The sequence below is a fragment of the Devosia aquimaris genome (genome assembly GCF_020169335.1).
GTDB lineage: Bacteria > Pseudomonadota > Alphaproteobacteria > Rhizobiales > Devosiaceae > Devosia > Devosia aquimaris.
The window spans coordinates 1695319-1748762 of sequence record NZ_JAIEZN010000001.1 but is presented as its reverse complement, the minus strand read 5'-3'; the positions used below and the strand labels follow the sequence as shown (position 1 = coordinate 1748762).

The window sequence follows — 53444 nt, the reverse complement described above, 5'->3', positions numbered from 1 at the left end:
GCTCACACGGCGCTCATGCGGTGCAACGTGGCGCAGGATGATGGTGGTGACGCCGCCAAAGAAGACGCTGCACAGGATCGCGAGGTGACCCAGCTGCAGGTCGCGCACGCCGGGGCGAATGACCAGCAGGACGCCCAGGAAGCTGATGATGAGCAGCAGCCAGCGATGGATGGCCACATGCTCGCGTAAGAGCAGCACCCCCAGGATGGTGACGATCACCGGCGTCAGAAAGCCGATGGCATAGACATCGGCAAAGGGAATGTGGGTGAACGCATACATGACGCAAGCCGTGCCGCAGATGGCGGTGGCGCAGCGGATGTGCACCAGAACAGGATGGCGGAGCTTGTAGAGGTCGCGCCAGCGCTCGTTGCGGGTGGTCAGGATCGCCGGGATGATTGAGAGGGTGATGGTGAAAAAACCGATCTCGAACACCGACAGGGCGGGACCCGTGGCCTTGATCAGCGCGTCGCCGACCGAAAAGCTCGCATAGGCGAGAAAGGCAAAGATGACGCCGACAGGCATCGCGCTATCCAATATGACGGGACGGACTCGGGGAAATGTCCCTACCATACAAGCGCATCGGGGCGGCGTCGATCTGCAAGCGGCCGTCGCGGGCTAAATCTCGGGGCCCTGCACTTCAGCCATATTGGTGGGCGAGCCGGCGCGGCGCGCGCGGTATTCAGCAAAGCGGCCGGCAACGCGGGCCCGCGCACCGTCGATCAGCACATTGACCAGGCCCGAGGCAACAACGACGCCGATGCCGACATAGGCAAGCAGGTCGGGATACTCGACATAGAAGATGGCGCCCAGGGCGATGGCCCAGACGATCTGGATATACTGGATCGGGGCGACCTGGCTGGCTGCGGCATTGCGGGTGGCGGCGATAAGAAGCAGATGGCCCATGCCCACGAAGGTGCCGCCAGCGGCCAGCAGGACGAACTGGGTCAGCGTGGGCATGACGAAGCTGGGCAGCATCAGCGCGGCATTGACCACAACGATATAGAGCGCGGGCAGGGCAATCAGGCTCACGCGCTTTTCCTGGGGAGCAATGACACGCAGGATGGTGGTGGTCGCGGCGCCGAAAAAGGCGCAGGCCAGGGCCGACAAATGGCCAAGCTGCAGCTCACGGAAGCCGGGTCGCACCACCAGCATGACGCCGACAAAGCCCAGGGCCAGCATGGCCCAGCGCAGCACATCGACCTTTTCGCGCAGCACAAGCACCGACATGAGCGTGATGAACAGCGGCATCATGAAGACCAGCGAATAGGTCTCGGCAAAGGGAATGGTGACAAAGGCATAGGTCACCAGGGCCGAGGAGGCGACGCCGGTGAAGGAGCGCAGATGCACCAGGCCCGGATGGGTGAGGCGGAAGCTGTCGCGCCAGCGCTCGCCCTTGGGCTTCACGAAGAGCGCGGGAATGAGCGAGAAAATGGCGATGAAAAAGCCGATCTCGAACACCGACAGGCTCTGGCCGAAGCCCTTGATGATGGCATCGCCGCAGGAATAGACCGAGTAGGCGACAACAGCATAAAACACGCCGACCGGCATGGCACATCCACGATTGCTGGGGTGAGACTGTGCGGACACTAGAGGGCCGGCGCGATGCCGTCGATGGGCATTTTGCGCGCTGCGGCGTTATACCCGAAGGTTGAGCGCTGAAGTGCAGAAAAGAAAGGGGCCGCAGGACGATAGTCCCGCGACCCAAGGATCGGTCATGCATTGTGCCGGTGGCTAGAACGACGCCTTGATGCCGCCGCTAACCGCCAGCACATAGCCGGTGCCCCAGCGTTCACCCAGGGCATTGGAGCCGGAGGCCAGAGTGCTGGCAGAGACGCCGCCGGTGATCTGCACATTGGGCGAGGCGTTGTAGATGCCGCCCAGCGACAGGCCGAAACGGTCCGTCTGGGTGCCGGCAGTGAGCACGCCACCGGCGCCCGGGGTCGAGGTGCCCTGGTCCCAGGTGGCCATGGCCACCATGCTGAGCTGATCGCTCAGGGCGTGGCCGATGCCGCCCGAAATGGTCCAGCTGTCGCGATAGTTGAAGGTGGAGACGACCGGAGCTCCAATGGTGGTGACCGTCAGCTTCTGCAGCACGGACCAGTTGGTCCATTTGACCGAGCCCAAGGCCAGCCAGCCGGGGGCAATGCCGGTCTGGCCGCGCACTTCGATGGATTGGGGCGCGGTGACAGAGGACGAGGCCGCGCCGCCATAGGCGGTGCCGTTCAGGGTGTAGTTGATCGGCGCATTGTAGATGGCGCTGATGCGCAGGGCATATTCGGGGATCTCATAGGCCGCGCCGGCACGCCAGCCCAGGCCCCAGCCGTTGAGCGAGAGCGGGGTGCTGGTCGCCAACCCGGTGGGAATGGCGGCCTGATAGTCGAGGTTCTGCGCGGAGATGCCGCCGATCAGGCTGATGACGCCGGGGCCGGCAGGCAGACCCACCGCACAGGTGAGGCCGGTATCGGTGGAGCGGATGGATTCGCTGACGGCCTGCTTGGTGGCGGCAGCATAGGCATTGTTGCGGGATGTGTCGGAGCCAAAGGGGTTCTGGACCGAGATCAGGCAACTGGCCATGTCGAAGATGTCGGCCTTGACCCCGGCATTGTAGTGGACGCGCGAGGGCGTGGTGGCAATGGTGCCCGCCATGACGCCGGGATTGGTCACGTCCTTGTTGATGTAGACATAGCTGGCGCTGGCCTTGCTGGCATAGGTCGCCGGATCGAACAGCAGGTCCCAGTCATAGCCATTGGCATCGAGCCCGCCGGCAAACGCGCCGCCGACCAAAGGCAGGCTCAGGGCGAGGCCCGCGACGGCCCCAAGAAGTCTGAAATGTGTGCGCACGTGACCCTCCAATCACAAAAAATACGTCATGACAGCACGTTGGCCGTCGCCGGTCATTTATGGCAAAGCAGTTGACCTAATGGGCATCTGCTCCTCTTCCCAGCCATTTGATTGACCATTACGTCAACTACTGCGTGATTTCCGCCCGGTCGTCAACACAGCAGGCGGAACAGCGGCTGCAATGTGACCCAGACGACACGATGATGGCTGTGGCGGGCAGCTCCGAGAGCGAAATGTGTCGCAGCAGTTCTGCCGTGGTGCCGGCACTGTCGCTGCGAGGACAATGACCGTGGGCAACAGAGGTCGTGCCGTGGCAATTGTGTCGCGATTGTTCAGAATGCTGCCCTGGGCTGTTCATACTGTCGTCACCGCTGCCGTGATTTTCTTTGCACTGGGCATGGTCGGTGCCATTATTGAACTTTGATCTGGAGGGACACAGCATGTGGGGATCGAGGACAGGCATGGGGTGGCGCAGTCTTGCCCTGGGCATGGTGGCGGCGCTCGGACTGGCATTGCCGGTTGTCGCGGCTGACCGGGCGATCATCGTATTGGACGGGTCGGGCTCGATGTGGGCGCAGATCGAGGGCAAGGCGCGCATTACCATCGCGCGGGAAACACTGGCCTCGGTGCTCAAGGATCTGCCCGATGACCTCGAGCTGGGCCTGATGAGCTATGGCCACCGCGAGAAGGGCAATTGCGACGACATTGAAATGCTGGTGGAGCCCGGTCCTGGCGCGGGCCCGGCCATTGTGGCGGCGGCCGACGAGATCAATCCCAAGGGCAAGACCCCCATTTCCGAAGCTGTGCGTCGCGCCGCCGAGGCATTGCAGTTCACCGAGGACAAGGCGACGGTGATCCTGATCACCGACGGGTTGGAGACCTGCGAGGTCGACCCCTGCCAATTGGCGAGCGAACTGGAATCGCAGGGCGTTGACTTCACCACCCATGTGCTGGGCTTTGGCCTGTCCGACGAAGAGGGGCAGCAGGTGGCGTGCCTGGCGGAAAATACAGGCGGGCGATACCTGTCTGCGCAGGATGGCGATGCGCTGGTGGATGCGCTCAGCGCCACGGTGGCAGAGGTGGCCGAAGCCGAGCCTGCGCCGGAACCCGAGCCGAAGCAGGAGCCGGCGGCCGTCAACTATACGGTGGCGCCCTCGGCCTCGCTGACCGAAGGCGGTCCTGACCTCGTCGACGACAATGCCGACATTTCGTGGAACTTCCATTCCGTGCTGGAAGACGGCTCGGCCGGTGAGTGGCTGCGGACCGAGTATCACTCGGGTGCCAAGATCGATATGGAGCCGGGCAACTACATCCTGCGCGCGAAATGGGGTGAGGTTGAACAGGATCAGCCGGTGACGGTCACGGCAGATGAGGTCATCGAGCCGCACTTCGTGCTCAATGCCGGGCTGGTCAAGGTGCGGGCCTTTGCGGCCGAAGGCGAGCCCGTGGCCGATGGGGCGCCGCTGTCGCTCACCTATCCGGGTGGTGAAGCCTATGGCTATGGCGAGGAGAATTTCCGCGTTCCGGCCGGCGATCTGACGCTGACGGTCAAGGTCGGGGCCGGTGAGGTGACCGAGAGCTTCACCCTGGCGGCGGGCGAGACCATTGAGAAGAACGTCGTGGTCGGGGTCGGCGTGGCCGCGGTCAAGGCCGAGTATGTGCCTGGCATGGCCGTCGATGCCGGTATCTGGGTGGATATCCAGAAGGCGAAGAAGGCGCTGGATGGATCGCGTGAATCGGTGGCCAACGGCTATGGCGGCGAGCAGCAGTTCGAGCTGACTCCGGGCGACTATGTGGCCGTGTACCAGCTCGATGGGGCCAAGGGTGAGTTGCCGTTCACGGTTGAAGGCGGGCAGCAGACCGATGTCGCCCTGACGCTCAACGCCGGTGTTCTGGCGGCGACCATTCCGTCCAATGGCTATGTCGAGGCACAAAGCGCCAAGAAGAACCTCGAGGGCAATCGCGAGTCGTTTGGCGGCGGTTATGGCCCGGAGTTCTCGCTCACCCTGCCGGCGGGCGACTATGTGCTCGCGCTGGAGGTTGAGGGCGCAAAGAGCGAAAGCCCCGTGACGGTGTCCGCCGGCGAGCGGACCGAGGTGACGCTGGAGGCGCCCAAGGCCGGCAAGACCAAGTAACAAAAAGGGCGCCGCGAGGCGCCCTTTCCCGAATTCCTAGGGAGAGCCGGCACCTGGGTGCCGGCTCTTTCGCATTGTCAGGCCATGGCCTTCTGCAGGTTCTTGTCGATGGCGTCGAGGAAGCCCAGGGTCGAGAGCCAGGGCTGATCGGGGCCGACGAGCAGGGAGAGATCCTTGGTCATCTTGCCTTCCTCGATGGTGTCGACGGTGACCTTTTCCAGCGTGGTGGCGAACTTGGCCAGCGCTTCGTTGTCATCGAGCTTGGCGCGGTGGGCCAGGCCACGCGTCCAGGCGAAGATGGAAGCGGTGGAGTTGGTGGAGGTCTCCTTGCCCTGCTGGTGCTGGCGGTAGTGACGGGTCACGGTGCCATGGGCGGCTTCGGCCTCGACGATCTTGCCATCGGGCGTGGCCAGAACCGAGGTCATCAGGCCGAGCGAGCCGAAGCCCTGGGCCACGATGTCGGACTGCACGTCGCCGTCGTAGTTCTTGCAGGCCCAGACATAGCCGCCGCTCCACTTGAGGGCGGAGGCAACCATGTCGTCGATCAGGCGGTGTTCGTACCAGATCTTCTTGGCCTCGAACTTCTCCTTGAACTCGGCCTCGTAGATCTCCTGGAAGATATCCTTGAAGCGGCCGTCATAGGCCTTGAGGATGGTGTTCTTGGTGCTCAGGTACACCGGCACGCCACGGGCCAGGCCGTAGTTGAAGCTGGAGTAGGCGAAGTCGCGGATCGAATCATCGAGGTTGTACATGGCCATGGCGACGCCGGCGCCGGGGGCCTGATAGACTTCGTGCTCGATGACCTTGCCGTCTTCACCGGTGAACTTGATGGACAGCGTGCCCTTGCCGGGGAAGAGGAAGTCGGTGGCGCGGTACTGGTCGCCGAAGGCATGGCGGCCCACGATGATGGGCTGGGTCCAACCGGGCACTAGGCGCGGCACGTTCTTGCAGATGATGGGCTCGCGGAAGATCACGCCGCCCAGGATGTTGCGGATGGTGCCGTTGGGCGACTTCCACATCTTCTTGAGCTTGAATTCCTCAACGCGCTGCTCATCGGGGGTGATGGTGGCGCATTTGATGCCGACGCCATGCTTCTGGATGGCATGGGCGGCATCGACCGTGATCTGGTCGTTGGTGGCGTCGCGGCTCTCGACCGAGAGGTCATAATATTCAATGGGCAGATCGAGATAGGGATGGATGAGTTTGTCCTTGATCGCCTGCCAGATGATCCGGGTCATCTCGTCGCCGTCGAGATCGACCACCGGGTTGGCGACTTTGATTTTGCTCATCGGAAATATCTCCCTGAAATCCGCATGTTGACCTTTCGGCCTTGTTCGCTGCCCGTATAGCACTGGCTTGGAGGGTGCGCAAAGGCGGCATGGGCAAGGGGGCATGCCAGTTGACACCGTGCATATGCACGACTACCTGTGCAGCCATGCAGGATGATTTCGACCAGTGTCTGGTGCTCAATGCCCGCATGGCCTCACGGGCCGTGACGCGGCTGGCTGACCGCAAGCTGCGCGGTTTCGGCATCACGGCGGCGCAGTTCAGCATCCTGGGGTCGCTGCTGCAGCATCCGGGCCGCTCGGTAACGCAGATGGCTGCGGCGATCGCCATGGATCGGTCGACATTGTCGCGCAATCTGGCGCTGCTGGAGCGGCGGGGCCTGGTGGCCTGGGCCGATGGCGAGCGCGGCAACAGCCGCATTGCCCGGCTGACGCCGCAGGGCGCCGAAATGGTCGATGCCGTGCGCCCCGCCTGGGCGCAGAACCAGGCCGAGTTGCGCGCCGCGCTCGCGGCCCCCGATTTTACCACCGTCATCGCCGCCATGCGGCAGGTGGCGCGCCTCTAGTTGTCCCGGGTGGCCGGGACGCGCCACACATCGCCGCATTCCACAGGAGACAGAACATGCTCAAGCCAGACCCGTCCGATCCGATCGTTGTTACCGGCATGGGCGTTGTCTGCCCGCTGGGTGTGGGCGTGCCCACCATGTGGGAGCGGCTGACCGCGGGCCGTAGCGGCATCGTGCAGAACGACCGCTTCGATACCACCGGCTTTGGCGCCAGCATTGCCGGGCTGGTGCCCGCCAAGGCCAATGATCCGCAGGGCTTTGACCCGGTGGATTTCATTGACGCCAAGGACGTCAAGAAGATGGATCTGTTCATCCAATATGCCATCGGCGCGGCCACCGAAGCGCTGGACCAGGCCAATTGGCACCCCACTTCGCCGGAAGACCAGGCGGCGACCGCCACGATCATCGGCTCGGGTGTGGGCGGCTCGCCAGTGATGGCGCGGGCGGTCGAGACCATCAATACCAAGGGCGCGCGGCGGTTGTCGCCGTTCACCGTGCCGTCGTTCCTCGCCAATCTGGCGGCCGGCTGGCTCTCCATCCTGCACGGTTTCCGCGGGCCGATCGGCACGCCGGTGACCGCCTGTGCCGCCTCGGCCCAGGCCATTGGCGATGGCATGCGCCTGATCATGACCGGCGAGGCCGAAGTGGCCGTCGTCGGCGGTGCCGAAGGTTCGGTCGACCCGATTTCTGTGGGTGGCTTTGCTGCGTCGCGCGCGCTGGCCACGGCGTTCAATGACCGGCCGGAAGCGGCCTCGCGTCCCTTTGACAAGGGCCATGATGGCTTTGTGCTGGCCGAAGGCGCCGCCGTGCTGGTGATCGAAAAGCTGAGCCACGCCAAGGCGCGTGGCGCCAAGCCGCTGGCAATCCTGGCGGGCTATGGCACCTCGGCCGATGCCTATCACCTGACCTCGGGTTCACCCGATGGCGCCGGGGCCCAGGTGGCGATGCGCAATGCACTCACCATGGCGGGCGTTGCCCCGTCGCAGATCGGCTATGTCAATGCGCATGCAACCTCCACTGCGGTGGGCGATGCGGCCGAGATCGCCGGCATTTCGGCGGTGTTCGAAGGCCGCGGCAAGGATCTGGCGGTGTCGTCGACCAAATCGGCCACCGGGCACATGCTGGGTGCCGCCGGTGCCTTTGAAGCCGTGGTGACAGTGCAGGCGCTGCGCGAAGGCGTGCTGCCGCCCACGATCAACCTCGAAGACCCCGAAGAGGTCGCCGACAAGTTCAACCTGGTGCCCAATGTGGCGCAGAAGGCGCAGGTCGATTATGCGCTGTCGAACTCGTTCGGCTTCGGCGGCGTCAATGCCGCGCTGGTGTTCGGCCGCATCTGAACCGGAACGTTGGCCGATCCCGCAATGTGGGGTCGGCTATTTCGGCGGTAGGGTGCGCACGAAGGCCAGGGCCAGCTCGAGCCATTGGTTGAGCGCATCGTCATCTTCGATGGCATCGCCAGAGACCTCGACAAAGCCGGACATGGTGCGGCCCGTCATGCTCATGACGGCGGCACCGGGGCGGGTGAGGGCGTCGGCCTGCGCGTCCTTGCCGGTGCGCACCAGCAGGGCGCCATCCTTCATTGGTGCGACCAGCATATTGCCATCGAGCATGAAGGCGACTGCGCCGAACATCTTCTGTTCGCGCAGCACCAGGCCGGGCGGCACAAGGGCGCGAATCCGGTCACTCAGTTCGTCGGACGCCAGGCTCATGGCGGTGACTCCCGATAGCGTTGATGCCGGGCGATATGGTCGCCCACCAGGTCCCAGGCCTGCTGGCTGCGTGCAAAAATGAGCTGTCGTGGGGCGAACCAATTGGTCTGGCCGGCGAAAAAGCCGACGGCCAGCATGCGCAGATCGGGCGCGCGGGACGATTGCCCATAGAGCGGCATGCCGCATTCGCCGCAGAAGTGGCGCGTGAAGGCGGCGCCGGAATCGGCTTTTCTGGATACAGATTTCGGCGTGCCGGTGACGGTGAGCGCCGATGTGGGCACCAGAGCGACACTGGAATGGCCGCTGCCGGTGGCGCGCTGGCAATCCAGGCAGGAACACAGCAACATGGATACAACTTGACCAGAAACGGCCAGGCCAATGGCGCCGCAGGCGCAGCGGGCGGCGATGTCAATTTGTGGGCGGGCCGGCGAGCTCATGGGCCACAGGCTGGCATGGCGCCGAAGGCGCGGCAAGGGGAGGCGGCTTGCGTTTGCAGTCGACAATGGCAAGAGTGCTGCGCCCGGAGGGGGACGCTATGGCCGCCTATCCAGACTATCCAGTCAGCACCCAGCGCCTGCGGCTGCGCCCGTTCACGCGCGGAGATGTCGACGCGGTGTTTGCCTATCGCCGACTTGAAGCGGTGGCGCGCTATCTGTTCGACGGGCCACTGAGCCGGGACGAATGCGCCATGGCCGTGCAGCAGCGCACCGGGCAGGTGGCGCTTGATGTCGAGGGTGACAAGATCGTGCTGGCGGTGGAGCTGGCGGAGAACAATTGCGTGATCGGGGAGATGTCGCTGATCTGGCGCAATGTCGAGGCACGGCAGGGCGAGCTGGGCTGGATCCTGGATCCGGCGCACCAGGGGCAGGGCTTTGCCACCGAGGCGGCCAATGCCATGCTCGACCTGGCCTTCGGCCCCTGCGACATGCACCGCGTCTCGGCGCGCTGCCACACCGCCAATGCGCCGAGCTGGCGGCTGATGGAGCGGCTGGGCATGCGGCGGGAAGCCCATTTCCGCGAACATGCGGCGTTCAAGGGCGGCTGGGACGAGGAATTCGTCTATGCCATGCTGTGGCCGGAATGGAACGCCATGCGCCGTGAACAGGCGGCGGACTAGCGCGGCGGGCATTTGCCAGCGGCGGCCAAAACACGGTATGTGCGCCCAACCAAGAGAGCAGGGCCATGGCCGGAACAGATTCATCGATCCAAATCGACTTCAAGCCGACACCGGTGGTGATCCTGTGCGAGCCGCAGCTGGGCGAGAATATCGGCACGGCGGCGCGGGCCATGGCCAATTTCGGCCTTTGGGACCTGCGCCTGGTGCGGCCACGCGACGGCTGGCCCAATGAGAAGGCGGTAGCAACCGCCTCGCGCGCCGACCATGTGATCGAGCGGGTGACGGTGTTCGAGACGCTAGAAGAGGCCATTGCCGATCTGACGCTGGTTTATGCCACCACCGCGCGGGCGCGCGGCATCCAGAAGGATGTGATCGGCCCGGACGAGGCGGCGACGCGCATGGTGGCCCATATCGGCGGCGGGCAGAAGGCCGGGCTGCTGTTCGGCCGGGAAAAATGGGGCCTGCTCAATGAAGAGGTGGCGCTGGCCGACATGATCGTCACCCTGCCGGTGGAGCCGGCCTTTGCCTCGCTCAATATCGCCCAGGCCGTGCTGATCCTGGCCTATGAGTGGCGGCGGCAGTCGGGGCAGGCCGAGACGCTGCCCATCGGCAGCAGCCGGCAGGACGTGGCGCCGCGCAGCGAACTGGTGGGGCTGTTCGAGCATCTCGAAGGCGTGTTGGACCAGTCGGGCTTCTTCACGTCCGCCGACAAGCGTCCCGGCATGGTGGACAATCTGCGCACGGCGCTGACGCGCGGGCAGTTCTCCAGCCAGGAGGTGCGCACGCTGCGTGGGGTGATCTCCTCGATCGACCGGCGGCACGAACGGCCCAATCCCAACCGGCAGAAACCGGCGCCAAAGGACGAATAGCGGCACAGCTGCGACGCCCGGCCAAGAAAGCGCTGTCGCTGTACGTTTTGCCCGCATTTCGCCTTTGACGGCGGGCGAGCGCCGTGCACATTCCCCGCCATGAGCACGCACAGTCCCGCCGACCCCTCCCGCATTGCCTTCTCCTACATCGGCTTCCGCTTTTTCTGGCTGACGACCCTGCTGGTCAGCTTTGCCGTGCAGATCATGTCGGTGTCGATCGCCTGGCAAATCTATGACGTGACCGGCGATGTGTTCCTGCTCGGGCTGGTGGGGCTGAGCCTGTTCCTGCCGTCGCTGCTGCTCATGCTGGTGACCGGGCTGACGGCTGACCGCTTCAACCGCCGCGCCATCATGGCGATCTGCCTGAGCGTCGAAATGCTCTGCGCGCTGGGCTTCCTGGTGTTCGTCAATGCCGAGGCCCACGAAGTCTGGCCGATCTTCGGCATTCTAATCGTGCTGGGTACGGCGCGGGCCTTCTGGGGCCCGGCGGCGCAGTCGCTGGCGCCAAACCTGGTGCCGCCCCAAGCGCTGAGCAATGCCATCACCGTCAATGCCTCGGCCTGGCAGTTTGCCTCGATCATGGGGCCGGCGGCGGGCGGGTTGCTCTATGGCTTGGGGCCGACGGTGGCCTTTGGCACCGGGGCCGTGCTGCTGCTGATCGCCATGGTCAGCGTGCTGCTGATTCCCAAGCCGGCGCAGAAGAGCGGGGGGCAGGCGACCAGCCTTGAGACCATGTTTGGCGGCTTCCGCTACATCTTTTCCAACAAGGTGGTGCTGGGCGCCATTTCGCTGGACATGTTTGCCGTGCTGATGGGCGGGGCGGTGGCGCTGCTGCCGGTCTACACCAAGGATATTCTGCATGCCGGGCCGGAAGAGCTGGGCCTGCTGCGTGCCGCGCCGGGCGTGGGCGCCATTGTCATGGCGCTGGTGCTGACCCGATTCCCGATCCGCGACCATGCCGGCAAGTTGCTGTTCCTGTTCGTGGGCCTGTTCGGCCTTTTCACTTTCATCTTCGGGCTGTCCACGACGGTGTGGATTTCCATTCCCGCCCTGGCGCTGGTGGGCGCGGCCGATATGGTCAGCGTCACCATCCGCGAGACCATCATGCAGCTGTGGACCCCAGAGGAAGTGCGCGGGCGTGTCAATGCCGTGAACTCGGTGTTCATTGGCGCCTCCAACGAGTTGGGCGAGTTCCGCGCCGGCACGGTGGCCCATTTCATCGGGCCCGTGGCGGCCGTGGTGGTGGGCGGATTGGGCGCCATGGGCATCGCCGTTCTCTGGAGCATCATCTTCCCGGGGCTGCGCAATCAGCGGAGCCTGGACAAGAAGATGGTCGCCGATGGCAGCAGCGATCCCGAGGCCGCTTGACGAAACCGTCGCAATTGCCTATCACCCGCCCACCTATTGGGGCCATTGGCCCGTAGGCGCACCCGGGATCTCCTGAATTATTGGGGTCTGTCGGTCATCCCTCGGGATGGCAGAGGAGGGCGCGATCCATTCACCTGTTAGAAGGATACGCGATGTCGAAGCGTCATTCAGTCAAGTACAAGATCGATCGCCGTCTTGGCGAAAACATCTGGGGCCGTCCGAAGTCCCCGCTCAACGCCCGTGCCTATGGCCCCGGCCAGCATGGCCAGCGCCGCAAGGGCAAGCTCTCGGACTACGGTCTGCAGCTGCGCGCCAAGCAAAAGCTCAAGGGCTACTACGGCTCGGTCACTGAAAAGGCGTTCAAGCGCCTCTACACCGAAGCTGCCCGCGTCAAGGGCGACACCGGCGAGAACCTGATCGGCCTGCTCGAGAGCCGTCTGGACGCCGTGGTCTACCGCGCAAAGTTCGTGCCGACCGTGTTCGCTGCCCGCCAGTTCGTCAGCCACGGCCACATCCTGGTCAATGGTAAGCGTGTCAACATCCCGTCCTACCAGGTCAAGGTTGGCGACAAGATCGAAGTGCGCGAGCGCTCCAAGCAGCTGACCGTGCTGCTGGAAGCCACCCAGCTGGCCGAGCGCGATGTGCCGGACTATGTGGAAGTCGACCACAACAAGATGACCGCCGTCTTCGCCCGCGTCCCGGGCCTGTCGGACGTGCCGTACCCGGTCCAGATGGAACCGAACCTGGTCGTCGAATTCTACTCGCGCTAAGCGAAACGAATTTCAGAATTGGAAAGGGCCGCTCTTCGGAGCGGCCCTTTTGCTTTGCTGTGACGGGTTCGTTGAATGTGCCGCCGCGCAGATTGGGTCGTCGCGGGCACTGCCCTGGCCTGAAAACAGGCAGGACGTGCGCCGAGGTCGTTTGGCGCGGCCATCGCAGCGCCAAATGGAGTGGTGTGCCGGACTAGACCGACGCGGCGCCGCTCAGGCTCTCCTTGATCGGCTCCTGATCGCGGGGAATGAAGGCCTCGAAGCGGTGCAGGCGCAGGTAGATGGACTGCAGCTCGACAATGGTGGTCCAGGCGCGAGCGAAGAACTGGAACGAGCTCGCCACCTGGCCGAAGGCCTGCTGCACCTGCTGGTAGATGCCCAAGGTGATGGTGCCGGCCAGGATCGAGGGCGACAGCGTCAACAGGGGCACATAGCCGGCGACCTGGAGATAGGCATACCGCGCCAGGTTGAAGTAGGTGTAGTGGAAGTAGAGCCGGTAATAGTTCTTCTGCACATTGGCGAAGAGCTCGCGGAAGCTGGCCGGGCTGGCACGCTCGGGGTCGTCCTCGCCATAGACCAGCTCCTTGCGCAGCGCGGCTTCAACCTTCTGGTTTTCGAAGTTGAGGCCGGGCAGGCGGATGCCGACAATCCAGAGCAGGGCGGTGCCGAAGGCGGCAACAACCAGAGCGATCCAGACCAGGCTGCCCGGGATGGCGCCGAAGAAGGGCAGCTCGGTGATGTGGGTCGAAAGGCCCCACAAGATGGGGAGGAACACCACCAGGGTCAGCAGGGAATCGAGGAAACTGGTGCCCAGATCTTCCACGATGGAGGCAAAGCGCATGGTGTCTTCCTGAACACGCTGGGCAGCGCCTTCGGTGCTGCGGACTGCCTGCCAAGACTGCATGTAGTAGGACGTCATCGCCTTGCGCCAGCGGAAGACGTAGTGGGAATTGAAGAAGGCCAGCAGCACAAGGAAGATGATGTTGGGCAGCAGGACGGCGAAGAGCGTGACCACATAGGGGTAGAATTCGGCCGGCGAAACCGAACCGGGCTCGCCGAGGGCGCGCTGGAGAACGTCGAAGAAATTGCCCTGCCAGTCATTGATGAAGGCGCTGAGCTGCACCTGGCTATAGGTGGCCAGATAGAGCGCTGCGCTGCCAACGACCGACCACCAGTACCATTCGTTGCGCTTGTAGAAGTACCAGAAGGCGCAGAAGACGACAGTGGACAGGAAGATGTACCAATACTCCCAGATGCGGCCGCCGTTGAGGAAGTTGGTGTCCTCAACGACGCAGTTGGCCACCGCTGTGGTGGCTGCCGCGGTCGGCGCGGCACTCTCGGTGCTGGCCGGGGCATTGGGGTTGGTGGTCGCCGCCCCGGCGGTTGGGGCCGGTAATGCATCGTCGGCAACAGTGGCCTGGTCGGCTGGGACTTCGGCAGGTGCGCAGATGGCGGGTGCCAGGAACCGGTCAATGCTGATGACCGAGCGAACCGGATCGCCGGCGAGCTGATAGAGCAGCGTGGTCAGCAGCATCCAGACGACGGCGGAACCAAAGAAGATCTTGGGAACGGGGAAAAAGGAACGAAACACCACGCGACTCCTGGGTGCCGAGGGAAGGGCTTCATCTAGCTGTCGTATTTGGACTAAAGCAAGTTGAAGAACTTAATCTTTCGTAAGGTTGGGCGTCCGCGCTTGCCCTTCCCCTGGGGACGCTGGGGCGCTATCAGCAACGGGACTGAAGGAAAGTGAGTTTCGCCATGAGCGAGGTAATGGAAAGCGCGGCCAGCAGCGCTGACGAGACCGAGGCCGGCGGTCCCCCCATTTATGCGCAGGCGCCGCGTTCGGGCGAGTTCAACAAGCTGCGCAAGCGGCTGATCCGGCTGACGCGCGAGGCGCTGGACAAGTTCGGCATGGTGCGGCCGGGCGAGAAATGGCTGGTGGCGCTGAGCGGCGGCAAGGACAGCTATTCCATGCTGGCGCTGCTGCTCGACCTCAAATGGCGCGGCATGCTGCCGGTGGAGCTGGTGGCCTGCAATCTCGACCAGGGCCAGCCCAATTTCCCCAAGCATATCCTGCCCGAATTCCTGTCGGGCCTGGGGATTGCCCATCGCATCGAATATCAGGACACCTATTCCATCGTCACCGACAAGCTGCCGGCCGGGGCAACCTATTGCTCGCTGTGCAGCCGGCTGCGGCGCGGCAATCTCTACCGCATCGCGCGGGAGGAGGGCTGCACCGCGCTGGTGCTGGGCCATCACCGCGACGATAGCCTCGAAACTTTCTTCATGAACCTGTTTCACGGCGGCAAGCTGGCGGCCATGCCGCCGCGTCTGCTCAACGACGAGGGCGACATCGAGGTGCTGCGCCCGCTGATCTATTGCGGCGAAGAGGATTTGCAACGCTTCTCGGATGCCATGGCGTTTCCGATCATTCCCTGTGACCTGTGCGGGTCGCAGGATGGGCTTGAGCGCAATGCCATGAAGGCCATGCTCAGCGATATCGAGAAACGCATGCCCGGTCGCAAGGACGTCATGATCCGTGCGCTAGGGAACATCAATCCCAGCCATATGCTCGACAGCCGGCTGTTTGACTTCAATGCCCTGTTCGAGAAGAGGACGCAGAGTTGAATTTTGACGTGATGGAACTGGCGGGCATCCTGCGCGACGCCGCCCGGGCCGAGGCCCTGCCGCGCTTTCGCCGGCTCGATGCCAGCATGGTGCATACCAAGACCGAAGCCATCGATCTGGTGACCGAGGCCGATGTGGCCACCGAAGAGGCGATCAAGGCGCGCCTGGCGCAGGTGATGCCCGATGCCCTGTTCGTGGGTGAGGAATCTGTGGCTGCCGATCCGGCGCTGCTGGGCCGGCTGGCCGATGCCGATTTCGCCGTGGTGGTCGACCCTATCGACGGCACGGCCAATTACGCCGCCGGGCTGCCGCTGTTTGCCACCATGGCCGCCGTGGTCTCCAAGGGCGAGACGATTGCCGGCATTATCTACGACCCGATGGGCGACGACTGGATGATGGCCGAAAAGGGCGCGGGCGCCTGGCTGCGCCGCCCCAATGGCGAGGCCGTGCGCATGCAGGTGGCCGCGCCGCTGCCGTTGGCGGAGATGGTGGGCTGTGTCTCCGTGTCCTATCTGCCGGCCGACCGGCGCGCCGAGGTGCTGAGCAATCTGGCCAAGGTGCGCGTGGTGTCCAATTTCCGCTGCGCGGGCCACGAATATCGCACGCTGGTGTCCGGCCACGCCCAATTCGGCTGCTGGAACAAGCTGATGCCCTGGGACCATCTGGGTGGCGCGCTGATGAGCCAGGAGGCCAATGCCTACGCTGCCCGGCTCGATGGACAGCCCTATCGGCCCAGCCATGTCGATGGCGGCCTGCTGGTTGCCGTGGACAAGGACGCCTGGGACGAACTGCGGCGGCAGGTGTTTACGTTCTGACGGGCGTCAGGGCTGGGCGAAGGCTCCAGCTGCCGCTTCGACCGCACCGGGGCCATGGGGAATGCCCAGCGCCTGCAGGCCGGCTTCCATGCTGGCCAGCACGCCCAGCGTCATGTGGGCGTTGACGTGGCCCATGTGGCCGACGCGCAGGAAATCCTGATAGGCGGGCTCGCTGGGGGCAGCCATGCCCAGGCCAATGCCCAGGGTCACGCCGGCCTCGGCTTCGAGCCAGCGGCGCAGGGCGCCGGCGCCGCCATTGGGAATGGTGGCGGCGGTGACCGACCAGCCGCGTGACTCCGCATCGGCGACATTGAGCGCAATGGCGCTGCCCTGGCCCCAGGCGTCAAAGGCGGCCCAGACGGAACGGGCGAGGCGCTGATGGCGGGCCCAGGTCCGCTCGAGGCCCTCTTCATCCAGAATCATGGTGAGGGCTTCGCGCAGGCCATAGAGGTGGTGCGTCGGTGCGGTCCCGCCGAAGAACTGCCAGAACTCGGTGCCCAGGCCGCGCGGCTTCCAGTCCCAATAGGGGGTGACGAGATCGGCGGTCTGCGAGCGCTCCAGCGCCTTGTCGGAAAACCAGATAAAGCCCAGGCCGGGCGGCAGCATCAGCCCCTTCTGGCTGGCGCCGACCAGCACGTCGATACCCCAGGCATCCATGCGCAGCTCATCGCAGCCTAGTGAGGCGATGGCGTCGACGGCGAGCAGAGCCGGGTGGCCGGTGCTGTCGATGGCGGCGCGAATGGCCGCGAGGTCATTGCGGGCGCTGGAGGCGGTGTCGACATGGGTGACCAGCACGGCCTTGATGGCATGGGCCGTGTCGGCGGCCAGGGCATCGGCAATGGCCTGCGGATCGGCGGGGCGTGACTTGCCGAAATCGATGATCTGCACGTCCACGCCCATGCGTGTGAGCGACTCGGCCCAGCCATGGCCGAAGCGTCCGGTGGCGGCCAGCAGCGCCTTGTCGCCGCGCGAGAACATGTTGCAATTGGCCGCCTCCCAGGCGCCATGGCCATTGGCGATGTAGATGGCCACATGCTGGCTGGTCTGGGCGACGCGCTTGAGATCGGGAATCATGGCGCGCGTCAGCTCGACGATTTCGCCCTCATAGATGTTGGGGGCGCTGCGATGCATGGCGGACAGCACGCGCTCGGGTGAGACGGACGGCCCCGGAATGGCGAGGTAGGGGCGGCCGGTGGTGATGGACATGGTCGGGCTCGATATGGAGCGGGAAGGGCTCATGCCATCTGATGGGACTCGGGGCCGGGGATCAAGACACTTGGGTGAATGGGTGCCATCAGCGAAATTGATGGGGTCGGCGGGCCAAGACAAAGGCCCGAGACAATGGCCCGAGAAAAAGCCCGTTGCCACGACTCATAAGTCTATGCTTATGTGATGCCATGAGCGAGACAGATATCTTCAAGGTGTTGGCCGATCCGACGCGTCGTGCCGTGCTCGAAAAGCTGGCGGCGGCGGAAATGACCGCGACCGAACTGCGCGATGGCTTTGCCATCAGCCAGCCGGCGATGAGCCAGCATCTGGCGGTGCTGCGCGGGGCGGGGCTGATCAGCGAGCGGCGCGAGGGGCGCTATGCGCATTATCGCGTGGCGCCCGAGGGCCTGGCGCCGCTGCACCAGTGGCTGGCCAAATACGAAGCTTTCTGGCCGTCGCGTATCGACAATCTCAGGGATCTGCTGCGGGAGATGGACCAATGATGCCGACCGATGCGCTGGTGTTTGAATGTGCGCTCAAGGCGCCGCCCGAGAAGGTGTGGCGGGCCCTGACCATCCCCGAATATCTCAAGCGCTGGTTGCGGCCCGCCGAGGGGCTGGACCTGTCGGTGGTGACAGCAGAGGAGAACCGGAGCCTCACCTATCGCTGGCGCGAGAGCGGCGCCGGAGCGGTGGTGGGGGCCGAGGAGAGCCTTGTCACCTTCGAGCTGACGCCGACCGGCGATGGCGGCACCTGGTTTCGCCTGACGCATGCGCCCATGGCGCTGCCGGTGGCGGCCAATAGCAATGGCACGCCGGCGCTGATGCTGGCCGCCTAAAACCTGAATCACTTCAATGCTTAACGGAGGTTCGCCGATGCGCGACATGATGCAACTCGTCCCTATGGTGGTGGAACAGTCGAGCCGCGGGGAGCGCTCCTTCGATATCTATTCGCGGCTGCTGCGCGAGCGGATCATTTTCGTGAACGGAGAGATCGAGGACAATATGGCCGCGCTGGTCTGCGCCCAGCTGCTTTTCCTTGAGGCAGAGAACCCCAGCAGGGAGATCTTCCTCTACATCAACTCGCCCGGTGGCGTGGTGACGGCGGCGCTGGCGATGTACGACACCATGCAGTTCATCAAGGCGCCGGTGGGTACGCTGTGCATGGGCATGGCCATGTCGGCGGGGTCATTCCTGCTGATGGCCGGGGCGCCCGGGCGCCGGGTATGCCTGCCCAATGCCTCGATCATGCTACACCAGCCAAGCGGTGGCTATCAGGGCAAGGTCACCGACATCATGATCCACGCCCAGGAGAGCGAGCGGCTGAAGCGCCGCATGCACACGCTCTATTCCAAGCACTGCGGGCGCAGCTATGACGAAGTGGAGGCGGCGCTCGAGCGGGACAATTTCATGACGCCCGAACAGGCCCGCGCCTGGGGCCTGGTCGATCATGTGTACCACGACCGGGGAGAAATCGAGGCGCTGGGGCGCCCCGACTCCGACTAGTGCGCGGCGGGTGCGGTTTCGGTGTGGACGTATTTTTCGCCCACGCCGAATAGGCGCCCGTTCTCGGCGATCAGGATGCAGATCAGCGAGAGCAGGCCCATGAAGAAGTAGCCTGCCGCAGCTGGCACGGTGGTGCCGTTGAACAGCTGGCCGATATAGCCGCCGATGACCGCGCCGCCCACGGTCTGGATGAAGCCGAACACCGCCGAAGCGGTGCCGGCCACGGCACCCAGGGGCTCCATGGACAGCGAGTTCATGTTGGACGCGGCCCAGCCGAAGCTGAACATGATGATGGCCAGCAGCGGGAAGAACAGCCACAGCGGCAGGAAGCCGGCCATGGCGAAGGCCAGCCAGATGCCGCTGACGCCGGTAAAGGCCAGCATGGCGCCGTGGGACAGGCGGCGCATGCCGAAGCGGCGCACGATCACCGAGTTGGTGAAGGACGAGACGGCCATCAGCGCAGCCATGGCGGCAAAGGCAACGGGGAAATAGACACCCAGGCCATAGATATCGACATAGATCTGCTGGCTCGAGCTGATGAAGCCGAACAGTGCGCCGAACAGGAACGTGCCCGCCAGGCCATAGGAGAAGGCCACCCGATTGGTGCAGACAATGACGAAGCCGTCAAACACGCCCTTGAAGGTCAGCGGGCGGCGCTTGTCGAGCGGCAGGCTCTCGGGCAGGCGGATGAAGGTCCACAGCCAGAAGGCGCCGGCCAGCAGGCCCATGAACACAAAGATCGCCTGCCAGGGCCCGGTGAGCAGCAGCACCTGGCCGATGCCGGGGGCGATGATGGGGATGGCCATGAAGACCATGAAGGTCAGCGACATGACCTCGGCCATTTCGCGGCCGGCGTAGTTGTCGCGCACCGCCGAGGTGGCGATCACGCGCACGCTGGCAGCGCCCATGCCCTGGATGACGCGCAGCACCAGCAGGGCTGCAAAGCTGGGGGCGAAGATGGCGGCAAAGGCGGCGATCACATAAAGACCCATGCCGGCCAGCAGCGGAGCGCGGCGGCCGAACCGGTCGGTGAGCGGGCCAAAGACCAGCTGGGCCGTGCCCATGCCAATCATATAGGCAGAAATGACAAACTGGCGTTCGTTCTCGCTGGTCACGCCAAGCGCTTCGCCCATGTAGGGCAGGGCGGGGAGCATGACGTCGATGGCCAGGGCATTAAGGGCCATCAAGGCGGCCATCAAGGCAATGAATTCTGTGCGCGAGAGAACTCGCGTGAAGTGATCAGACATGAATGAATCTCAGTATTGGCCGCGGCAATGGCGCAGGCACTGGAAAGGCGAAGCGGAACATGAACCCATGATCCGCCTTTGGCAAGTCTTTATCGGCAAAAAACGATGGTGCGTCGGCCTGTCGATCAGGCCGGCTTGAGCGCGAAGTTTGGTGCAGTCCGTTCATTGATCGGAAGATGCAGCGCCGCCGAGCCCAGGCCCAGCATGATGCCGAGATACCAGACCAGGCTGTACGAACCGGTCAGGTCATAGACGAAGCCGCCCAGCCAGACGCCGGTGAAGGAGCCGAGCTGGTGGCTGAAGAAGGCCACGCCATAGAGCATGCCCATGTAGCGGGCGCCAAAAAACATGGCGACCAGGCCCGCCGTGAGCGGCACGGTGGAGAGCCAGAGCAGGCCCATGGCGGCTGCGAAGGCATAGGCGGTGACTTCGCTGACGGGGATGAGCAGGAACAGCCCAATGGCCACCGCGCGCAGGAAATAGATAGTCGCCAGCAGGATCTGCTTGGGCAGTCGGCCGCCGAGATAGCCAGAGAGCAGCGAGCCGACAATATTGAACAGACCAATGACCGCAATGGTCCAGCTACCCACTTCCGGCGACAGGCCGCATTGCACCAGATAGGCCGGCATGTGCACGTTGATGAAGGCCAGGTGGAAGCCGCAGACGAAGAAGCCGATGACCAGCAGGCGATAGGAGCCATAGCCCCAGGCACGCGCCAGGGCCTGCATGAAGGGCAGGTCGGCCTGGCCGGTGGTGTTTTCGCTGCGGCCGCGCAGGGCATAGCTGAGCGGAATGATCAGCAGCAGCGCCATGGCCAGGTAGATCAGGGCCGATTGCCAGCCGAAGGCATTGATGAAGCCCTGGGTGATAGGTGCGAAGGCAAACTGGCCGAAGGACGAGGCGGCGGTCGCAACGCCGAAGATCAATGAGCGCTTTTCCATCGGCACGGCGCGGCCGAAGGCAGCCATGACCACGCTGAATGAGCAGATGGCAATGCCCACGCCGGTGATGACGCCGGCGGTGAGCGCCATGATGCTGGCATTGGGCGAGACCACCATGAGCAGCAGGCCCAGCGCATAGACGGCGGCGCCCAGGGCAATGGTGCGGCCGGTGCCGACGCGATCGGCAAAGGCGCCGGCGAAGGGCTGGGCTATGCCCCAGGCCAGGTTCTGGATGGCCATGGCCATGCCCCAGCCCTCGCGGCTGAGGCCGAGGTCGGCGCTGAGCGGCAGGGTGAACAGACCAAAGCTGGTGCGGATGCCATTGCCGATGGCGGCGATGACGCAGCCGGCGATGATGAGCGCAAGCAGGGGGACTGCGGGGCGAACGACGGACTGGGGCATGGCGCAGAATCCAGACAGGGGAAGTCGATCTTTACGCCTGCGACATCATCACGCAAAGCGACAAAGCAGAATGGAGGTCATCAACGCCGCTGATGGGTTGACGGTTGCGTCACGGGGCCGGACAAGGCGGCACGCCTCAAATGGAATGTCGCCATGATCCGCCACATCGTGCTCTTCACCGCCAGCGCCCCCGACAAGATCGACGCGATCTGCGCGGGGCTGTCGCTGCTCGGCGAGATCCCGCACAGCGATGTGTTCGAGATCCGCCGCAACAGCAAGGTCGATCTCTATGGCAATGACATCGACGTGGTGGTCTATGCCGAGTTCGCCGACCGGGCTGCCTTCGACGCCTACAAGGCCCATCCCAATTATGCCGAGGCCACGCGCCGCGTCCGGCCCCTGCGCGACATGCGCCATGCCGCTGATATCGTGACGGAGTGACTTGTGTGATTGCCCTCGCGCCGGACCAATTCGGGATCCTTCATGCGCTGGCTGCGCCCATGGCCGAGGTTCATGGCAGCGTTGCCGCGGTGATTGCCGGAACCGCGGAGGGCGGAATCTGGGTCGACGCCTTTGATGCGCCAAACGTGGCCGTGCTTGAGGGGCCCGAAGGCACCTATCTGTTGGGCACATCCCTCGACCCTGCGGCAGCGGCGGAGATAGCGGATCTGCTCGATGACTGGGTCTATCTGCATGTCGATCCCAGGCTGGTGAGCGCCGCGCCCGCTGCACTGCCCAATGCGTTCATGGTGGGTCATCCCCGATTGTTGTTCCGCCTCGCGCCCTGTGCCGAGGGGGCCCCGGTTCCGTCGGGGCTGACGCTTGTGACGGATGCGGATGGCATTGGGCAGACCCTGATGGATGGTGCGCATGAGTTGGGCCATTGCCGACCGGACCTGATCGTCGGAGATCGAATCGAGATCGGCGTCTGGGTTCACCCGGATCACCGGCGTCAGGACCTCGCCAGACTTTTGGTCGCCCGTGTACTGGATGCAGCCAAGGCCGCCGGGATGACCAATGTCGGCTGGCATTGCCATGCGTCCAATCGCGGCTCGATTGCTCTCGCGCGACGCTTTGCGCTGGGGCCGCCGGTCGAGACTCTGGCCTATAGCGCGTCGCTGCCGGCAGAAAATGTCGGTGACCTCACCGCCCGGCAATGTCGCAAACTGGCCGAACACTTCGATGCCGGCGCAAGCCAGATCGGCTGGCTGGCTTTTCATGCCGCATGCGCCTGGGCTCTGGTGCCCGACCCTGAACGAGCCCTGTCCGCTGTGGACCGGCTGGTGGACGGCGAGTGGCAGGGTGAGCCGGACTGGCTGGCGGGACACTGGGCAATGGCCGATCTGCGCCATACGCCGCGATTTGAAGCAGCCCTGGCACGGCTCAGAATGCAAAAGGCCCCGCCGGGTTAGGGCAGGGCCTTGAGACGATGAATCGGCAGATCAGGCGGACTGCTTGACCGCGATGCCGGCATTCTGCAGATGCGTCTGCAGCTCACCGGACTGGAACATCTCGCGCACGATATCGGCGCCGCCGACGAACTCGCCCTTGACGTAGAGCTGAGGAATGGTCGGCCAATTGGTATAGGTCTTGATGCCGTCGCGCAGTTCTGCGCTTTCCAGCACATTGGCGCTGTCATAGTCGACGCCGAGATAGTTCAGGATCTGGACGACCTGGCCGGAAAAGCCGCACTGCGGAAAATCCGGCGAGCCTTTCATGAACAGGAAGATGTTGTTGTTCTTCACCTTGTCGTCGATGAAGGCATTGATGTCGGTCATGGATCAAACCTCTTGCTAGCCGGGTTCAAGGGCCGGTGTACGGTGCGCCTTAGATAGGGCAGGACAAGGGCGCTGTCGAGATCAGCCCAGCGCGATGATGGCATGCGTCAGGCGAGGCGCGCGGAGATCCAGGGATGACTGGTGCAATCCTCGGTGGTGTCGAACAACACGGCCTCCCAGCCGGCGGCGCGGGCGCCGTCGATGACCTTGGGCGTATCATCAAAGAACAGCGGCGGTTCGGCCTGCGGGCCGATGCGATCGGCAATGAAGGCGAAATAGGCCGGATCGGGCTTGCGCACGCCGACGCGGGCGGAGTGAAACATGTCATCAAACAGCTGTGAGAGGCCACAGTGGGACCAGAGCCAGCTGGCGCGCAGATGCTCCTGGTTGGTGGCGATATAGAGCCTGATGTCGCCCTGGGCGCGCAGGCGCGCGATGACCTCGAGCAGGGGCTGGTTGAGCACGCTGTCGCGCTCGAGCCAATAGTGGTGAAAGACCATGGGAGAGCCGCGATAGCCCAGTGATGGCAGGCGCTTTTCCAGAGCTTCGATCACCGACATCTGCCCGGTGACGACCTTTTTGACGAAGATGTCGAAGATGAACTCTTCGGTGAAGCGCCGGGGATCGACGCCCATATCGGCTTCAAGATTTGCATCCCAGCGGCGGGCTCGATCGGGATTGTGATGGATGCCGTGCACCAGCACGCCATCGACATCGAAAAAGACGGAACGGGTCATGCGTCGGGTTTCCAATCTGGCGTCCGCATTATGCGACGAATGCCCACGCCGGCGTTGGGTTCGCCCTTGAAGCGCGGGATGATGTGAAGGTGGGCGTGAAAGACGTGCTGTCCGGCCACGGCGCCGACATTCCATCCCAGTGAAAAGCCATCCGGATCGTGGCTGGCGAAGTGGTTCTTGGCCATCGCCAGTGCCGCGCCAAAGGCGGACCATTCAGCGTCCGTGAACTCGAAAGGCGTCTGGCTGTGGCGGCGGGGAATGACCATGCCGGCTATCGGCACCATCGGATCGATGCTGCCCAGCATGTAGAAGGCATCGGACTGGAAAATGGGTTTATCAATCAGCAGCGCATTGGCGAGGCAGAAACGGCAGCCTGGTTCGACGGTGCTCACGTCCTGGGCTTTGCCGACATTGCGCCAAGCCCGACAAGGACTTGGGGCGGAATATTGAGCGCCTGAATCACGTCTGTGTGACGGCGAAAACCGACCAGTTCGCGTTGCACGAAATATTCCCACACTACCTTGCGCGCCGTAGCCAAAGCGGGCTCGGCATCGCCGCCGGGAGCGCTGAGGGCGGCGATGGCCGCGATGACGCGCTTTTCTGCGGCGCCGAGCGAGGAGGCGCGTTCGGCGGCGATCTCGTGGTCAAGGGCGGTGGTGCCGGCCTCGGGTTTGACCAGGCGGATCAGGTCCAGCGAGTCGCGCAACGCGCTCATCGGTCGGATGCTATTCGGGCGCGCTGGTCTGCAGCGCCAGCGCGTGCAGGGCGCCGCCCATGTCGCCCTTGAGTGCGGCATAGACGAGCTGGTGCTGCTGCACACGGGATTTGCCGCGAAACTGCTCGGAAACCACGGTGGCGGCATAGTGATCGCCGTCACCGGCCAGGTCGCGAATCTCGATATTGGCGTCCGGCAGGGCCGCCTTGATCCGGCGTTCGATTTCGCTGGCATCCATGGGCATGGCTCATCTCCTTGTCGCCGCCGGCCAAGTGCCGACACGGCTCATGATATGGCATGCGAGGCAGTGGCCTTCAATATCGCCGGGCGCTATTGCGCGGCGATGGGCTCGGCGTCCTGCTGGGTGGAGAAGTTGGCCAGCACGTAATCCACGATCGGCCGGGCGTTGGCGGCGGCCTCGGTGGCGTAGATGCAGTCGATGGTATAGCCGTTGCCGTCCGCCACGGTTTCGGTGTGCACCACCGTCAGCGGCACGCCCTGGGGCGAATCGGTGCTGGTGCCCTCGTACATCAGGGCCGGATTGCTCTGGTACTGGGTCACGGCCTTGTTGGTCAGCGCAAAGCCGGGGAGGGTGGCCGACCAGCCCTGGGTGACGGCGGCATCGTCGAGGGCGGCGAGGGCGCCTTCAGCGGTCCAGCCGGCATCATCGGCGGGCACCACGGTCAGGATGCACTGCAACGGAATATCGGGGTGGTTGATGGTCAGCGGGCCGCCCGCCTGGGCCGTTGCCAGCATGGGGGCCGGGTAGATCAGCGTATAGGGCTGATCGGGCAGCGGCGAGCCGGTGATATTGACGGTCTGCTCCTGAGCTGCCACCGGCATACAAAACAGAGTGATGGCTGCCAGGCAGCCCATTGCCGGTTTCAGGTTCATTGTCGTCTCCAGTCGTTTGCCGCTCCCCGGAATGAGAACACTCCAAAGAGCGGCGATCATAAGGCGGAAGCTGAACTATGCCGCCGCACCATCCATGTAGCTAGGGAACCAGCCCTCGTGGGCTGAGGTGAGGTCCTTGACCGGAACGGGGCGGCTGTCGCCCAGCACCAGTTCGGTGCCGCCGGTGGTGCCGATCCAGGCGCAGGCAATGCCCTTGTCCCGGGCCTCGTCCCACAGCGCCTTGATGGCATCGCCCTGCGGGTCGAGGTTGACGGTCAGCAGGTAGCGGCCCTGGTCCTCGCCGAAGAAGGTGAGGATGGGGTCGTGGCCCACAACGGCGGTCACCGTGGCGCCGATACCCGAGGCGATGGCCATTTCGGCCAGGCCGACGCCTAGGCCACCATCGGAGAGATCGTGGCAGGCGGTGACAACGCCCGAGCGGATGAGGCCGCGGACGAAATCGCCGGCCTTGCGCTCGGCGGCGAGGTCGACATGCGGCGCCGAGCCGTCGCGGCGGCCGAAGAGGTCGCGCAGGTAGATCGACTGACCCAGATGCGTGCCGCGTTCGGCCGGGCCGCCGATCAGCAGGATGGCCTGGTTCTCGTCGGCAAAGCCGATGCGGGCCATCTGCGTCCAGTCGGGCAGCAGGCCTACGCCACCAATGGTGGGGGTGGGCAGGATGCCGCGGCCGTTGGTCTCGTTGTAGAGGCTGACATTGCCCGAAACGATGGGGAAATCGAGCGCCTTGCAGGCCTCGCCGATGCCCTTGATGGCATGGACGAGCTGGCTCATGATTTCGGGGCGTTCGGGATTGCCGAAGTTGAGATTGTCTGTGGCGGCCAGCGGCTCGGCGCCGGTGGCGGTCAGGTTGCGCCAGGCTTCGGCCACGGCCTGCTTGCCGCCCTCGAAGGGGTCAGCCTCGCAATAGCGGGGGTTGACGTCCGAGGTGAAGGCCAGGCCCTTGCTGGGGTGGCCGTCGACGCGGATGACGCCGGCATCGCCGCCGGGGCGTTGCATGGAATTGCCCTGGATCAGGGTGTCATATTGCTCATAGACCCAGCGGCGCGAGCTGACCTGGTGGCTGCCCATCAGGCGGAGCAGGGCGTCGGCCACATCCATCTGCGGCACGTCGCCGGCAGCCAGCGGCGCTGCGGGCGCTGCCGGGGTCCAGGGGCGATCATATTCGGGGGCTTCGTCGCCCAGTTCCTTGATCGGCAGGTTGGCGACTTCATCGCCCTGGAACAGCACGCGGAAGCGCAGATCGTCCGTGGTCTTGCCGACGGTGGCGAAATCGAGCTCCCACTTCTCGAACACCGCGCGGGCGACCGCTTCCTTTTCGGGATGCAGCACCATGAGCATGCGCTCCTGGGATTCGCTCAGCATCATCTCATAGGCGGTCATCTGGGTTTCGCGGACCGGCACCTTGTCGAGGTCGAGCTCGATGCCGAGGTCACCCTTGGCGCCCATTTCGACGGCCGAGCAGGTCAGGCCTGCCGCGCCCATGTCCTGGATGGCGATGACGGCACCAGTGGCCATCAGTTCGAGGCAGGCCTCAAGCAGGCGCTTTTCGGTGAAGGGGTCGCCGACTTGGACGGTGGGGCGCTTCTCCTCGATGTCGTCGCCGAATTCGGCCGAGGCCATGGTGGCGCCGCCGACGCCGTCGCGGCCGGTCTTGGCGCCCAGATACACAACCGGCAGGCCGACGCCTTCGGCCTTGGAGTAGAAGATCTTGTCGGTGTCGGCCAAGCCCGCGGCAAAGGCATTGACCAGGATATTGCCATTGTAGCGCTCGTCGAACTCGACTTCGCCACCGACGGTGGGCACGCCGAAGGCATTGCCATAGCCGCCGATGCCGGCGACGACGCCGCTGACAAGATGACGGGTCTTTTCATGGTCCGGCGAGCCAAAGCGCAGCGCGTTCATCGCTGCCACGGGGCGGGCGCCCATGGTGAAGACGTCGCGCAGGATGCCGCCCATGCCGGTGCCGGCGCCCTGATAGGGCTCGATGAAGCTGGGGTGGTTGTGCGATTCCATCTTGAAGACGATGGCCTGGCCATCGCCGATGTCGACCACGCCGGCGTTCTCGCCCGGGCCCTGGATGACGCGCGGCCCGCTGGTGGGCAGGGTCTTGAGCCATTTCTTGGACGATTTGTAGGAGCAGTGCTCGTTCCACATCGCCGAGAAAATGCCCAGCTCGGTATAGGTGGGTTCACGCCCGATCAGATCGAGGATCTTCTGGTACTCGTCGGGCTTGAGGCCGTGGTCGGCGACGAGCTGGGGCGTAATCACGATATCGTTGGGGATGGTCATCAAACAGGGTTTCCGTAGGGCGGCTCTGGAAAATATTCCATGTGCGTCTGGGTCGAACGGGCCATGTCCTCGCCGAAGAGGTGGCCGAGCAGCCACAGGGACATGTCGATGCCGGCGGATACGCCGGCGGAGGTGACGACGTTGCCGTCGTGCACAAAGCGCTGGTTGAGAATATAGGTGTGTGGCGCATGGGCGCGCAGGAAGTCGAGCGCGCCACGATTGGTGGTGGCCTGGCGGCCTTCGAGGAAGCCGGCGCGCGCCAGAAGAGCCGAGCCGGTGCACACCGAGGTCTGCCACTTGGCAGCAGCCAGGTAGGCGCGGATCTCGTCGTTGAAGGCGTCATCCTGCGCCAGCACGCGGGTGCCGCGGCCGCCAGGAATCAGAACGACATCGGCCTCGGGCCGGTCGACCCAGGCGAAGTCCGCGGTGACGCGCAGGCCCTTGGCGCAGGTGATCTCGCGCTCGCGCCAGCCGACGGTGAAGACATCGATGGCGGCGCCCAGGGCGCGGGCCATGGTGAAAACCTCCCAGGGGCCAACGAAATCAAGCTCCTCCACATCGGGGAAGAGGATGATGGCCAGGGTCATGCGATGTTCAGTCATGGGCACCCCCTTGTTGGCGCGCAATCAGCTGATCGAGACCGATCACCAGAGCGAGCAGGCCTGCCAGCGCCAGCGTCATGCCGGCGGCGTTGAGCAGGACGCCAGCATAACCCAGCTTGACGGCGTTGAGGATGGGATAGGGATATTCCTGCACCCAGACGCCGCGTGCCATGACATAGGCGAAGTAGATCAGGGTCGGCACCAGCATGACCGGCAGCTGCGACCAGCGCATTTGACCGTGGCGCACGCCGGCCAGCCACCACATGAGATAGAGCAGCGGGCAGACATAGTGCAGCAGATTGTCGGCGACCAGGAACAGGCCGTCGAGCGCCGTCAGATAGCGCAGCACGAAGTAGACGTAGAGGCCGACCAGGGTGATGCAGGCGGCCATCATGCCGCGCAGCTGGGGCAGGCGGAACAGATCGAGCCCGCGCGCCGGCACGATTTCGGAGAGGTAAATCAGCACCAGCACGATATTGGTGAGGATGGTGTAATAGGCAAAGAACGTGCCCAGGGCGCCCGGAAGGTCGCGGCCGGCCGCCAGATAGGCGGGGATCGACAGGCAAAATTGCAGCACCAGCCCGCCAGCGCCACACAGCAGTCCCAAATGGGTGAGCAGGCGGCGCGGGTTCATCTCAGGCCGCGGCGCCCAGCAGCCCCGAGAACAGCGCTCGTCCGTCGTCGCCGCCATGGGCGGCCTCGATGAGGTTTTCCGGATGCGGCATCAGGCCGAGCACATTCTTGTTTTCGTTGAAGATGCCGGCGATGTCGTTGATCGAGCCATTGGGGTTGGTGCCCTCGGCATAGCGGAAGGCGACGCGACCATCGCCTTCGAGGCGGGCGAGCGTGTCGGCATCGGCGAAATAGTTGCCGTCATGGTGGGCGACGGGGCAGCGGATGATCTGCCCCTGCGTGTAGCCGCGGGTGAATTCGGTGGCGGCGTTGACGACCTCGAGCTTGACCTCGCGGCAGACGAATTTGAGCGAATTATTGCGCATCAGCGCGCCGGGCAGCAGGCCGGCTTCGATCAGGATCTGGAAGCCGTTGCAGACGCCCAGCACCTTGACGCCGGCAGCGGCACGGGCGCGCACGATGTCCATGATGGGCGAGCGCGCGGCAATGGCGCCGCAACGCAGATAGTCGCCATAGGAGAAGCCGCCGGGAATGACGATGAGATCGACATCGGGCACCGCGTCGTCCTGGTGCCAGACAATGGCCGGGGCGGTGCCGGACACCTTGGTCAGGGCCGCGATCATGTCGCGGTCACGGTTGAGTCCGGGGAACACGATGACGGCGGATTTCATCGGCTTGTCCTCGCTGATGTCGGGTGTTGCGAGGCTCTTTTGGTGAGTCTTGGCGCAAAAGGCAAGGGCCGAGATGGCCCTTTCCCGGCCTTGCGCCGCGTGAGCAGGATTACTCGGCGGCCGAGGGCACCGTGCCAGTGTGCGGACGGGCCGTGCCGGGCAGATGTGCCCAGTCCGGCCGCTCGAACAGGAAGCGACCGATGCCGGTGCGCTGCACCAGCCAATAGAGCACCAGCGGGGAGACAATGGCGATGACCATGATGGCCAGGGTCAGCACGGTAGGCTCGATCAAACCCAGCTTGATCAGCAGCGTGCGGGCGATGCCCATGGGCAATACAAAGGCGACATAGACCACCAGCGACTTGCTGCCCATCCAGCGCAGCCAATCCATGACGGGCAGGCGGGTGAGCAGGGCGGCAATGGTGCAGAGCGCCGCCGTGCCGATGAGGGCGAGCAGCAGATGCACGCCGGGCAGGCCGGCAAGACCCATCTGCGGGTGAATGGGGTGCATGGCAAAGCCAGGCGAGAAGACGAGCGCCGCATTGGCGGCGGCCCAGACGGCCAGGCCGATCACGGCCGGGAGGGGATGATAGATGGCCCAGCCGGCCAGGCGGAACAGCATCGGGGCCAGCACATAGCCGGCATAGAAGAAGACAAAATAGGCAGCGAACTGGTCGACGAGATAGCTGCCGGTGTGGACGGCGGACATCTGCAGGATCGCCCCCACGCCGAACACGGCCCAGACCGGGGCCTTGAGGCTGTGCATCAGCTTGGCGACGGCGCCGACCACGGCCAGCAGGTAGATGAACCAGAGCACGCCATAGGGTTGCACCACGGCCCAGGCGAGTTGCTCAAGCGCGCCGAGCGGATCGGCGAAGAGCAGGCCCACCTTGAACACGATGTGGATCACGGCCCAAAGGGCATAGAAATAGAGGTAGTGCACCACGCGACGGTCAGCGAAGGCTGGCCAGGGGCGGTCGATGACGCGGGACAGGAACAGGCCCGAGATCATGAAGAACTCGGGCATGCGGAAGGGGGTGGCAAAGGCAATGGCCCAGTGGAAGGCGCCGACACCGCCGGTATCCTCGCCCACGCTCGACGCGGCGTACATCATCACCACCAGAAAGATGGAAAGCCCCTTGGCCATGTCCACCCAGGCCATACGCTCGCGTTGATCGCTCATGATGCTGCACTCCCTGCACTCGGGCGTGAGCCTAGCTGGCCTTGCCTGCCATCTGGATAACGGGCCGCCGCAGAAAAGCGCGATCTCGGCCTATGGTAAGCGTCGGACTAATGGCGACATCGGGTTTGCGTCAGTCGATGCGATAGGCGGAGAGAGGGCCGTCATCGGCAATGACCGTGCTGGCCAGCCGGGACGGGTGGAGGCCAGCGGTCATGATCACTGACAGGGCGCGGGCACATTTGCCGCAGACCAGCCAATAGGGCGTGGGGGTGTTGGTCAGCACCGCATCGACCGCATATTCCTTGCGCTTGCGCCAATCGACCGGGCCGAGAAGCTCGCCATTGTTGCCGCTGATATAGGTGATCCCATGGATGGCGGCTGCAGTGGAGAGGTTGAAATCCTGCCAGCCGATGAGCTGGCGCGAAGGGTCAAAGCCGGGGCCGGCGTCAGCGGCGATCACCGCGTAGAGGTCAGGCTTGTTCCAGTTCGGATCGTTCAGACGGACGGTTGATACGATAACACCAGCTGCCAGTTGCGGCAGTAGCAGGACCACCAGCACCCAGCGGCGGGCCGCAGATCCAGCCAAGAGAAAGGCCATGACAGCCAGCATCATCATAAAGGCCGAGTGCCAGGGCGACTGGCCGTAAACCAGCGCGGAGCCAATCGCGAATGTGGTGGTGAGGGCGAGCAGGGACACCAGGGTGAACTTGTCGCGCCACAGGCCATAGCAGAGCAGGGCGATTGTCAGCACAGCAGCTGGCCAGATGCGCAATTCCGGCCAGGTCAGGGGCCAGGCCAGGTTGAAGCCGATCAGCTTGAGTGCACCTGTGCTCGCCGGGGCGCTTTCGGGGTTGCCCATGCCCGAGATCAGGGCGCTGATGCCAAACAGCATGCCGAGCAGGGCCGGGCCCACCAGGGCAGTGAGCCGGGTGCCGCGACGGAGCTGGTGCAGCAGCCAGAAACCGAACAGAAATCCGGCAAAGAAATGCAGCCCACAGGACAAGGCCATCACCCAGGTGGCCACCACCGGGCGGCCGTGGCGCTGCAGCAGCATGGCCACCAGCATGGCGGTGAGCACGAGGCCATAGGGGCGGAAGTTGTGGCCCCAGGATTGCGCCACGACATGGGAGAACAGCAGCACGATCAATAGCAGCAGTTCGCCCCGGAGCAGACGGGCGAGCAGGATCGCGTTGAGAATGGCGACGCCCGTCGACAAATAGCGCGCGTGGCTGAAATCGGTGACCAGCGAGAGCCCGCGCAACAGCCAGTACCACAGCGGAGGGTGCCCCTCGCCGGGTATGGCGAAGAACTCCATGGGCGTCGACAGGGCCTGCGCCCAAAGCCAGGCCTGTGCCTCATCGCGCCAGGGATCATGTGCGACGGCCAGCGCGATCTGCAGCACGATATAGCCCAGCACCACCACAATGGTGAGGATGCGGTCCGGTATGCTGATGCTCGTCGACGCGACCGCCGCCGGTGCCTCAGGCGATGCGGCGGGGGACAAGGCGTTCCTCGATGCTGGTCACGCCAGCATTGCCGCCCTCGTGATAGGCGGCGTCTTCGTTGACGCCCCAGACGTCGAAGGCCTTCCGACCGGCGAGGATATTCCGCGCCGTCAGCATGCCGGTCATCATGGCATGGTCCTGGTTGTTGTATTTGTGCATGCCGTTGCGGCCGGCCAGATGCAGGTTGGTGAACCGGGACTCGAGCCCTTCGGTGATGGTGTCGACATTGATCTTGTAGGTGTCGTCATAGACCGGATAGGCCTTGGGCTGGCGCACCACCGCGCCATCGATGATGTCTTCCGGCCGGGCAAGTCCCAGCTGGCCGATCTCGCGCTTGGCGCGGGCGATCAGGTCGGCATCGCTCATGTCCCAGGTTTCGTCGCCGGCATTGCAGAAATATTCCATGCCGTAACAGGCCGTGTCAGGATCAGGCACCATGTCGGGCGACCAAGACTTGAAGTTCTGGATGCGGCCGACTTTGACACTGGGGTCGTGGATATAGATCCAGTTGTCGTCAAAGCTCTCCTTGCCGCGCAGGATCAGCCCGACAATCAGGAAATCGCGGTAGCGCAGGCCGGCGCTGGCGGCGGCCACGGCCCGTTCGTCATCGACACCCAGCATGCGCACCAGTTCATTGATGGCGGCGGTGGAGACCAGATGGTCGGCGGTGACCTTGGTTTCCTTGCCCGCGGCATCGGTGACGATGGCCACCCATTTGCCGGTTTCGGCATGCTGGCTGATGGCGGTGATGGACGAGCCCATCATCACCTGGCCGCCCTGGGCAATGATCTTGTCGCGGGCGCGTTCCCACATCTGGCCGGGGCCGAGGCGGGGGTAGCGGAAGCTGTTGATCAGCGTCTTGATCACGCCTTCGCCCTCGGCGGGCCGTTTGCCCAGGCCCAGGCTCTGGATGATGGCGGTGTAGAGGTCGAGCCCCTTGATGCGCTGGGCGGCCCAATCGGCTGAAATATCAGCGCAATCCATGCCCCAGACCTTTTCGGTATAGGTCTTGAAGAAGATCTCGAACAGGCGCCGGCCGAACTTGTTGACCACCCATTGCTCGAAGCTGACGACGTTCTGATAGGGGCGGATGCGGGCCCAGCCATAGGACAGCACGCAGCGCAGCGCCTCGATCGGCCCCAACTTGGTCAGCGCATCGGCGGCGCGCAGCGGATAATCGAACAGCTTGCCATTGTAGTAGATGCGGCTCGAGCGCGGGCGGACCAGCAGCTCGTCGCCCATGATCTCGGTCCACCAGGCCTCGACCTCGGCACTCTTGGAAAAGAAGCGGTGGCCGCCTATGTCGAAGCGGTAGCCCTTGTAGTTCACCGTGCGGGAAATGCCGCCGACATAGACCGGGTCGCGCTCGACGATGGCGACGGATTGGCCGGACTTGGTCAGCTCATAGGCCGTGGTGAGGCCCGCCGGGCCCGCGCCGATGATCAGGGTCTGCACATTCATGGGCGCACCGCCGCCTTGCTGGAGAAAAGCGCCCTTATGCCCCCGGCAAAGGAGACATGCTTGTGCGCAAAGAAGGAATAGAGGGTCACCACGGCCACGGCGCCCAGATGGGCCAGGCGCTCGGGGGCGGCGTCGATGGGGAGTGTGCCCAACCAGCCAAAGAGGGGCAGGGCAAAAAGCCGGACAAGCGCAAAGGCAACCAGCAGGCGCAAGGCCAGGGTGCTCAGCGAGACCAGCACGAAGCTGACAATCTGCCGATGGGCGGCGCGGCCATGGGCGGCAAAGACGAACCGGCGGGACAGCAGGAAATTGACCGCCATGCCGGCCAGGGCGCCCAGCGCGATGATCCCGGCATAGGCGAGCGGGTTGGCAGCAAGGCTCAGGGCGAGCAACAGCTGCACAAGCGCCACGTCGACCACCGTGGCTGCGCCGGCCGACACCAGGTAACGTCCGAATGCGACCACAGGCAAAGCCAGCACCAGCTTGAATTCAAGATGGTGTGACGCTAGCCAAGCAAGGTTAACAAAGGATCATTCCGCTGAGAAATCAGCGTTATTTGGTGCTGATCGCGCCCTTGGGCGCTAGAGCGGAACCGAGGCGTAGGCCGCAAACAGCAGGCCGAGCGAAGCGATGAACATCACAGACAGCGAAATAATTTTGAGCATCGACAGGGGATCCAGCGCCAGTTCTCGGCGCGTCGAGAGTTGTCGCATTTAAGCGTTAATTTGAGATTTCGATCGCGTAGTTTTCGATCACGGTATTGGCCAGCAGCTTGTCGCACATGGCGGTCAGCTGGGCCCGTGCCGCTTCGGCATCGGTGCCGTCCAGGACCAGGTCAAAGACCTTGCCCTGGCGCACCGATTGCACGCCGGGAAAGCCCAGGCCACGCAGCGATCCTTCGATCGCCTGGCCCTGGGGGTCGAGAACGCCGGCCTTGAGGGTCACGGTGACACGGGCTTTCATGGACATCTCTCCGAAGGACTACTGAACCAGGCGCGGACCAGTGGTCAGCGCGTTTTCGGTTTCCACCAGGATACCCAGGCGCTGGGCGACTTCGCGGTAGTTCTCGATCAGGCCGCCAAGGTTTTCGCGGAAGCGATCCTTGTCCATCTTGTTGCGGGTCTTGACGTCCCACAGGCGGCAGCTGTCGGGGCTGATCTCGTCGGCCAGCACGATGCGCATCAGATCGCCTTCGTACAGGCGCCCGCATTCGATCTTGAAGTCGACCAGCTGGATGCCCACGCCCATGAACAGGCCGGTGAGGAAATCATTGACCCGGATGGCCAGGCTCATGATGTCGTCCAGCTCGGCCGGGGTGGCCCAGCCAAAGGCGGTGATGTGCTCTTCGCTGACCATGGGGTCATGCAGCGCATCGTCCTTGTAGCAGAATTCGATGATCGAGCGGGGCAGCTGGGTGCCGGGTTCGAGGCCCAGGCGCTTGACCAGCGAGCCAGCGGCGAAATTGCGCACGATGATCTCGAGCGGGATGATCTCGACTTCCTTGATCAGCTGCTCGCGCATGTTCATGCGGCGGATGAAGTGAGTCGGGATGCCCAGGCCGTTCAGCTTGGTGAACACGAACTCGGAAATCCGGTTGTTCAGCACGCCCTTGCCGTCGATGATTTCATGACGGGCGCCGTCGCCGGCGGTGGTGTCGTCCTTGAAATACTGAACCAGAGTGCCGGGCTCAGGACCTTCGAACAAGATCTTGGCCTTGCCCTCGTAGATTTTGCGTCGACGGTTCATTGCAAATCCGGAACGTTGGGGGTGAGGAATTTGGCCGCTTCATGCGCCAGAACCATGCAAAAAGGCAAGCGCTTTCGCATCTGGGCTGGGGATCATTGGCGCGGCATTTCCACAGGCGAGCATAAGGTCGCATCGCGCGGGAGCCCGTTGATTTGGCCAACTGAACCGCCTATGTCGGTGGGCAAGCGCCGCAGAGGCGGCCGCGCAGAGCCAAGCGGGAGAGTTGCATGAGCCAGTTTGAAGATCGCCAGAAGGGGCAAGAGGCCAAGTTTGCCTTTGACGCTGAGACCCGGTTCAAGGCGGAAGCCCGCCGCAACAAGCTGCTGGGCATCTGGGCCGCAGAGCTGATGAGCCTGTCGGGCGACGAGGCCAAGGCCTATGCCGCCGATGTGGTGGCAGCCGATTTCGAGGAAGCCGGCGACGAGGACGTGTTCCGCAAGGTTTCGGGCGACCTCAAGGCCAAGGGGCTGAGCATTGGCGACGATGTGATTCGCACCAAGATGGCGCAGCTCAAGCTGGTCGCCAACGAGCAGATCGCCAACGAAGGCTGAGCCTCGGACATTGCCAGAATTTGGAGGGAGCGGGCCTGGCCCGCTCCCTTTTTTCGTCGGCTTTGGCCGCTGCAGTCGTCCGATCCGGCTGAATATTTTGTTTATTGTCAGTTGTTTGACCCAGCGCAAGGTCTGGGCGCTTGGGTCGTGCAGACTGAGGGGCAGCAAGGAGACCTCTCATGAGCAGCATGACTGACTACACTAGTGCAGACACACGCAGGCCGACGACGCGGCTGGGCATCCCTGTGCTCGGCACCTTCTATGGCCGCTTTGCCCAACCCTTTGCCTGGGTCGCGCTGCGCCTGGCCGTGGGCGCCGTGCTGGCCTATGAGGGCTGGGTAAAGATGGGCAATCCCATGGCCATGGCCGGGTTTGTCGAAAGCCTCAGCTTTTATCCGGGATGGTTCTGGTCGCCGCTCCTGGCGCTGGTCAATCTGGTGGGCGGGCTATGCATCATGGCGGGCCTGCTGACCCGGCCGTGGGCCCTGGCCAATACGGTGATGCTCGGCGTCACCCTGTGGTTTCACTACACCCACCCCTATGGCCCGAGCTTTCTGACCGAGGCGGGCATGGCCCTGCTCGCATCGCCCGAGGGTGCCCAGTACTTCACCGCTGATGCGCTGCGCCGGCTGGCCGATGGTGGCACCGGCTTCCTCGCCCAGGTGCAGGACAAGGCGATCTTTGCCTCGCTGTTCTGGACCGGTGCCGTGGGTATCTTTGCCGCCTTTGGCGGTGGCGCCTGGTCGGTCGACCGTCGACTTGGCTGGGAACTCTAGCCGGCGGACGCAGAGCCGGGTGTTCGGCTGCGCCAAGCCAATTGAGGAGGGAGCCGGCGCGGTGCGCCGGCTCCCCTTTTTGCTGAGGGTCAGCCCAGCGTGACGCTCGTCGCGTCGAGCTTGGTGCCATTCTGCTGCCACTGCACAGTCACCTTGGAGCCGACCTTGATGCCGGGATCCTTGAAGGTGGCGGGGAGGGTGTAGACCTTGCCGTCGGCCAGGGTCAGCATGTGGGTCTTGGCGTCGAACGCCTTGACCACGCCGGACGCCGACATCTGTGCTGAAGCGGTCGCGGCCGGCTTGACGGCGGCAGCCGGTGTGGTGGACGCCGCAAAGGCGCCGACGGGGGCAGCAACGAGCAGGGTTACGAGGGCGGATGCAACAAGTTTGCGCATGATGAAAGTCCACTAGACGATTGGGCGTAGCGCCCGTCTTGTGCCGGTTTTCAGGCTCCGTCGCGTCGCAGGTGCTTGTGTGTCCTGCCGGCGTTTCCAAACCAGCGAGGAGAGGATTAGGCCCGCGCCGCCGCCATCTCAACTTACTTAAATGTATGCCGGCAGGCCCCAGATGTAAGCCAATCCATCGCAAATCGGCCACGATCTGGCCCGGTGTGGCGGCCTGGTGGCAGCGGTCTGGCGAGGGATGGAACATCGGGCCGCCAGGGGGCGGCGCAGGGAAGATTCAGGTCGGACGCGTCACCCGCATCGCCATGCCGATCGAGGCCGGCATCACCGGTTCAAAGCCATATTTGGCATAGAGGTGGCGCGCATCGCCATCGGCGATCAGGCTCACATAGGCGCCCGCGGGCGCATGCTCATTCAGATGATCCATCAGCGCCGCCATGATGGCCTTGCCCAGGCCCTTGCCGTGGTGGGCGGGTTCCAGCGCAATATCGACGATCTGGAAGGCCGTGCCGCCGTCGCCGATGATCCGGCCCATGCCGATGGCCCGCCCCTCATACATTACCGTGACGCCATGCCAGGTGTTGGGCAGGCCGGGGGCGGCCTGTTCGACGGTCTTGGGGCTGAGGCCCGCGGCGATGCGCAGGCGCAGATAGTCATCGAGCGCCGGTGCGCCTGCCTCAATGGTATAGCCGTCCATCACAGCCGCTGCATCAGCCGGGTGAACATCAGCAGGCCCTCGGGCCAGGGGCCGTGGCCAGAGGCCACGTTTATATGGCCGGCATCGCCTGCCTGATGGAAGTCGGAGCCCCAGGCACCGGCAAAATCGGCCGCGCTTTCCAGCCCGCAATAGGGATCGGTGTCCGAGACGACCAAGAGGGACGGAAAGGGCAGCGGATCGCGTGGCACATTGCCGAAGGCCTTGGCCTCGGCAGGGACATCTGGATTGCCTTCGATGTCCGGCGGGGAGACCAGCAGCGCCCCTTTCACCTTGCCCTCGGCAAAGCGCGGCGCCGCCTGCACCAGGGCGATACAGGCCAGCGAATGGGCGACCAGCACCACGGGGCGCTCGGCCAGTTCCACCGCCTTGACGATGGTGTCGGTCCAGTCGTCCGGGTCGGGTTCGTCCCAATCGGCCTGTTCGACAATGGCGGCCGTGCTCATGCGCTCGGCCCAGCGGACCTGCCAATGGCCGGGGCCGGAATTGCCCAGGCCGGGCAGGATGAGGATATCGGCGTCAGCGAGCTTCATGAACGATCGGTCCTTGGACGCATGAAGGCAGCCATGGGCTCCACCATGCCAATGTGGCGATAAAAGCCCTCGGCGTTCGGCTTGGACAGCAGCACGATGCTGACCTTGGGCCCCAAGAGCGCGGCGGCCGTGTCGAGCAGGGTTTGGCCGATGTGCTTGCCCTGATGCCCCTCAACGACCGCCAGGTCGATACAATAACAGACCCAGTGCCAGTCGGTCACGGCGCGGAAGAGGCCCAGCAGGCTGCCGTCCGCGTCGCGGGCAGTGACGACCAGGTCGGCATTGTCGAGCATGGCCTGGATGCGGTCGGTATTGGCCAGGGGGCGGCCCTGGCCAAGAGAGGTTGCGCCCACGCAGGCAATGTAGTCGGCAGCGGTGAGGCCGTCTTCGCGGGCGTAGGTGATCATGCTCTAGGCGCCGAACACCCGGCGGAAGATCGTGTCGACATGCTTGAGGTGATAGGCGTCATCGAACATGTCGTCGATTTGCGCATCGCTCAGAGTCACTTGCGGGTCTTCCTTGAGGTTGCGCGCGAACTGGCCGGCGCGGTCACCCTGCATGGCCCAGACCTTCATGGCATTGCGCTGCACGGCCGCATAGCTGTCCTCGCGGGAATAGCCGGCCTGGGTGAGGGCCAGCAGCACGCGCTGGGAATTGTGCAGGCCGCCGAGCAGATCGAGGTTTTTGCGCATGTTCTCGGGATAGACCACAAGCTTGTCGATGACGCCGGTGAGGCGGGCGAGAGCGAAATCGAGGGTGACGGTGGCGTCGGGCCCGATCATGCGTTCGACCGAGGAGTGCGAGATGTCGCGTTCGTGCCAGAGGGCGACGTTTTCCAGCGCCGGGGTCACCATGCCGCGCACGAGGCGGGCGAGGCCCGTGAGGTTTTCGGTCAGCACCGGGTTGCGCTTGTGCGGCATGGCCGAGCTGCCCTTCTGGCCGGGGGAGAAGAATTCCTCGGCTTCGAGCACTTCGGTGCGCTGCAGATGGCGGATCTCGATGGCAACGCGTTCGATGGAGCTGGCGACAACGCCCAGCGTCGCAAAAAACATGGCGTGGCGATCCCTGGGAATCACCTGGGTGGAGACGGGCTCGATGGCCAGGCCCAGCTTTTCGGCGACATATTCCTCGACCTGCGGGTCGATATTGGCGAACGAGCCAATGGCGCCGGAAATGGCGGCGGTGGCGATCTCGGCGCGGGCGGCGACAAGGCGCGCGCGGTTGCGGCTGAACTCGGCATAGGCTTCGGCCAGCTTGACGCCAAAGGTGGTGGGCTCGGCATGGATGCCGTGGCTGCGGCCGATGGTGATGGTGTCCTTGTGCTCATAGGCGCGGCGCTTGAGCGCGGCGAGCAGGGCATCGCAATCGGCAATCAGCAGGTCCGCGGCGCGGGCAAGCTGCACCGAGAGCGTGGTGTCCAGAATATCCGAAGACGTCATGCCCTGGTGCACGAAGCGGGCGTCGGGGCCGACGATTTCGCTAAGGTGGGTCAAAAAGGCGATGACGTCATGCTTGGTGGTGCGCTCGATCTCGTCGATGCGGGCGACGTCAAAGCCATAGTCGCCATGCTCAGCCTTGCGGGCATTCATGACGTCCCAGATGTTCTGCGCTGATTCCTTGGGCACCACGCCCAGTTCGGCCAGCTTGGTGGTGGCATGCGCCTCGATCTCGAACCAGATGGCGAACCGGGTCTCGGCCGACCAGATGGAGACCATTTCGGGGCGGGAGTAGCGCGGGATCATGGGGTTAGGCTTTCCGGTTCAGAAGGTGATTCAGGCGGTGCGGCTGGTAGCGGCGGCGCGGATAGCGGCGATGCGGGGAGCATAGGTAGTCGGATCATTGCCGCCATAGACGGAGGAGCCGGCGACAAACACATTGGCGCCCGCGTCAGCAACGGCGCGGGCATTGTCGGGCGTGATGCCGCCATCGACTTCGAGGTCGATGGGGCGGTTGCCGATCAGCGCATGGGCCTGGCGCAGCTTGTTCAGACTCTCGGGGATGAAGCTCTGGCCGCCAAAGCCGGGATTGACCGACATGACCAGCACCAGATCGACATCGGCGATGACGTGTTCGAGCACAGAGATGGGCGTGGCCGGGTTGATGGCGACGCCGGCCTTCTTGCCCTCGGCCTTGATGAGCTGGAGCGAGCGGTGCAGATGCGGGCCGGCCTCGGCATGAACGGTGATGATGTCGGCGCCCGCCTTGGCAAAGCCGGGGATATAGGGATCGGCGGGGGCGATCATCAGATGCACGTCAAAGGGCAGGGTGGTCAGCTTGCGCACCGAGGCCATGACCTGGGCGCCAAAGGTGATGTTGGGCACGAAGTGGCCATCCATGATGTCGACATGGATATAGTCGGCGCCGCCCTGAACGATGGCCTCGACCTCGGCGCCCAGGCGCGCGAAATCGGCCGACAGGATCGAGGGGGCAATGCGGATGGGACGGGACGTCATGGACTGGCACCTCAGCCGGGAGGGGTATGGCTGCTATAGGGCGGGACGGGGCCCCAGGGCAAGGGCGCTTGCCAGGGTGAATGACCAAGATTCCCCTGTGGCATAAACCATAGGGGCAGGTGAGGCGGGACATCAGTCACCCGATGCGTTAACACTTTGTCAACCATTGCGGAGGTTGGCATGCGCGTCCCATCGATCGGCGTGACACTCGAAGAACGGCGGTTCATCCGCGAGATCGTGCGCGAGGGCTACGTCGTGGCCGAGCGCATGATGGCTCGCTACCAGGACCCGGCGCCGGGCATGTTGATGCAGATCGCCCATTTGGGCCAGTCGGGCTGGGCGCGGTTGCGGGGTCTCGTGCGCGTCGACGCGCGGGGCTGACGGAGGGCCTCGGACCTCACAAATCTGCGATAGGCGTTCGGTCGCATTGCTTTGCAGGGATTGTGCGCTAGAACAGCCCGGCAACGGGAGCGTACGGGTTTGGAATTCTCACTGCCACTGGTGTTCGGCGCAGGCGTGCTGAGCTTCCTCAGTCCCTGCGTGCTGCCGTTGGTGCCGCCCTACCTCACCTATATGAGCGGCGCGAGCTTTGACCAGTTGCGCGAGGAGGGCACGACAGCCGGGGCCTTGCAGCGCCGAGTCGCCTTTACTTCGCTGTTCTTCATCCTGGGCTTCACCGTGGTGTTCGTGGCGCTCGGCGCGACGGCGACGGCATTTGGCCAGGCATTCCGGCAGGCGCTGCCGATCCTGACCCCGATTGCGGGTCTGCTGATCATCGCCATGGGGCTCCACTTCATCGGCGTCTATCGCATTGCCCTGCTCGACCGGCAGATTCGCCATCAGGGGCCGGGGGTCGCCAGCGGCCCGCTGGGTGGGTTCCTGCTCGGCCTGGCCTTTGCCATCGGCTGGACGCCCTGCATAGGCCCGGTGCTGGCAGCGGTTCTGTCCGTGGCGGCCAGCAAGGGTACCGCCTGGGAAGGCGCCGGCCTGCTGGGGCTCTATTCGCTGGGGCTGGGCGTGCCGTTCTTCCTGGCGGGTATCGCCATCGGCCCGTTCCTGGCGTTCTTCCAGGGCTTCAAGAAACACCTCCATACGGTCGAACGGGTGATGGGTGTGCTGCTGGTGATTACGGGCCTGCTGTTCCTCACTGGCAACTTCACCCGGCTATCCTACTGGTTCCTTGAGACCTTTCCGGCGCTGGCCAATTTCGGCTAGGTCGGTAAGACGCGCTTAACCCTTGTGGGCAAAGCAAATCTTGTCACATTGTCGTGTTCAGGTCTGGTTTACAGGTCGGGGTCATAGTGCCTGCGACCGAGGAAACCATGCAGATTGCACTGAACCACAAACGTCCCGATGAAAGCCGGGATGCCCAGGCCCTGACGGCACACCCCGCCGCGGCGCTGCGCATTGTGGTCCAGGTGCGCGACAATATTGCCGATGTCGAGGCCGTCTGGCGCACATTGACCGCCGGTGCCATCGAGTCTCCCGGTCAAAGCTATGATTTCATTGCCGCCTGGGTGCGGGACCGCAAGGTGCCCGGCAGCCAGCAGCGCTATGTGGTGGGCATGGTCGATGACGTGCCGGTGGCGCTGCTGCCGCTGCATCGCAAGCGCGTTTATGGCCTGCCCATATTCACCTGGTTCCCCGGGGCTCATGCCGGCTGCTATGCGCCGGTGGCCGATTATGCGCGCCTGGCGGCGCTGGGGCCCGATGGTCGCCGTGCGCTGTGGTCGGCCATGACGGGCGCGCTCAGCGGTGGCGACGTGGTCTATCTGCGCTCCATGCCGTCCGAGGTCGGCGGGCATGAGGGTGTGTTCGACGAACTGGGCACCACTCTGGCGGTGGAGACGCTCTATCGCTCGCAATATTCCAGCTGGGAAGAATGCGACCGGCTGCAGCGCAACAAGTCGCGCCGCAAGCATGACCGGCAGCAGGGCGACCGGCTCAATGCCATGGGCGAGGTCAGCTTTGAGGAGATCCGCGCCGGCGGGGATACCGAGGCGGCGATTGCCACCATGTTCATGCAGCGTTCGGCGCGCTTTCTGGCGATGGGCATCCGCGACACCTTCGTGCTCGACGGCCTGATCGACTTCTACCAGGATTTGGCGCGGGCCAGCTCGGGCGCCGATGTGCGGCTGCATGTGCTGCGGCTGGACGGCGCCATTGTCGCGGTGCGCTACAACATCGTCCATGGCGACCGGATGTTCTGCCTGATCTCCTCGATGAGCGATGATCCGGCCATCCAGAACGGATCGCCCGGCAAGCAATGCCTTCTGCGCGTCATGCAGACCGTGTTCGACCAGGGTATCCGCGTGTTCGACATGGGCAGCGGCTATACCGACGAGAAGCGGCACTGGTGCAATGTGCAGTTGCCGCTCCACCAGCACTATGTCGGCTTGACCCCGCAGGGGCAGGTGATCGTGGCGGCGCACCAGGCCTTCCAGCGCACGCGCGCGCGCATCAAGGCCAATCCGCAGCTGAAATCGGCCGTCCGCTCGCTGCGTCAGCTGATCGATCGCGTGACCCGCCGCGGCGGCACGCCGACGCCCCCCCCTGCGACGGCCGAGTAAACCTCAGATCAGCTTGAGCGCCCGCAGCGATGTGTGGCTGGATTTGCCGATGATGATGTGGTCATGCAGGGTTATGCCCAGCGGCTTGGCCACGTCGGCGATTTCGCGGGTCATCCGCACATCGGCGGAGGAGGGGGCAGGGTCCCCCGAAGGGTGGTTGTGCACCAGGATCAGCGCCGTGGCGGACAGCTCCAGCGTGCGCCGGATCACCTCGCGGGGATAGACCGGGGTGTGGTCCACCGTGCCGGTCTGCTGCACCTCGTCGGCAATCAACCGGTTTTTCTTGTCGAGGAAGAGAATGCGGAACTGCTCGATGGACTGATAGGCCATCTGGCTGTTGCAGTACTCGATCAACTGGCTCCACGACGACAGGATCGGCTGCTGGGAATCGATGCGGTCGCGCCCGAAGCGGGCAGCCACGGCCTGGATCACCTTGAGATGGGCGATGGTGGTGTCGCCCAGGCCCTTGATCTGGCTCAGCCGCGCCTGGCTGGCGTTGAACACGCCCGAAAATGACCCGAACTCGCGCAGCAAGGTCTTGGCCAGCGCCTTGGTATCCTTGCGCGGGATGATCAGCTGCAGCGCCAGCTCGAGCAGCTCATAGTCTTCCAGCGCATCGCCGCCGACCTTGAGGAAGCGGTCGCGCACGCGTTTGCGATGTCCGGCATGGTCATCGGCTTCCGCCGATGCGGGGGTAAATCCGGCCTCGTCGAATGCGTCGGGCCGGTTTGCCATCAGTCCGCCTTGGGAGCCATGGGGTTGAAGATGCCGCCCGGGGAGATGGTGAAAATCTCGCAGCCGGTCTCGGTGATGGCGATGGAGTGCTCGCACTGCGCCGAGAGCGTGCGGTCGCGGGTGACCGCGGTCCAGCCATCGGAGAGGATTTTCACATCCGGCCGGCCCAGATTGATCATCGGCTCGATGGTGAAGATCATGCCGGGCTTGAGCGGCACGCCGGTGCCGGGGCGGCCGAAATGCAGGATATTGGGCTCGTCGTGGAAAAGCTTGCCCACGCCATGGCCGACAAAGTCGCGCACCACGCTCATGCGCTCGGCCTCGGCCAGGGTCTGGATGGCGGCGCCGATGTCGCCGGTGGTATTGCCCGGCTTGGCGGCGGCCAGACCGGCTTCGAGGCTGGCATAGGTCACCTCGATCAGCCGCTCGGCCTTGCGGGAGATTTCGCCGACCGGATACATGCGGCTGGAATCGCCATGCCAGCCATCGACCACCAGGGTCAGGTCGATATTGACTATATCGCCCTCGCGCAGCGCGCGATCATCAGGAATGCCGTGGCAGACCACATGGTTGATCGAGGTGCAGAGCGAGTGCTTGAAGCCCTTGTAGAAGATCGTCGCCGGCACGGCGCCGTTGTCGCGGGCAAATTCATAGGCGATCTTGTCGAGCGTAATGGTGGGCACGCCCGGCTCGACATATTCGGTCAGGATATCGAGCGCCTGGGCGGTCAGCGCGCCGGCCTTGCGCATGCCGGCAAAGCCCTCTTCGCCATGCAGCGGGATGACGCCGGCGGTACGGCGCGCTTTGGCAGGGGCCTCGACAAAGGTAATCATCAGTCACTCCGGTTATCCCGGGGAAAATAGGCCGGTCGCCGCCCGATTGGAAGGGCAGGCGATGCGCTTGACGCGCTTATCGCACAGGGGCATGTCTCATGCTCCCTTCTCTAGGCCCTTCAGCCACGGAACATCGACATGTCCAGCGCCCCGTCCGTCACTGCCGCCCTGATCGTGATCGGCGACGAAATCCTCTCCGGCCGCACCAAGGACGTCAATATCGGCGCCACCGCGGATTTCTGCACGGACCTGGGCATCGACCTCAAGGAAGTGCGGGTGGTGAGCGACGAGACCGACGACATCGTCGCCGCCGTCAACGCCCTGCGCGCGCGCTACACCTATGTGTTCACCACCGGCGGCATCGGGCCGACGCATGATGACATCACCGCCGATGCGGTGGCCAAGGCCTTTGGCGTCGCCCTGCCGATCAATGCCCAGGCCCGCGAAATGCTCGAAGCCCGCTGGCGCCAGACCGGCACCGAGGTCAACGAAGCGCGGCTGCGCATGGCCCGCATTCCCGAGGGTGCCGATCTCATCGTCAATTCGGTGAGTGCGGCACCCGGCTTCCGCATCGGCAATGTGCATGTGATGGCCGGCGTGCCGATCATCATGCGGGCCATGCTCGAAGCCATTGCTCCCACGCTGCAGGGTGGCAAGAAGGTGATGTCGGTGACCGTCTGCGCCGCAGTGGGCGAGGGCACCGTAGGCGGGCCGCTGGGTGAGCTGCAGGCGCAATATCCTGACGTCAAGATGGGCAGCTATCCGCAGATGGGCAAGGACCGGGTGATGACCGAGCTGGTGCTGCGCTCGGCCGATCCCGATCGCCTTGCCGAAGCCGCCGAGAAAGTGCGCGCCATGGTCGATGCCGCCCATGCCAAGGCCGGGGTTGCCGCGCCTGCACAAGACTGATTGGCGCGGCGCGCGGGCTTTGCTACACAACGGCCTTCCAATTTCAACCGGGCGGGTAGCCTCGGCGCAGGAGAAGTGTTTTGAGCGAAGCCAACCAGAAGTCGTTCCCGGTGACCTGGGACCAGTTCCACCGTGACAGCCGGGCGCTGGCCTGGCGGCTGGCAAGCCTGGGGCCGTTCGACGCCGTGGTGGCCATCGCCCGCGGTGGTCTCGTCCCCGCCGCCATCGTGGCGCGTGAGCTCAATATCCGAACCGTCGAGACCGTGGCCGTCAAGAGCTATGACCACCAGAACCAGGGCGGCATCAAGGTGCTCAAGGAGATCAGCCAGTCCGTGCTCGATCTGGCCAAGAACGGCGCCAAGGTGCTGATCGTGGACGATCTGGTCGACACCGGCTCCACCGCCCGCGTCGTCCGCGACATGCTCCCCGGCGCCCACTTCGCCACGGTCTACGCCAAGCCCAAGGGCCGCGAGATGGTTGACACCTTCATCACCGAAGTCAGCCAGGACACCTGGATCTTCTTCCCCTGGGATCTGGACGTGGCTTATGTCGCGCCGATTTCGGGCGGGACGGACTGAGGGAAGACACCAGATTCTGCCTCCCCCGGAGACGGGGGAGGCAGAGTTGGGGCTGGCCGAACCCAAGGCAAATCCGCATGCCCACCGCACCTGGCCTAACGCGTGCGCGCAGCGCTCGAAGCTGCCGGGTGGAGGCGTTTTCGAAAAGTGATAGTGTGACTTAGCCAGGTGCCAGTGTTCTGGTGAGCTGGTCGCATCTCGTTTCAACGACGCGGCTACTATGCCGCCGAGTTAGCCAGCGCTCTGGTGGGCACCTACATCGGGATTTGGTTGGTCCGCTTTAGAAAAGCGAGTGCGTTCATGGTGCCCTGTGCGTCGTCGATCATCGCCTGATCGCCATTTTCCAGTACATACGTCACATAGGCATTGGCGGTCTCAAAGTCGTTCTTGTTGCCATAGTAGAGAGCCAGCCAGAGTGCGGCTTTCAAGCTGCCAGAATTGGCAGCACTGTCGTACCAGTAGAAGGCTTTCTCTGGATCGTAGAGCGGCGCGGGATCGTCCTGGAATCGGTAGTCATATACCTGCCCGGCCGCTACCTGGGCATCGACGTGTCCGGCGTACGCAGCACGAAGAAACCAGGCGAGTCCCGCAGCATCGTCCTTCAGTATGCTGCCGCGCCCTGAAGATAGAAACACGCCCACCCTGTATTGGGCATCTGCATTGCCCAGCCAGGCGGCTTGCACGTAGTAACCGAATGCCCGCCTGAGATCGACTGGAACGCCTTTTCCGAACTCGTGCAGATGGCCCAGATAGCGTGCGCCCTGTGCATCGCCGAGGGCATAGGCGCGCTCGAAATACTCTCTGGCGCGCTGCATATCCTTCTCGACGCCATGGCCGGTCATGTAGGACCAGCCGACTAGGACAATTGCCGGGCTGTCGCCTTGATCAGCCGCCAGGCTCATGAACTGGAATGCTTCCTGATGATCTGATTGGTCTTGTGCTGCGCGGCTCAACAAGCTGCCCAGTTCGCGCTGCGCAACGGCATAGCCCTGGCTTGCCGAGAGGCGATACCAGTGCTCCGCCTTCGCCAAATCCTGTTCAACGCCATAGCCCGCCTGGTACGACCAGCCGGCTCGGTATTGAGCAAGATCCACGCCAGCAAGAGCCGCCTCCATAGTGAGAGTGGTGTAGCGCTCCAGGTCCAGCGGCAGCCCATGGTCCCCCAAATACAGGGTTGCCAGGTTTGCCTTGGCCATTGGTTGTCCATTTGCAGCAGCCCGCTTGAGCCAGCGCAGGGCGACAACATAGTCTGGCGCGATTTCGCCTTGGATGAAGGCTGTGCCATAGGCCGTCTGGGCTGGTCCGTATCCGGCCTCTGCCGATTCAAGAAGCAGCGGCAAAGCCCGGTCGAAGTCGTGCTGCTGGAGATAGATTCGCCCGAGGCGGTACAGTGTTGGCGGATCGTTCGGCGTTTCCAGGTCGGCGGCAAGGCAGGCTGGGAGTGCCGCCTTCACGTCGATCTGGTTCCAAGCGATCCCCGTTTCGCGAAAGCCTGGCTCCCAAATATAGGCGGCAAGGGCTGCACACTGGTCTTTGGCGCTTAGCTCCAAGGCGCTGGTCGGGTGGATGGCCGACACGGCAATGGAAATGCAGACTACGGCGATGCGGCGCAACATTTCGCCCTCCAGATCTAGATTGTTGGCTGGGTGCTGCCTAAGCCACACAACTGCCCACGGTTCCGTCATCCAGCCCTGCGATAGACGTGCGGGCCTCGGCCTCGATTTGGTCTCGTGCGAGGGGCGCGACGTTTTGGTGCCACTCGCTCTGTCGCGCCTTGGCCCTGCTGATCGGCGCATGCCCAATGTCAAATCTCAGCGAGCCGCTCAGAACGGGACGCGCCAGGCAAATCGCTTCTGCAGCAATCCAATCGCGCTGGTCTGCCTGTGGCACGCCGATACTGAATGTCATCGTCAATAATGCAATAAACGCATGTCTAAAATTTAACATAAATGGATCGTCCAGCAATATTAATGCCCCTAATGTCTTCGGGTTGCTGTATAAATCAACTGTGACCTAGGGCCTTGGTTAAGGCTGGGGTGTCGCTACGCCGGCCTTCTGCCGCCGCTGTAGTCGATTTCTCTGTGAAGGGGGCTCGGGGGGCAGGCAAACCGGCAGGGTCTGGCGGATTTCTTGCTCAAAATTTCGTCTGGCGGAAAAGGCACGTGCCAGCCACCGGGTCTTGTCATGCCGGATCGAGCATCGCAGCGGACACGACTTGCCGCCTGCTGCCCGTCATGCTGAAATCGCCCCCGGAGTATTTTGATGACCAGCTCGTCTTTTGTCGCCACGGCACTTGTCTGTGCCACGATGGCACTTGTGACGCCAAACGCCGCCACCGCCCAGGAATCGCGCACCTGCAACATCAAGGGCAATGTGAACACGCGGGGCGAGCGCATCTATCATGTGCCCGGCCAGAAATATTACGATCAGACCGAAATCAGCGCATCGCATGGTGAACGCTGGTTCTGCACTGAGGCTGAAGCCGAAGCCGCAGGGTGGCGTAAGGCGAAGGTTTGACTGAGGCTTGGCGGCTCCCCCAACCCATTCTATCCCCCGTGTCGCACTTGCCCACCCCCCCATGCACGCGACCCCGACGCAAGGTTGGGTGGGGGCCGGGGATGGGGGCGCCTGTTCAGCAGAGGCATAGTGGGTAGCTGTGCACGGACGCTGCGCAATGGGCCTGAATCTGGGAAGACCACTGCGTGACGGGCAGTTCCTGGGTCGTTCTGTAAGTAGACATGTGGCCCAAAGGTCGCCCGTCACCGTGTCCTCGCGACGCCAAGGACCGTGCGGCGTGTTCTGCTGTCTATGCGTATGGCAAGGTCGTTGGCAGCCTGCGCTCTGCATGCTACCTGCCAAGTCACTGCGGGCGTGGTGGAATGGTAGACACACCGGACTTAAAATCCGGAGGGGGTATCCCCGTGCGGGTTCGAGTCCCGCCGCCCGCACCAGAGCGAAAGGGACACCATGATCGAAGCCATTGAGACCGGGATTGCGCCATCCTCCGTGCCCATCAGCGATGCGGTGCGCGCGGGCCAGCAGGTCTGGCTGGTGGCCATTGCCGAGGATCCGGTGAGTGGCGAAATCGTCGATGGTGGCATCGAGGCGCAGACGCGGCGGTGTCTCGACAATCTCGATATCGCCATCCGCGCCGCCGGTGGCACGCTTGCCAACCTGGTCATGCTGCAGATCTTTCTCATCGACGCCGCCGATGCACCGGGCATGAATGCGGTCTATCGCGAGTATTTCACCGCAAAACCCTATCCGGTGCGCGCCACCGTGGTGGTCAAGGAACTGCTGGCCAAGGGGCTGCGCATTGAAATCACCGCCCAGGGGGTGCTCGGCTGATGCTGCTCAAGCTCGAATTGCTCGAACAGATCAAGGCCGGCCAGGTCGATCTGGTGTTCCGCCGCTGGAGCCGGCCCAGTGTCAAGGCGGGTGGCACGCTCAAGACCAAGCTGGGCGTTATGGCCATCGGCGCCATTGATGACATAGACCCCGCCGATGTCACCGGGGCCGATGCGCGGCGTGCCGGTTTCAAGGACGTTGCCGATTTCCGCAAATGGCTCGACACCATGAAGCCGGGCCACCTGTTCCAACGCATCGAAGTCGGTTTTCCGCCCGAGAGCGACTGACCGCCATCAGAACGGCGTGGGCGCCACGAAGGTCATGAATTCGCCCGTGGTGGGGTGGGTGAAGCCCAGTTCGGCGGCGTGCAATTGCAGCCGTGCGGCGGCGGCCAGCGTTTCGGCGTCGCCATAAAACACATCGCCCAGAATCACATGGCCGATGGCCTTCATGTGAACCCTGAGCTGGTGCGTGCGACCGGTGAGGGGATGCAGGCGGACGCGCGTGGCATTGGCCTCGCGCTCCAGCACGGTCCATTCGGTTTGCGACGGACGGCCGTTTTCATAGTCGACGCGCTGGCGGGGCTTGTTCTCCCAGTCGGTCGCCAGAGGCAGGTCGATGAGACCGGAGTCCTCGGCGATGACGCCGGCGACGCGGGCGATGTAGGCCTTTGTGGTCTGGCGGTGCTCGAACTGGCTGCCGATGCGGCCATGGGCGCGCTTGTTGAGCGCCATGACCAAGACGCCCGAAGTGTCCTTGTCGAGCCGATGGCACATGCCGGCGGTGGGCCAGGTCTGGCGAGCGCGATATTCCAGGCAATCCCACAGCGAGGGGTCCTTGCCCGGCACGCTGAGCAACCCGCTCTGCTTGTCGAGCACAAGAATATCGTCGTCCTGGTGGAGGACGGACAGATAGGGCTCTTGGGGGGGCTGGTAATTGGCCAGCGTGGGCATGGGACCGGGCATGGGCATGGCTCTAGCAGAGGCGCAGCAGGTTCAGCAACAGCGCGTCGGGACAGTAAAGCGGCCGGCTTTCGTGATCGGAGCAAACCGCAGGTGCCTCATTGCGGTCTTGTTCTGCGTGTCTGCTGCGTCCAACGGCAGATGAACGCAGATGTGTTGATCCAGCCCATGTCCAGTGCCGGACGATGTCGCGGTTCGCGTCGCATCGGGACCATGCACAGGACCAGACAACCCCATGAACAGGAGACTCGCATGCATAAGGACGAAGCCAAGGGCATAGCCAAGCAGGCTGAAGGCGCTGTCAAGGATGCTGTCGGCGGTCTGACCGACAATGAGAAACTGCAGGCAGAAGGCAAGCTCGACAAGGCTGCCGGCAAGACCCAGCAGAAGATCGGCGAAGCCAAGGAAGCTGTCCGCGACGCGCTCAAGAAGTAGCGTCCGCGACAATTCTGCGACCCATGCACAGGCCGCCCTTCGGGGCGGCCTTCTTTTTTGTCGGGCTGGCACGGCGCGACCGCCCATCCTATGCTCGGGCCATGGAGACCATGATATTCGATACGGCACTGGGCGCCTTCGGCATCGGCTGGACAGAGGCAGGCGTGGCCAGGCTGCAATTGCCTGGTCTGGCGCGCGACGCGCTGCACCAGCGCATCAATCGCGACGGCGCGGTACCCGGTGAGCCGAACCGGGCGGTGGCAGCGGTGATCGACCGTATCGAGGACTATGCGGAGGGGGAGGCGGTGGACTTCTCCGATGTGCCGCTCGACCTGCAGGCGGTGTCCGATTTCAACCGCCGCTGCTACGCCCTCTTGCTGCAGATTGGCTGGGGCGCGACGACCAGTTATGGCGCCTTGGCGCGGCAATTGGGCGACGTTGGCCTGTCGCGGGCCGTCGGCGCGGCCATGGGTGCCAATCCCGTGCCGCTGATCATTCCGTGCCACCGCGTGCTGGCCAGCGACGGCAAGGCGGGCGGGTTCTCGGCGCCGGGCGGGGCCGAGGCCAAGCGGCGCATGCTGGCGCTGGAGGGCGTGGAGCCGGGCGTGCCGGCCGGGCAGTTGGGGTTTGGGTTCTAGCCATGGGCATCGAGATCGAACGCAAGTTCTTGGTCCGCTCCGATGACTGGCGCGACGCGGTCACAGCCAGTTCGCTGCTGCGACAGGGCTATCTCTCGTCCAATGCCAAGGCGACAGTACGGGTGCGCAGCACCGACGATGCCAGTGCCGTCATTACGCTCAAGGGGCAGGCCCGGGGCATCGTGCGCAGCGAGTTCGAATATCCCATCCCCATCGACGACGCGCGGGAATTGCTGGCGCTGGCGGCGCCGCATGTGATCGAGAAGCGCCGCCATATCGTGCCCTATCAGGGGCTGGTGTGGGAGGTGGATGTGTTCGAGGGGCGCCACGCGGGCCTTGTGCTGGCGGAGGTGGAACTGGACAGCCAGTGGCAGAGCGTGCCGCTGCCCGACTGGGTGGGGCAGGAGGTGAGCCAGGACGACCGCTACAACAATGCAAGCCTGGCGCGCGAGGGGGCGCCCTGGGTCGCGTCCTAGCCGCGTCAAAACGTCACGAGTAAAGAAATTTTACCGAAAAATCGTTCTGCGCCATCGCATTGGCTCTTTTGGGTCCCCATATATCGGGGACAACAAAGGAGACGAAAATGGCCAAGGATTTTGATGGCAAAGTCGCATTTGTAACCGGTGCCGGTTCGGGCATCGGCGAGGCCATCGCGCTGCAACTGGGCGAGCGCGGTGCCAAGGTGGTTGTGGCCGATCTCAAGCTCGACAGCGCCGAGACAGTGGTCAAGGCCATCAAGGCGGCCGGCGGGGATGCGGCTGCCGTGGCCGTCGATGTTGGCAAGATGGACCAGGTGGAATCGGCAGTGCAGTTTGCGGTCGACACCTATGGCGGTCTCGATCTGGCCGTGAACAACGCCGGCATTGGCGGCAAGGCGGCGCCTTTGGGCGACTACGGCTTTGACGACTGGCACAAGGTCATCGACGTCAACCTCAACAGCGTCTTCTATTCCATGAAGTTCGAGATTGCGGCCATGCTCAAGAAGGGCGGCGGCGCCATCGTCAACATGGCCTCGATCCTGGGGTCAGTCGCCTTTCCGAATGCGCCGGCCTATGTCACGGCCAAGCATGGCGTTGTCGGCATGACCAAGTCGGCGGCGCTCGACTACGCCAAGAAGGGCATTCGCGTGACGGCGGTTGGCCCCGGCTTCATCGATACGCCGCTGCTTTCGGCCATGCCCAAGGAAGCCCATGACGGGCTCAAGGCCATGCACCCGATCGGGCGGCTGGGCACGGGCGACGAAGTGGCGGCGCTGACGCTGTTCCTGCTGTCCGACGCCGCATCCAACATCACCGGTTCCTACCACGTGGTAGATGGCGGCTTTACTGCGCAATAGCCCTCGCGCAGTAGCAACTGGGGCG

The 53444-nt window shown here is 64.1% G+C and carries 65 protein-coding genes and 1 tRNA gene (1 of these 66 running past the window's edge); 29 read left to right on the top strand and 37 right to left on the bottom strand.

All coding sequences use genetic code 11. From position 1 onward, the window contains the following. The 3 genes from K1177_RS08450 to K1177_RS08440 form a co-directional block, all read right to left on the bottom strand. Positions 1-522, bottom strand: the 5' portion of a protein-coding gene (locus K1177_RS08450) for a DMT family transporter (protein ID WP_224702840.1). The gene continues 363 nt to the left of window position 1, outside the view; only the first 522 of its 885 coding nucleotides appear in the window; it begins with the start codon at positions 520-522; the stop codon falls past the left edge of the window. Positions 523-615: 93 nt separating this feature from the next. Next, positions 616-1548 carry a DMT family transporter gene (locus tag K1177_RS08445; protein ID WP_224702839.1) on the bottom strand — a complete coding sequence of 311 codons (933 nt, stop codon included), beginning with the start codon at positions 1546-1548 and terminating at the stop codon, positions 616-618. Positions 1549-1731: 183 nt separating this feature from the next. Continuing rightward, positions 1732-2841: an outer membrane protein transport protein gene (locus K1177_RS08440; protein ID WP_224702838.1), complete on the bottom strand. Its 1110-nt coding sequence runs from the start codon at positions 2839-2841 to the stop codon at positions 1732-1734. A gap of 461 nt (positions 2842-3302) precedes the next feature. On the opposite strand from K1177_RS08440, the gene K1177_RS08435 reads away from it, so the two are divergent. Continuing rightward, positions 3303-4976 (top strand): vWA domain-containing protein, encoded by a 1674-nt coding sequence (locus K1177_RS08435; RefSeq protein ID WP_224702837.1) that lies wholly within the window; start codon positions 3303-3305, stop codon positions 4974-4976. Positions 4977-5053: 77 nt separating this feature from the next. Here the strand turns inward: K1177_RS08435 and K1177_RS08430 are convergent, their stop codons facing one another. Further along, complete coding sequence (locus tag K1177_RS08430; RefSeq protein ID WP_224702836.1) at positions 5054-6265, bottom strand: NADP-dependent isocitrate dehydrogenase; 1212 nt, start codon at positions 6263-6265, stop codon at positions 5054-5056. A 146-nt stretch (positions 6266-6411) separates the two neighbouring features. Between K1177_RS08430 and K1177_RS08425 the strand changes: the two genes are divergently transcribed. Together K1177_RS08425 and fabF are read left to right on the top strand one after the other, a co-directional pair. Continuing rightward, positions 6412-6828 (top strand): MarR family winged helix-turn-helix transcriptional regulator, encoded by a 417-nt coding sequence (locus K1177_RS08425; RefSeq protein WP_224702835.1) that lies wholly within the window; start codon positions 6412-6414, stop codon positions 6826-6828. Positions 6829-6884: 56 nt separating this feature from the next. Then, positions 6885-8165 carry a beta-ketoacyl-ACP synthase II gene (gene fabF / locus K1177_RS08420; protein WP_224702834.1) on the top strand — a complete coding sequence of 427 codons (1281 nt, stop codon included), beginning with the start codon at positions 6885-6887 and terminating at the stop codon, positions 8163-8165. Between the two features lie 36 nt (positions 8166-8201). Here the strand turns inward: fabF and K1177_RS08415 are convergent, their stop codons facing one another. Further along, entirely contained in the window at positions 8202-8537 is a 336-nt protein-coding gene (locus tag K1177_RS08415; protein WP_224702833.1) for a TfoX/Sxy family protein, read from the bottom strand. Beyond that, positions 8534-8974, bottom strand: coding sequence for a GFA family protein (locus K1177_RS08410; RefSeq protein WP_449508573.1), 441 nt, complete (start codon positions 8972-8974; stop codon positions 8534-8536). The genes K1177_RS08415 and K1177_RS08410 overlap by 4 nt, the downstream gene beginning before the upstream one ends. A 98-nt stretch (positions 8975-9072) precedes the next feature. On the opposite strand from K1177_RS08410, the gene K1177_RS08405 reads away from it, so the two are divergent. The 4 genes from K1177_RS08405 to rpsD all read left to right on the top strand — a co-directional run bounded on the left by K1177_RS08405 (position 9073) and on the right by rpsD (position 12661). Then, on the top strand, positions 9073-9654 hold the full coding sequence (locus K1177_RS08405; protein WP_224702831.1) for a GNAT family N-acetyltransferase: 582 nt from the start codon (positions 9073-9075) through the stop codon (positions 9652-9654). A 65-nt stretch (positions 9655-9719) separates the two neighbouring features. Continuing rightward, a complete protein-coding gene (locus K1177_RS08400) occupies positions 9720-10523 on the top strand; it encodes an RNA methyltransferase (protein ID WP_224702830.1) in 804 nt (267 codons plus the stop codon). Between the two features lie 99 nt (positions 10524-10622). Then, positions 10623-11891, top strand: coding sequence for an MFS transporter (locus K1177_RS08395; RefSeq protein ID WP_224702829.1), 1269 nt, complete (start codon positions 10623-10625; stop codon positions 11889-11891). 152 nt (positions 11892-12043) lie between these two features. Beyond that, positions 12044-12661 (top strand): 30S ribosomal protein S4, encoded by a 618-nt coding sequence (rpsD, locus tag K1177_RS08390; RefSeq protein WP_224702828.1) that lies wholly within the window; start codon positions 12044-12046, stop codon positions 12659-12661. Between the two features lie 193 nt (positions 12662-12854). Here rpsD and K1177_RS08385 read toward each other — a convergent pair whose 3' ends face one another. Continuing rightward, a complete protein-coding gene (locus K1177_RS08385; RefSeq protein WP_224702827.1) occupies positions 12855-14252 on the bottom strand; it encodes a peptide transporter in 1398 nt (465 codons plus the stop codon). Between the two features lie 167 nt (positions 14253-14419). Between K1177_RS08385 and ttcA the strand changes: the two genes are divergently transcribed. Next, a complete protein-coding gene (gene ttcA, locus K1177_RS08380) occupies positions 14420-15289 on the top strand; it encodes a tRNA 2-thiocytidine(32) synthetase TtcA (RefSeq protein ID WP_224702826.1) in 870 nt (289 codons plus the stop codon). A gap of 11 nt (positions 15290-15300) precedes the next feature. Then, positions 15301-16104 carry an inositol monophosphatase family protein gene (locus tag K1177_RS08375; protein WP_224703715.1) on the top strand — a complete coding sequence of 268 codons (804 nt, stop codon included), beginning with the start codon at positions 15301-15303 and terminating at the stop codon, positions 16102-16104. 6 nt (positions 16105-16110) lie between these two features. Here K1177_RS08375 and K1177_RS08370 read toward each other — a convergent pair whose 3' ends face one another. Beyond that, entirely contained in the window at positions 16111-17310 is a 1200-nt protein-coding gene (locus tag K1177_RS08370) for a pyridoxal-phosphate-dependent aminotransferase family protein (RefSeq protein WP_224702825.1), read from the bottom strand. A gap of 191 nt (positions 17311-17501) precedes the next feature. Between K1177_RS08370 and K1177_RS08365 the strand changes: the two genes are divergently transcribed. From K1177_RS08365 to K1177_RS08355, 3 genes are read left to right on the top strand one after another with little or no spacing between them, the layout of a single operon-like run. Then, positions 17502-17816 carry an ArsR/SmtB family transcription factor gene (locus K1177_RS08365; protein ID WP_224702824.1) on the top strand — a complete coding sequence of 105 codons (315 nt, stop codon included), beginning with the start codon at positions 17502-17504 and terminating at the stop codon, positions 17814-17816. Continuing rightward, on the top strand, positions 17813-18151 hold the full coding sequence (locus K1177_RS08360) for an SRPBCC domain-containing protein (RefSeq protein ID WP_224702823.1): 339 nt from the start codon (positions 17813-17815) through the stop codon (positions 18149-18151). Before K1177_RS08365 ends, K1177_RS08360 begins: the two co-directional genes overlap by 4 nt. A 37-nt stretch (positions 18152-18188) precedes the next feature. Next, positions 18189-18818: an ATP-dependent Clp protease proteolytic subunit gene (locus tag K1177_RS08355; protein WP_224702822.1), complete on the top strand. Its 630-nt coding sequence runs from the start codon at positions 18189-18191 to the stop codon at positions 18816-18818. On the opposite strand, the gene K1177_RS08350 is transcribed toward K1177_RS08355, so the two are convergent. After that, the gene (locus tag K1177_RS08350; protein ID WP_224702821.1) at positions 18815-20065 is read right to left on the bottom strand and encodes a multidrug effflux MFS transporter; all 1251 of its coding nucleotides are present in this window, start codon (positions 20063-20065) and stop codon (positions 18815-18817) included. The two genes, K1177_RS08355 and K1177_RS08350, sit on opposite strands and share 4 nt — an antisense overlap. A 125-nt stretch (positions 20066-20190) precedes the next feature. Beyond that, a complete protein-coding gene (locus K1177_RS08345; RefSeq protein ID WP_224702820.1) occupies positions 20191-21408 on the bottom strand; it encodes an MFS transporter in 1218 nt (405 codons plus the stop codon). Positions 21409-21561: 153 nt separating this feature from the next. Between K1177_RS08345 and K1177_RS08340 the strand changes: the two genes are divergently transcribed. After that, the gene (locus K1177_RS08340) at positions 21562-21849 is read left to right on the top strand and encodes a Dabb family protein (protein WP_224702819.1); all 288 of its coding nucleotides are present in this window, start codon (positions 21562-21564) and stop codon (positions 21847-21849) included. A gap of 59 nt (positions 21850-21908) precedes the next feature. Beyond that, positions 21909-22820 carry a GNAT family N-acetyltransferase gene (locus tag K1177_RS08335; protein ID WP_224702818.1) on the top strand — a complete coding sequence of 304 codons (912 nt, stop codon included), beginning with the start codon at positions 21909-21911 and terminating at the stop codon, positions 22818-22820. A gap of 30 nt (positions 22821-22850) precedes the next feature. Here K1177_RS08335 and grxD read toward each other — a convergent pair whose 3' ends face one another. From grxD to purC, 17 genes are all read right to left on the bottom strand, one after another. Then, entirely contained in the window at positions 22851-23186 is a 336-nt protein-coding gene (gene grxD / locus K1177_RS08330) for a Grx4 family monothiol glutaredoxin (protein ID WP_224702817.1), read from the bottom strand. A 107-nt stretch (positions 23187-23293) separates the two neighbouring features. Continuing rightward, complete coding sequence (locus K1177_RS08325; RefSeq protein ID WP_224702816.1) at positions 23294-23923, bottom strand: HAD-IA family hydrolase; 630 nt, start codon at positions 23921-23923, stop codon at positions 23294-23296. After that, positions 23920-24315, bottom strand: a complete 396-nt coding sequence (locus K1177_RS08320) for an HIT family protein (RefSeq protein ID WP_224702815.1) — start codon at positions 24313-24315, stop codon at positions 23920-23922. Before K1177_RS08320 ends, K1177_RS08325 begins: the two co-directional genes overlap by 4 nt. Further along, complete coding sequence (locus K1177_RS08315) at positions 24312-24638, bottom strand: DUF6665 family protein (RefSeq protein ID WP_224702814.1); 327 nt, start codon at positions 24636-24638, stop codon at positions 24312-24314. The genes K1177_RS08320 and K1177_RS08315 overlap by 4 nt, the downstream gene beginning before the upstream one ends. A gap of 10 nt (positions 24639-24648) precedes the next feature. Then, positions 24649-24882: a BolA family protein gene (locus K1177_RS08310; RefSeq protein WP_224702813.1), complete on the bottom strand. Its 234-nt coding sequence runs from the start codon at positions 24880-24882 to the stop codon at positions 24649-24651. An 86-nt stretch (positions 24883-24968) separates the two neighbouring features. After that, positions 24969-25532 carry a hypothetical protein gene (locus K1177_RS08305; protein ID WP_224702812.1) on the bottom strand — a complete coding sequence of 188 codons (564 nt, stop codon included), beginning with the start codon at positions 25530-25532 and terminating at the stop codon, positions 24969-24971. Between the two features lie 75 nt (positions 25533-25607). After that, positions 25608-27842 (bottom strand): phosphoribosylformylglycinamidine synthase subunit PurL, encoded by a 2235-nt coding sequence (gene purL, locus K1177_RS08300; protein WP_224702811.1) that lies wholly within the window; start codon positions 27840-27842, stop codon positions 25608-25610. Further along, positions 27842-28444, bottom strand: a complete 603-nt coding sequence (locus K1177_RS08295; RefSeq protein WP_224702810.1) for a DJ-1/PfpI family protein — start codon at positions 28442-28444, stop codon at positions 27842-27844. The genes purL and K1177_RS08295 overlap by 1 nt, the downstream gene beginning before the upstream one ends. Next, positions 28437-29078, bottom strand: coding sequence for a Pr6Pr family membrane protein (locus tag K1177_RS08290; RefSeq protein WP_224702809.1), 642 nt, complete (start codon positions 29076-29078; stop codon positions 28437-28439). Before K1177_RS08290 ends, K1177_RS08295 begins: the two co-directional genes overlap by 8 nt. A 1-nt stretch (position 29079) precedes the next feature. Next, the gene (gene purQ, locus K1177_RS08285) at positions 29080-29748 is read right to left on the bottom strand and encodes a phosphoribosylformylglycinamidine synthase subunit PurQ (RefSeq protein WP_224702808.1); all 669 of its coding nucleotides are present in this window, start codon (positions 29746-29748) and stop codon (positions 29080-29082) included. Positions 29749-29857: 109 nt separating this feature from the next. Further along, complete coding sequence (locus tag K1177_RS08280; RefSeq protein WP_224702807.1) at positions 29858-30931, bottom strand: acyltransferase family protein; 1074 nt, start codon at positions 30929-30931, stop codon at positions 29858-29860. 130 nt (positions 30932-31061) lie between these two features. Then, complete coding sequence (locus K1177_RS08275; protein WP_224702806.1) at positions 31062-32435, bottom strand: hypothetical protein; 1374 nt, start codon at positions 32433-32435, stop codon at positions 31062-31064. Beyond that, the gene (locus tag K1177_RS08270; RefSeq protein WP_224702805.1) at positions 32413-33897 is read right to left on the bottom strand and encodes an NAD(P)/FAD-dependent oxidoreductase; all 1485 of its coding nucleotides are present in this window, start codon (positions 33895-33897) and stop codon (positions 32413-32415) included. Before K1177_RS08270 ends, K1177_RS08275 begins: the two co-directional genes overlap by 23 nt. Beyond that, positions 33894-34376, bottom strand: coding sequence for a GtrA family protein (locus K1177_RS08265; RefSeq protein WP_224702804.1), 483 nt, complete (start codon positions 34374-34376; stop codon positions 33894-33896). The genes K1177_RS08270 and K1177_RS08265 overlap by 4 nt, the downstream gene beginning before the upstream one ends. Positions 34377-34478: 102 nt before the next feature. After that, positions 34479-34610, bottom strand: a complete 132-nt coding sequence (locus tag K1177_RS18400) for a hypothetical protein (protein WP_263574792.1) — start codon at positions 34608-34610, stop codon at positions 34479-34481. 7 nt (positions 34611-34617) lie between these two features. Next, positions 34618-34860 carry a phosphoribosylformylglycinamidine synthase subunit PurS gene (gene purS / locus K1177_RS08260; protein ID WP_224702803.1) on the bottom strand — a complete coding sequence of 81 codons (243 nt, stop codon included), beginning with the start codon at positions 34858-34860 and terminating at the stop codon, positions 34618-34620. Between the two features lie 18 nt (positions 34861-34878). Continuing rightward, positions 34879-35643 (bottom strand): phosphoribosylaminoimidazolesuccinocarboxamide synthase, encoded by a 765-nt coding sequence (gene purC, locus K1177_RS08255; RefSeq protein ID WP_224702802.1) that lies wholly within the window; start codon positions 35641-35643, stop codon positions 34879-34881. 227 nt (positions 35644-35870) lie between these two features. On the opposite strand from purC, the gene K1177_RS08250 reads away from it, so the two are divergent. Then, the gene (locus K1177_RS08250; RefSeq protein ID WP_224702801.1) at positions 35871-36194 is read left to right on the top strand and encodes a DUF1476 domain-containing protein; all 324 of its coding nucleotides are present in this window, start codon (positions 35871-35873) and stop codon (positions 36192-36194) included. A gap of 179 nt (positions 36195-36373) precedes the next feature. Beyond that, positions 36374-36970: a DoxX family protein gene (locus tag K1177_RS08245; RefSeq protein ID WP_224702800.1), complete on the top strand. Its 597-nt coding sequence runs from the start codon at positions 36374-36376 to the stop codon at positions 36968-36970. A gap of 89 nt (positions 36971-37059) precedes the next feature. Here K1177_RS08245 and K1177_RS08240 read toward each other — a convergent pair whose 3' ends face one another. From K1177_RS08240 to rpe, 6 genes are all read right to left on the bottom strand, one after another. Then, on the bottom strand, positions 37060-37365 hold the full coding sequence (locus K1177_RS08240; protein ID WP_224702799.1) for a DUF1344 domain-containing protein: 306 nt from the start codon (positions 37363-37365) through the stop codon (positions 37060-37062). Positions 37366-37651: 286 nt separating this feature from the next. Then, positions 37652-38071 (bottom strand): GNAT family N-acetyltransferase, encoded by a 420-nt coding sequence (locus K1177_RS08235; RefSeq protein ID WP_224702798.1) that lies wholly within the window; start codon positions 38069-38071, stop codon positions 37652-37654. Next, on the bottom strand, positions 38071-38622 hold the full coding sequence (locus tag K1177_RS08230; protein ID WP_224702797.1) for an RBBP9/YdeN family alpha/beta hydrolase: 552 nt from the start codon (positions 38620-38622) through the stop codon (positions 38071-38073). The genes K1177_RS08235 and K1177_RS08230 overlap by 1 nt, the downstream gene beginning before the upstream one ends. Then, positions 38619-39029: a GNAT family N-acetyltransferase gene (locus K1177_RS08225; RefSeq protein ID WP_224702796.1), complete on the bottom strand. Its 411-nt coding sequence runs from the start codon at positions 39027-39029 to the stop codon at positions 38619-38621. Before K1177_RS08225 ends, K1177_RS08230 begins: the two co-directional genes overlap by 4 nt. Before the next feature lie 3 nt (positions 39030-39032). Beyond that, the gene (purB, locus tag K1177_RS08220) at positions 39033-40364 is read right to left on the bottom strand and encodes an adenylosuccinate lyase (RefSeq protein WP_224702795.1); all 1332 of its coding nucleotides are present in this window, start codon (positions 40362-40364) and stop codon (positions 39033-39035) included. Between the two features lie 30 nt (positions 40365-40394). Beyond that, positions 40395-41075 carry a ribulose-phosphate 3-epimerase gene (rpe, locus tag K1177_RS08215; RefSeq protein ID WP_224702794.1) on the bottom strand — a complete coding sequence of 227 codons (681 nt, stop codon included), beginning with the start codon at positions 41073-41075 and terminating at the stop codon, positions 40395-40397. Positions 41076-41255: 180 nt separating this feature from the next. Between rpe and K1177_RS08210 the strand changes: the two genes are divergently transcribed. The 3 genes from K1177_RS08210 to K1177_RS08200 all read left to right on the top strand — a co-directional run bounded on the left by K1177_RS08210 (position 41256) and on the right by K1177_RS08200 (position 43645). Next, positions 41256-41456 carry a hypothetical protein gene (locus K1177_RS08210; RefSeq protein ID WP_224702793.1) on the top strand — a complete coding sequence of 67 codons (201 nt, stop codon included), beginning with the start codon at positions 41256-41258 and terminating at the stop codon, positions 41454-41456. Between the two features lie 99 nt (positions 41457-41555). Next, a complete protein-coding gene (locus K1177_RS08205; protein ID WP_224702792.1) occupies positions 41556-42290 on the top strand; it encodes a cytochrome c biogenesis CcdA family protein in 735 nt (244 codons plus the stop codon). Between the two features lie 107 nt (positions 42291-42397). Then, positions 42398-43645, top strand: a complete 1248-nt coding sequence (locus K1177_RS08200; RefSeq protein WP_224702791.1) for a GNAT family N-acetyltransferase — start codon at positions 42398-42400, stop codon at positions 43643-43645. A gap of 3 nt (positions 43646-43648) precedes the next feature. Here K1177_RS08200 and radC read toward each other — a convergent pair whose 3' ends face one another. Together radC and map are read right to left on the bottom strand one after the other, a co-directional pair. Then, positions 43649-44380, bottom strand: coding sequence for a RadC family protein (radC, locus tag K1177_RS08195; protein WP_224702790.1), 732 nt, complete (start codon positions 44378-44380; stop codon positions 43649-43651). Continuing rightward, the gene (gene map / locus K1177_RS08190) at positions 44380-45213 is read right to left on the bottom strand and encodes a type I methionyl aminopeptidase (protein ID WP_224702789.1); all 834 of its coding nucleotides are present in this window, start codon (positions 45211-45213) and stop codon (positions 44380-44382) included. Before map ends, radC begins: the two co-directional genes overlap by 1 nt. A 138-nt stretch (positions 45214-45351) precedes the next feature. On the opposite strand from map, the gene K1177_RS08185 reads away from it, so the two are divergent. Further along, positions 45352-46122 (top strand): competence/damage-inducible protein A, encoded by a 771-nt coding sequence (locus K1177_RS08185; protein ID WP_224702788.1) that lies wholly within the window; start codon positions 45352-45354, stop codon positions 46120-46122. An 80-nt stretch (positions 46123-46202) separates the two neighbouring features. Next, positions 46203-46700, top strand: coding sequence for a xanthine phosphoribosyltransferase (gene gpt, locus K1177_RS08180; protein WP_224702787.1), 498 nt, complete (start codon positions 46203-46205; stop codon positions 46698-46700). A 254-nt stretch (positions 46701-46954) separates the two neighbouring features. Here gpt and K1177_RS08175 read toward each other — a convergent pair whose 3' ends face one another. Continuing rightward, positions 46955-48316 carry a tetratricopeptide repeat protein gene (locus K1177_RS08175; RefSeq protein ID WP_224702786.1) on the bottom strand — a complete coding sequence of 454 codons (1362 nt, stop codon included), beginning with the start codon at positions 48314-48316 and terminating at the stop codon, positions 46955-46957. Between the two features lie 691 nt (positions 48317-49007). Between K1177_RS08175 and K1177_RS08170 the strand changes: the two genes are divergently transcribed. From K1177_RS08170 to K1177_RS08155, 4 genes are all read left to right on the top strand, one after another. Further along, on the top strand, positions 49008-49217 hold the full coding sequence (locus K1177_RS08170) for a sunset domain-containing protein (RefSeq protein WP_224703714.1): 210 nt from the start codon (positions 49008-49010) through the stop codon (positions 49215-49217). 348 nt (positions 49218-49565) lie between these two features. After that, a tRNA-Leu gene (locus K1177_RS08165) sits at positions 49566-49651 on the top strand. Between the two features lie 16 nt (positions 49652-49667). Beyond that, a complete protein-coding gene (locus K1177_RS08160) occupies positions 49668-50048 on the top strand; it encodes a RidA family protein (RefSeq protein ID WP_224702785.1) in 381 nt (126 codons plus the stop codon). After that, positions 50048-50335, top strand: a complete 288-nt coding sequence (locus K1177_RS08155; protein ID WP_224702784.1) for an ASCH domain-containing protein — start codon at positions 50048-50050, stop codon at positions 50333-50335. The genes K1177_RS08160 and K1177_RS08155 overlap by 1 nt, the downstream gene beginning before the upstream one ends. Before the next feature lie 6 nt (positions 50336-50341). On the opposite strand, the gene K1177_RS08150 is transcribed toward K1177_RS08155, so the two are convergent. Further along, positions 50342-51013 (bottom strand): RluA family pseudouridine synthase, encoded by a 672-nt coding sequence (locus tag K1177_RS08150; protein WP_224702783.1) that lies wholly within the window; start codon positions 51011-51013, stop codon positions 50342-50344. A gap of 249 nt (positions 51014-51262) precedes the next feature. Between K1177_RS08150 and K1177_RS08145 the strand changes: the two genes are divergently transcribed. The 4 genes from K1177_RS08145 (at position 51263) to K1177_RS08130 (ending at position 53419) form a co-directional block, all read left to right on the top strand. Next, complete coding sequence (locus K1177_RS08145; protein WP_224702782.1) at positions 51263-51445, top strand: CsbD family protein; 183 nt, start codon at positions 51263-51265, stop codon at positions 51443-51445. 101 nt (positions 51446-51546) lie between these two features. Beyond that, entirely contained in the window at positions 51547-52083 is a 537-nt protein-coding gene (locus K1177_RS08140; RefSeq protein ID WP_224702781.1) for a methylated-DNA--[protein]-cysteine S-methyltransferase, read from the top strand. A gap of 2 nt (positions 52084-52085) precedes the next feature. Continuing rightward, positions 52086-52559, top strand: coding sequence for a CYTH domain-containing protein (locus K1177_RS08135; RefSeq protein ID WP_224702780.1), 474 nt, complete (start codon positions 52086-52088; stop codon positions 52557-52559). A 107-nt stretch (positions 52560-52666) separates the two neighbouring features. Beyond that, a complete protein-coding gene (locus K1177_RS08130) occupies positions 52667-53419 on the top strand; it encodes an SDR family NAD(P)-dependent oxidoreductase (RefSeq protein ID WP_224702779.1) in 753 nt (250 codons plus the stop codon). The last annotated feature ends 25 nt before the right edge of the window (positions 53420-53444 follow it).

Coding starts and splice junctions, on each gene's coding strand:
- K1177_RS08270 (WP_224702805.1), bottom strand. CDS start 33,897: ATGAATGTGCAGACCCTGATCATCGGCGCGGGCCCGGCGGGCCTCACC.
- map (WP_224702789.1), bottom strand. CDS start 45,213: ATGATTACCTTTGTCGAGGCCCCTGCCAAAGCGCGCCGTACCGCCGGC.
- purQ (WP_224702808.1), bottom strand. CDS start 29,748: ATGAAATCCGCCGTCATCGTGTTCCCCGGACTCAACCGTGACCGCGAC.
- K1177_RS08425 (WP_224702835.1), top strand. CDS start 6,412: ATGCAGGATGATTTCGACCAGTGTCTGGTGCTCAATGCCCGCATGGCC.
- K1177_RS08235 (WP_224702798.1), bottom strand. CDS start 38,071: ATGGACGGCTATACCATTGAGGCAGGCGCACCGGCGCTCGATGACTAT.
- K1177_RS08135 (WP_224702780.1), top strand. CDS start 52,086: ATGGGCATCGAGATCGAACGCAAGTTCTTGGTCCGCTCCGATGACTGG.
- K1177_RS08175 (WP_224702786.1), bottom strand. CDS start 48,316: ATGTTGCGCCGCATCGCCGTAGTCTGCATTTCCATTGCCGTGTCGGCC.
- K1177_RS08290 (WP_224702809.1), bottom strand. CDS start 29,078: ATGAACCCGCGCCGCCTGCTCACCCATTTGGGACTGCTGTGTGGCGCT.
- purC (WP_224702802.1), bottom strand. CDS start 35,643: ATGAACCGTCGACGCAAAATCTACGAGGGCAAGGCCAAGATCTTGTTC.
- K1177_RS08315 (WP_224702814.1), bottom strand. CDS start 24,638: ATGAGCGCGTTGCGCGACTCGCTGGACCTGATCCGCCTGGTCAAACCC.
- K1177_RS08225 (WP_224702796.1), bottom strand. CDS start 39,029: ATGATCACCTACGCCCGCGAAGACGGCCTCACCGCTGCCGACTACATT.
- K1177_RS08375 (WP_224703715.1), top strand. CDS start 15,301: ATGGAACTGGCGGGCATCCTGCGCGACGCCGCCCGGGCCGAGGCCCTG.
- K1177_RS08350 (WP_224702821.1), bottom strand. CDS start 20,065: ATGTCTGATCACTTCACGCGAGTTCTCTCGCGCACAGAATTCATTGCC.
- K1177_RS08150 (WP_224702783.1), bottom strand. CDS start 51,013: ATGCCCGGTCCCATGCCCACGCTGGCCAATTACCAGCCCCCCCAAGAG.
- ttcA (WP_224702826.1), top strand. CDS start 14,420: ATGAGCGAGGTAATGGAAAGCGCGGCCAGCAGCGCTGACGAGACCGAG.
- K1177_RS08370 (WP_224702825.1), bottom strand. CDS start 17,310: ATGTCCATCACCACCGGCCGCCCCTACCTCGCCATTCCGGGGCCGTCC.
- K1177_RS08200 (WP_224702791.1), top strand. CDS start 42,398: ATGCAGATTGCACTGAACCACAAACGTCCCGATGAAAGCCGGGATGCC.
- K1177_RS18400 (WP_263574792.1), bottom strand. CDS start 34,610: ATGCGACAACTCTCGACGCGCCGAGAACTGGCGCTGGATCCCCTGTCG.
- K1177_RS08430 (WP_224702836.1), bottom strand. CDS start 6,265: ATGAGCAAAATCAAAGTCGCCAACCCGGTGGTCGATCTCGACGGCGAC.
- purB (WP_224702795.1), bottom strand. CDS start 40,364: ATGATCCCGCGCTACTCCCGCCCCGAAATGGTCTCCATCTGGTCGGCC.
- K1177_RS08325 (WP_224702816.1), bottom strand. CDS start 23,923: ATGACCCGTTCCGTCTTTTTCGATGTCGATGGCGTGCTGGTGCACGGC.
- K1177_RS08310 (WP_224702813.1), bottom strand. CDS start 24,882: ATGCCCATGGATGCCAGCGAAATCGAACGCCGGATCAAGGCGGCCCTG.
- K1177_RS08445 (WP_224702839.1), bottom strand. CDS start 1,548: ATGCCGGTCGGCGTGTTTTATGCTGTTGTCGCCTACTCGGTCTATTCC.
- K1177_RS08185 (WP_224702788.1), top strand. CDS start 45,352: ATGTCCAGCGCCCCGTCCGTCACTGCCGCCCTGATCGTGATCGGCGAC.
- K1177_RS08365 (WP_224702824.1), top strand. CDS start 17,502: ATGAGCGAGACAGATATCTTCAAGGTGTTGGCCGATCCGACGCGTCGT.
- K1177_RS08155 (WP_224702784.1), top strand. CDS start 50,048: ATGCTGCTCAAGCTCGAATTGCTCGAACAGATCAAGGCCGGCCAGGTC.
- grxD (WP_224702817.1), bottom strand. CDS start 23,186: ATGACCGACATCAATGCCTTCATCGACGACAAGGTGAAGAACAACAAC.
- K1177_RS08400 (WP_224702830.1), top strand. CDS start 9,720: ATGGCCGGAACAGATTCATCGATCCAAATCGACTTCAAGCCGACACCG.
- K1177_RS08230 (WP_224702797.1), bottom strand. CDS start 38,622: ATGAAGCTCGCTGACGCCGATATCCTCATCCTGCCCGGCCTGGGCAAT.
- K1177_RS08395 (WP_224702829.1), top strand. CDS start 10,623: ATGAGCACGCACAGTCCCGCCGACCCCTCCCGCATTGCCTTCTCCTAC.
- K1177_RS08245 (WP_224702800.1), top strand. CDS start 36,374: ATGAGCAGCATGACTGACTACACTAGTGCAGACACACGCAGGCCGACG.
- K1177_RS08410 (WP_449508573.1), bottom strand. CDS start 8,974: ATGAGCTCGCCGGCCCGCCCACAAATTGACATCGCCGCCCGCTGCGCC.
- rpe (WP_224702794.1), bottom strand. CDS start 41,075: ATGACGTCCCGTCCCATCCGCATTGCCCCCTCGATCCTGTCGGCCGAT.
- K1177_RS08280 (WP_224702807.1), bottom strand. CDS start 30,931: ATGAGCGATCAACGCGAGCGTATGGCCTGGGTGGACATGGCCAAGGGG.
- K1177_RS08355 (WP_224702822.1), top strand. CDS start 18,189: ATGCGCGACATGATGCAACTCGTCCCTATGGTGGTGGAACAGTCGAGC.
- K1177_RS08145 (WP_224702782.1), top strand. CDS start 51,263: ATGCATAAGGACGAAGCCAAGGGCATAGCCAAGCAGGCTGAAGGCGCT.
- K1177_RS08305 (WP_224702812.1), bottom strand. CDS start 25,532: ATGAACCTGAAACCGGCAATGGGCTGCCTGGCAGCCATCACTCTGTTT.
- K1177_RS08130 (WP_224702779.1), top strand. CDS start 52,667: ATGGCCAAGGATTTTGATGGCAAAGTCGCATTTGTAACCGGTGCCGGT.
- K1177_RS08295 (WP_224702810.1), bottom strand. CDS start 28,444: ATGACTGAACATCGCATGACCCTGGCCATCATCCTCTTCCCCGATGTG.
- purS (WP_224702803.1), bottom strand. CDS start 34,860: ATGAAAGCCCGTGTCACCGTGACCCTCAAGGCCGGCGTTCTCGACCCC.
- K1177_RS08435 (WP_224702837.1), top strand. CDS start 3,303: ATGGGGTGGCGCAGTCTTGCCCTGGGCATGGTGGCGGCGCTCGGACTG.
- K1177_RS08405 (WP_224702831.1), top strand. CDS start 9,073: ATGGCCGCCTATCCAGACTATCCAGTCAGCACCCAGCGCCTGCGGCTG.
- K1177_RS08335 (WP_224702818.1), top strand. CDS start 21,909: ATGGCCGAGGTTCATGGCAGCGTTGCCGCGGTGATTGCCGGAACCGCG.
- K1177_RS08140 (WP_224702781.1), top strand. CDS start 51,547: ATGGAGACCATGATATTCGATACGGCACTGGGCGCCTTCGGCATCGGC.
- rpsD (WP_224702828.1), top strand. CDS start 12,044: ATGTCGAAGCGTCATTCAGTCAAGTACAAGATCGATCGCCGTCTTGGC.
- K1177_RS08415 (WP_224702833.1), bottom strand. CDS start 8,537: ATGAGCCTGGCGTCCGACGAACTGAGTGACCGGATTCGCGCCCTTGTG.
- K1177_RS08340 (WP_224702819.1), top strand. CDS start 21,562: ATGATCCGCCACATCGTGCTCTTCACCGCCAGCGCCCCCGACAAGATC.
- K1177_RS08360 (WP_224702823.1), top strand. CDS start 17,813: ATGATGCCGACCGATGCGCTGGTGTTTGAATGTGCGCTCAAGGCGCCG.
- K1177_RS08170 (WP_224703714.1), top strand. CDS start 49,008: ATGGCACTTGTGACGCCAAACGCCGCCACCGCCCAGGAATCGCGCACC.
- fabF (WP_224702834.1), top strand. CDS start 6,885: ATGCTCAAGCCAGACCCGTCCGATCCGATCGTTGTTACCGGCATGGGC.
- K1177_RS08240 (WP_224702799.1), bottom strand. CDS start 37,365: ATGCGCAAACTTGTTGCATCCGCCCTCGTAACCCTGCTCGTTGCTGCC.
- purL (WP_224702811.1), bottom strand. CDS start 27,842: ATGACCATCCCCAACGATATCGTGATTACGCCCCAGCTCGTCGCCGAC.
- K1177_RS08160 (WP_224702785.1), top strand. CDS start 49,668: ATGATCGAAGCCATTGAGACCGGGATTGCGCCATCCTCCGTGCCCATC.
- K1177_RS08210 (WP_224702793.1), top strand. CDS start 41,256: ATGCGCGTCCCATCGATCGGCGTGACACTCGAAGAACGGCGGTTCATC.
- K1177_RS08250 (WP_224702801.1), top strand. CDS start 35,871: ATGAGCCAGTTTGAAGATCGCCAGAAGGGGCAAGAGGCCAAGTTTGCC.
- radC (WP_224702790.1), bottom strand. CDS start 44,380: ATGGCAAACCGGCCCGACGCATTCGACGAGGCCGGATTTACCCCCGCA.
- K1177_RS08345 (WP_224702820.1), bottom strand. CDS start 21,408: ATGCCCCAGTCCGTCGTTCGCCCCGCAGTCCCCCTGCTTGCGCTCATC.